General features: G+C 68.0%; 57 protein-coding genes (1 of these 57 running past the window's edge). 38 read left to right on the top strand and 19 right to left on the bottom strand.

Features of this window, described 5'->3' with window-relative positions:
* The 3 genes from gluQRS to ACZYZE_RS15110 form a co-directional block, all read left to right on the top strand.
* Positions 1–749 carry the 3' portion of a tRNA glutamyl-Q(34) synthetase GluQRS gene (gluQRS, locus tag ACZYZE_RS15120; RefSeq protein WP_463908558.1) on the top strand. It extends 148 nt beyond the left edge of the window, so 749 of the gene's 897 nt are visible here — the last part of the coding sequence; the start codon falls outside the window, past its left edge; it ends in the stop codon at positions 747–749.
* Between the two features lie 22 nt (positions 750–771).
* Positions 772–1,461, top strand: a complete 690-nt coding sequence (locus ACZYZE_RS15115; RefSeq protein ID WP_459319269.1) for an HD domain-containing protein — start codon at positions 772–774, stop codon at positions 1,459–1,461.
* 100 nt (positions 1,462–1,561) lie between these two features.
* Positions 1,562–1,864 (top strand): MDR/zinc-dependent alcohol dehydrogenase-like family protein, encoded by a 303-nt coding sequence (locus ACZYZE_RS15110; RefSeq protein WP_463908556.1) that lies wholly within the window; start codon positions 1,562–1,564, stop codon positions 1,862–1,864.
* 51 nt (positions 1,865–1,915) lie between these two features.
* Here the strand turns inward: ACZYZE_RS15110 and ACZYZE_RS15105 are convergent, their stop codons facing one another.
* The 3 genes from ACZYZE_RS15105 to ACZYZE_RS15095 all read right to left on the bottom strand — a co-directional run bounded on the left by ACZYZE_RS15105 (position 1,916) and on the right by ACZYZE_RS15095 (position 4,666).
* Positions 1,916–3,232 carry an ATP-binding protein gene (locus ACZYZE_RS15105; RefSeq protein ID WP_459319270.1) on the bottom strand — a complete coding sequence of 439 codons (1,317 nt, stop codon included), beginning with the start codon at positions 3,230–3,232 and terminating at the stop codon, positions 1,916–1,918.
* A 161-nt stretch (positions 3,233–3,393) separates the two neighbouring features.
* Positions 3,394–4,008 (bottom strand): DUF305 domain-containing protein, encoded by a 615-nt coding sequence (locus ACZYZE_RS15100; RefSeq protein WP_463908554.1) that lies wholly within the window; start codon positions 4,006–4,008, stop codon positions 3,394–3,396.
* A 130-nt stretch (positions 4,009–4,138) separates the two neighbouring features.
* Entirely contained in the window at positions 4,139–4,666 is a 528-nt protein-coding gene (locus ACZYZE_RS15095; RefSeq protein ID WP_463908553.1) for a hypothetical protein, read from the bottom strand.
* 145 nt (positions 4,667–4,811) lie between these two features.
* Between ACZYZE_RS15095 and ACZYZE_RS15090 the strand changes: the two genes are divergently transcribed.
* Together ACZYZE_RS15090 and ACZYZE_RS15085 are read left to right on the top strand one after the other, a co-directional pair.
* Positions 4,812–5,135, top strand: coding sequence for an ArsR/SmtB family transcription factor (locus ACZYZE_RS15090; RefSeq protein WP_463908551.1), 324 nt, complete (start codon positions 4,812–4,814; stop codon positions 5,133–5,135).
* Positions 5,132–6,205: a cation diffusion facilitator family transporter gene (locus ACZYZE_RS15085; RefSeq protein ID WP_463908549.1), complete on the top strand. Its 1,074-nt coding sequence runs from the start codon at positions 5,132–5,134 to the stop codon at positions 6,203–6,205. Before ACZYZE_RS15090 ends, ACZYZE_RS15085 begins: the two co-directional genes overlap by 4 nt.
* Here the strand turns inward: ACZYZE_RS15085 and ACZYZE_RS15080 are convergent.
* Entirely contained in the window at positions 6,202–7,158 is a 957-nt protein-coding gene (locus ACZYZE_RS15080) for an L-lactate dehydrogenase (RefSeq protein ID WP_463908547.1), read from the bottom strand. The two genes, ACZYZE_RS15085 and ACZYZE_RS15080, sit on opposite strands and share 4 nt — an antisense overlap.
* Before the next feature lie 215 nt (positions 7,159–7,373).
* On the opposite strand from ACZYZE_RS15080, the gene ACZYZE_RS15075 reads away from it, so the two are divergent.
* Positions 7,374–7,661, top strand: a complete 288-nt coding sequence (locus ACZYZE_RS15075) for a type II toxin-antitoxin system Y4mF family antitoxin (RefSeq protein ID WP_459319276.1) — start codon at positions 7,374–7,376, stop codon at positions 7,659–7,661.
* Positions 7,658–8,887 carry a type II toxin-antitoxin system HipA family toxin gene (locus ACZYZE_RS15070; protein WP_459319277.1) on the top strand — a complete coding sequence of 410 codons (1,230 nt, stop codon included), beginning with the start codon at positions 7,658–7,660 and terminating at the stop codon, positions 8,885–8,887. The genes ACZYZE_RS15075 and ACZYZE_RS15070 overlap by 4 nt, the downstream gene beginning before the upstream one ends.
* 51 nt (positions 8,888–8,938) lie before the next feature.
* Here ACZYZE_RS15070 and ACZYZE_RS15065 read toward each other — a convergent pair whose 3' ends face one another.
* Positions 8,939–9,556 carry a uracil-DNA glycosylase family protein gene (locus ACZYZE_RS15065; RefSeq protein ID WP_459319278.1) on the bottom strand — a complete coding sequence of 206 codons (618 nt, stop codon included), beginning with the start codon at positions 9,554–9,556 and terminating at the stop codon, positions 8,939–8,941.
* 210 nt (positions 9,557–9,766) lie between these two features.
* Between ACZYZE_RS15065 and ACZYZE_RS15060 the strand changes: the two genes are divergently transcribed.
* The 5 genes from ACZYZE_RS15060 (at position 9,767) to ACZYZE_RS15040 (ending at position 14,746) form a co-directional block, all read left to right on the top strand.
* Complete coding sequence (locus tag ACZYZE_RS15060; protein WP_459319279.1) at positions 9,767–10,156, top strand: GntR family transcriptional regulator; 390 nt, start codon at positions 9,767–9,769, stop codon at positions 10,154–10,156.
* A complete protein-coding gene (locus ACZYZE_RS15055; RefSeq protein WP_463908543.1) occupies positions 10,153–11,103 on the top strand; it encodes an ATP-binding cassette domain-containing protein in 951 nt (316 codons plus the stop codon). The genes ACZYZE_RS15060 and ACZYZE_RS15055 overlap by 4 nt, the downstream gene beginning before the upstream one ends.
* Positions 11,100–11,789 carry a hypothetical protein gene (locus tag ACZYZE_RS15050; protein WP_463908541.1) on the top strand — a complete coding sequence of 230 codons (690 nt, stop codon included), beginning with the start codon at positions 11,100–11,102 and terminating at the stop codon, positions 11,787–11,789. Before ACZYZE_RS15055 ends, ACZYZE_RS15050 begins: the two co-directional genes overlap by 4 nt.
* Before the next feature lie 375 nt (positions 11,790–12,164).
* On the top strand, positions 12,165–14,297 hold the full coding sequence (locus ACZYZE_RS15045) for a glycoside hydrolase family 3 C-terminal domain-containing protein (protein ID WP_463908540.1): 2,133 nt from the start codon (positions 12,165–12,167) through the stop codon (positions 14,295–14,297).
* A gap of 185 nt (positions 14,298–14,482) precedes the next feature.
* Positions 14,483–14,746, top strand: coding sequence for an antibiotic biosynthesis monooxygenase family protein (locus ACZYZE_RS15040; RefSeq protein ID WP_459319283.1), 264 nt, complete (start codon positions 14,483–14,485; stop codon positions 14,744–14,746).
* Positions 14,747–14,798: 52 nt separating this feature from the next.
* Here the strand turns inward: ACZYZE_RS15040 and ACZYZE_RS15035 are convergent, their stop codons facing one another.
* Complete coding sequence (locus ACZYZE_RS15035; protein ID WP_459319284.1) at positions 14,799–16,211, bottom strand: HNH endonuclease; 1,413 nt, start codon at positions 16,209–16,211, stop codon at positions 14,799–14,801.
* Between the two features lie 99 nt (positions 16,212–16,310).
* On the opposite strand from ACZYZE_RS15035, the gene ACZYZE_RS15030 reads away from it, so the two are divergent.
* Complete coding sequence (locus tag ACZYZE_RS15030; protein WP_459319285.1) at positions 16,311–16,820, top strand: hypothetical protein; 510 nt, start codon at positions 16,311–16,313, stop codon at positions 16,818–16,820.
* Here ACZYZE_RS15030 and ACZYZE_RS15025 read toward each other — a convergent pair.
* Positions 16,817–18,313: an amidohydrolase gene (locus ACZYZE_RS15025; RefSeq protein WP_463908537.1), complete on the bottom strand. Its 1,497-nt coding sequence runs from the start codon at positions 18,311–18,313 to the stop codon at positions 16,817–16,819. The two genes, ACZYZE_RS15030 and ACZYZE_RS15025, sit on opposite strands and share 4 nt — an antisense overlap.
* 324 nt (positions 18,314–18,637) lie before the next feature.
* Between ACZYZE_RS15025 and ACZYZE_RS15020 the strand changes: the two genes are divergently transcribed.
* The 9 genes from ACZYZE_RS15020 (at position 18,638) to ACZYZE_RS14980 (ending at position 26,430) form a co-directional block, all read left to right on the top strand.
* Complete coding sequence (locus ACZYZE_RS15020; protein ID WP_459319287.1) at positions 18,638–18,967, top strand: hypothetical protein; 330 nt, start codon at positions 18,638–18,640, stop codon at positions 18,965–18,967.
* Positions 18,964–20,019 (top strand): zinc-dependent alcohol dehydrogenase family protein, encoded by a 1,056-nt coding sequence (locus tag ACZYZE_RS15015; protein ID WP_459319288.1) that lies wholly within the window; start codon positions 18,964–18,966, stop codon positions 20,017–20,019. The genes ACZYZE_RS15020 and ACZYZE_RS15015 overlap by 4 nt, the downstream gene beginning before the upstream one ends.
* Complete coding sequence (locus ACZYZE_RS15010; RefSeq protein ID WP_463908535.1) at positions 20,016–20,462, top strand: flavodoxin family protein; 447 nt, start codon at positions 20,016–20,018, stop codon at positions 20,460–20,462. The genes ACZYZE_RS15015 and ACZYZE_RS15010 overlap by 4 nt, the downstream gene beginning before the upstream one ends.
* A gap of 21 nt (positions 20,463–20,483) precedes the next feature.
* The gene (locus ACZYZE_RS15005) at positions 20,484–22,217 is read left to right on the top strand and encodes a DUF4389 domain-containing protein (protein WP_463908533.1); all 1,734 of its coding nucleotides are present in this window, start codon (positions 20,484–20,486) and stop codon (positions 22,215–22,217) included.
* 196 nt (positions 22,218–22,413) lie between these two features.
* Entirely contained in the window at positions 22,414–23,250 is an 837-nt protein-coding gene (locus tag ACZYZE_RS15000) for a DUF4397 domain-containing protein (RefSeq protein ID WP_459319291.1), read from the top strand.
* A gap of 457 nt (positions 23,251–23,707) precedes the next feature.
* The gene (locus ACZYZE_RS14995) at positions 23,708–24,127 is read left to right on the top strand and encodes a class F sortase (RefSeq protein ID WP_459319292.1); all 420 of its coding nucleotides are present in this window, start codon (positions 23,708–23,710) and stop codon (positions 24,125–24,127) included.
* Between the two features lie 50 nt (positions 24,128–24,177).
* The gene (locus tag ACZYZE_RS14990; protein WP_463908530.1) at positions 24,178–24,756 is read left to right on the top strand and encodes an RNA polymerase sigma factor; all 579 of its coding nucleotides are present in this window, start codon (positions 24,178–24,180) and stop codon (positions 24,754–24,756) included.
* On the top strand, positions 24,743–25,567 hold the full coding sequence (locus ACZYZE_RS14985; protein ID WP_459319294.1) for an anti-sigma factor domain-containing protein: 825 nt from the start codon (positions 24,743–24,745) through the stop codon (positions 25,565–25,567). The genes ACZYZE_RS14990 and ACZYZE_RS14985 overlap by 14 nt, the downstream gene beginning before the upstream one ends.
* Positions 25,568–25,650: 83 nt before the next feature.
* On the top strand, positions 25,651–26,430 hold the full coding sequence (locus tag ACZYZE_RS14980; protein WP_459319295.1) for an SDR family NAD(P)-dependent oxidoreductase: 780 nt from the start codon (positions 25,651–25,653) through the stop codon (positions 26,428–26,430).
* 15 nt (positions 26,431–26,445) lie between these two features.
* On the opposite strand, the gene ACZYZE_RS14975 is transcribed toward ACZYZE_RS14980, so the two are convergent.
* The 4 genes from ACZYZE_RS14975 to ACZYZE_RS14960 all read right to left on the bottom strand — a co-directional run bounded on the left by ACZYZE_RS14975 (position 26,446) and on the right by ACZYZE_RS14960 (position 30,264).
* Entirely contained in the window at positions 26,446–27,579 is a 1,134-nt protein-coding gene (locus ACZYZE_RS14975) for a sulfite oxidase (protein ID WP_459319296.1), read from the bottom strand.
* A gap of 209 nt (positions 27,580–27,788) precedes the next feature.
* Entirely contained in the window at positions 27,789–28,643 is an 855-nt protein-coding gene (locus tag ACZYZE_RS14970) for an SDR family oxidoreductase (RefSeq protein ID WP_459319297.1), read from the bottom strand.
* Between the two features lie 3 nt (positions 28,644–28,646).
* Positions 28,647–29,651, bottom strand: coding sequence for an aldo/keto reductase family protein (locus ACZYZE_RS14965; RefSeq protein ID WP_459319298.1), 1,005 nt, complete (start codon positions 29,649–29,651; stop codon positions 28,647–28,649).
* A 40-nt stretch (positions 29,652–29,691) separates the two neighbouring features.
* The gene (locus ACZYZE_RS14960; RefSeq protein WP_463908525.1) at positions 29,692–30,264 is read right to left on the bottom strand and encodes a hypothetical protein; all 573 of its coding nucleotides are present in this window, start codon (positions 30,262–30,264) and stop codon (positions 29,692–29,694) included.
* A 228-nt stretch (positions 30,265–30,492) separates the two neighbouring features.
* Between ACZYZE_RS14960 and ACZYZE_RS14955 the strand changes: the two genes are divergently transcribed.
* On the top strand, positions 30,493–30,933 hold the full coding sequence (locus ACZYZE_RS14955) for a YchJ family protein (protein WP_463908524.1): 441 nt from the start codon (positions 30,493–30,495) through the stop codon (positions 30,931–30,933).
* 12 nt (positions 30,934–30,945) lie between these two features.
* On the opposite strand, the gene ACZYZE_RS14950 is transcribed toward ACZYZE_RS14955, so the two are convergent.
* The 4 genes from ACZYZE_RS14950 to ACZYZE_RS14935 form a co-directional block, all read right to left on the bottom strand.
* Positions 30,946–31,779 carry a hypothetical protein gene (locus tag ACZYZE_RS14950; protein WP_459319301.1) on the bottom strand — a complete coding sequence of 278 codons (834 nt, stop codon included), beginning with the start codon at positions 31,777–31,779 and terminating at the stop codon, positions 30,946–30,948.
* 165 nt (positions 31,780–31,944) lie between these two features.
* Positions 31,945–33,960 (bottom strand): acyl-CoA dehydrogenase family protein, encoded by a 2,016-nt coding sequence (locus ACZYZE_RS14945; RefSeq protein WP_463908522.1) that lies wholly within the window; start codon positions 33,958–33,960, stop codon positions 31,945–31,947.
* A gap of 64 nt (positions 33,961–34,024) precedes the next feature.
* The gene (locus tag ACZYZE_RS14940) at positions 34,025–34,339 is read right to left on the bottom strand and encodes a hypothetical protein (protein WP_463908520.1); all 315 of its coding nucleotides are present in this window, start codon (positions 34,337–34,339) and stop codon (positions 34,025–34,027) included.
* Positions 34,340–34,614: 275 nt separating this feature from the next.
* Positions 34,615–35,013 (bottom strand): PepSY domain-containing protein, encoded by a 399-nt coding sequence (locus ACZYZE_RS14935; RefSeq protein WP_463908518.1) that lies wholly within the window; start codon positions 35,011–35,013, stop codon positions 34,615–34,617.
* A 154-nt stretch (positions 35,014–35,167) separates the two neighbouring features.
* On the opposite strand from ACZYZE_RS14935, the gene ACZYZE_RS14930 reads away from it, so the two are divergent.
* The 9 genes from ACZYZE_RS14930 to ACZYZE_RS14890 all read left to right on the top strand — a co-directional run bounded on the left by ACZYZE_RS14930 (position 35,168) and on the right by ACZYZE_RS14890 (position 47,366).
* The gene (locus ACZYZE_RS14930; protein WP_459319305.1) at positions 35,168–36,640 is read left to right on the top strand and encodes a DUF3375 family protein; all 1,473 of its coding nucleotides are present in this window, start codon (positions 35,168–35,170) and stop codon (positions 36,638–36,640) included.
* 2 nt (positions 36,641–36,642) lie between these two features.
* The gene (locus tag ACZYZE_RS14925; protein WP_463908516.1) at positions 36,643–37,497 is read left to right on the top strand and encodes a DUF4194 domain-containing protein; all 855 of its coding nucleotides are present in this window, start codon (positions 36,643–36,645) and stop codon (positions 37,495–37,497) included.
* Positions 37,494–40,982 carry an ATP-binding protein gene (locus ACZYZE_RS14920; protein WP_459319307.1) on the top strand — a complete coding sequence of 1,163 codons (3,489 nt, stop codon included), beginning with the start codon at positions 37,494–37,496 and terminating at the stop codon, positions 40,980–40,982. The genes ACZYZE_RS14925 and ACZYZE_RS14920 overlap by 4 nt, the downstream gene beginning before the upstream one ends.
* A 191-nt stretch (positions 40,983–41,173) precedes the next feature.
* Positions 41,174–42,274 carry an iron-siderophore ABC transporter substrate-binding protein gene (locus ACZYZE_RS14915; RefSeq protein WP_459319308.1) on the top strand — a complete coding sequence of 367 codons (1,101 nt, stop codon included), beginning with the start codon at positions 41,174–41,176 and terminating at the stop codon, positions 42,272–42,274.
* A 10-nt stretch (positions 42,275–42,284) separates the two neighbouring features.
* Positions 42,285–43,367, top strand: coding sequence for a FecCD family ABC transporter permease (locus ACZYZE_RS14910; RefSeq protein ID WP_459319309.1), 1,083 nt, complete (start codon positions 42,285–42,287; stop codon positions 43,365–43,367).
* A 113-nt stretch (positions 43,368–43,480) separates the two neighbouring features.
* The gene (locus ACZYZE_RS14905) at positions 43,481–44,515 is read left to right on the top strand and encodes a FecCD family ABC transporter permease (protein WP_463908622.1); all 1,035 of its coding nucleotides are present in this window, start codon (positions 43,481–43,483) and stop codon (positions 44,513–44,515) included.
* Between the two features lies 1 nt (position 44,516).
* The gene (locus tag ACZYZE_RS14900) at positions 44,517–45,365 is read left to right on the top strand and encodes an ABC transporter ATP-binding protein (protein WP_459319310.1); all 849 of its coding nucleotides are present in this window, start codon (positions 44,517–44,519) and stop codon (positions 45,363–45,365) included.
* Positions 45,362–46,429 carry a siderophore-interacting protein gene (locus tag ACZYZE_RS14895; RefSeq protein ID WP_459319311.1) on the top strand — a complete coding sequence of 356 codons (1,068 nt, stop codon included), beginning with the start codon at positions 45,362–45,364 and terminating at the stop codon, positions 46,427–46,429. The genes ACZYZE_RS14900 and ACZYZE_RS14895 overlap by 4 nt, the downstream gene beginning before the upstream one ends.
* A 100-nt stretch (positions 46,430–46,529) precedes the next feature.
* Positions 46,530–47,366, top strand: coding sequence for an SGNH/GDSL hydrolase family protein (locus ACZYZE_RS14890; protein ID WP_463908514.1), 837 nt, complete (start codon positions 46,530–46,532; stop codon positions 47,364–47,366).
* Between the two features lie 19 nt (positions 47,367–47,385).
* On the opposite strand, the gene ACZYZE_RS14885 is transcribed toward ACZYZE_RS14890, so the two are convergent.
* Positions 47,386–47,673, bottom strand: a complete 288-nt coding sequence (locus ACZYZE_RS14885) for a YciI family protein (RefSeq protein ID WP_459319313.1) — start codon at positions 47,671–47,673, stop codon at positions 47,386–47,388.
* A 100-nt stretch (positions 47,674–47,773) separates the two neighbouring features.
* Between ACZYZE_RS14885 and ACZYZE_RS14880 the strand changes: the two genes are divergently transcribed.
* From ACZYZE_RS14880 to ACZYZE_RS14870, 3 genes are read left to right on the top strand one after another with little or no spacing between them, the layout of a single operon-like run.
* Positions 47,774–48,262 carry a MarR family winged helix-turn-helix transcriptional regulator gene (locus ACZYZE_RS14880; RefSeq protein WP_459319314.1) on the top strand — a complete coding sequence of 163 codons (489 nt, stop codon included), beginning with the start codon at positions 47,774–47,776 and terminating at the stop codon, positions 48,260–48,262.
* A gap of 50 nt (positions 48,263–48,312) precedes the next feature.
* Positions 48,313–50,130 carry a glutaminase A gene (glsA, locus tag ACZYZE_RS14875; RefSeq protein WP_463908511.1) on the top strand — a complete coding sequence of 606 codons (1,818 nt, stop codon included), beginning with the start codon at positions 48,313–48,315 and terminating at the stop codon, positions 50,128–50,130.
* A gap of 59 nt (positions 50,131–50,189) precedes the next feature.
* The gene (locus tag ACZYZE_RS14870) at positions 50,190–50,951 is read left to right on the top strand and encodes an SGNH/GDSL hydrolase family protein (protein ID WP_459319316.1); all 762 of its coding nucleotides are present in this window, start codon (positions 50,190–50,192) and stop codon (positions 50,949–50,951) included.
* Here ACZYZE_RS14870 and ACZYZE_RS14865 read toward each other — a convergent pair.
* Genes ACZYZE_RS14865 through ACZYZE_RS14855 form a run of 3 tightly spaced genes read right to left on the bottom strand, consistent with a single transcriptional unit; the run spans position 50,948 to position 53,695 of the window.
* Positions 50,948–51,700 (bottom strand): FAD:protein FMN transferase, encoded by a 753-nt coding sequence (locus ACZYZE_RS14865; RefSeq protein WP_463908620.1) that lies wholly within the window; start codon positions 51,698–51,700, stop codon positions 50,948–50,950. The genes ACZYZE_RS14870 and ACZYZE_RS14865 overlap by 4 nt on opposite strands.
* 46 nt (positions 51,701–51,746) lie before the next feature.
* Positions 51,747–52,256, bottom strand: coding sequence for an FMN-binding protein (locus ACZYZE_RS14860; RefSeq protein ID WP_459319317.1), 510 nt, complete (start codon positions 52,254–52,256; stop codon positions 51,747–51,749).
* Entirely contained in the window at positions 52,253–53,695 is a 1,443-nt protein-coding gene (locus ACZYZE_RS14855) for a ferredoxin reductase family protein (protein ID WP_463908509.1), read from the bottom strand. The genes ACZYZE_RS14860 and ACZYZE_RS14855 overlap by 4 nt, the downstream gene beginning before the upstream one ends.
* Positions 53,696–54,176: 481 nt before the next feature.
* Between ACZYZE_RS14855 and rpmB the strand changes: the two genes are divergently transcribed.
* The 3 genes from rpmB to rpsN are packed head-to-tail and all read left to right on the top strand — an operon-like array spanning position 54,177 to position 54,890.
* Positions 54,177–54,413: a 50S ribosomal protein L28 gene (gene rpmB, locus ACZYZE_RS14850; protein WP_026532175.1), complete on the top strand. Its 237-nt coding sequence runs from the start codon at positions 54,177–54,179 to the stop codon at positions 54,411–54,413.
* The gene (rpmG, locus tag ACZYZE_RS14845) at positions 54,413–54,580 is read left to right on the top strand and encodes a 50S ribosomal protein L33 (protein ID WP_013602737.1); all 168 of its coding nucleotides are present in this window, start codon (positions 54,413–54,415) and stop codon (positions 54,578–54,580) included. Before rpmB ends, rpmG begins: the two co-directional genes overlap by 1 nt.
* Before the next feature lie 4 nt (positions 54,581–54,584).
* Complete coding sequence (gene rpsN, locus ACZYZE_RS14840; protein WP_326967060.1) at positions 54,585–54,890, top strand: 30S ribosomal protein S14; 306 nt, start codon at positions 54,585–54,587, stop codon at positions 54,888–54,890.
* The last annotated feature ends 261 nt before the right edge of the window (positions 54,891–55,151 follow it).

Here is a 55,151-nt window from a genome sequence, read left to right as displayed (position 1 = left end):
GCGCCGAGGCGGATCAGCTCCGTGATCTGGCGGCGATCGGCGTGACGTGGGACGGCGCCGTCGTCCGCCAATCGGACCGCGAGCAGCGCTACGCGGAGGCGACGGAACGGCTGACGGCTGCGGGCCTGACGTACGCGTGCTTCTGCACGCGCCGCGAAATCCAGGAGGCCCCGTCCGCTCCGCACACCCCGCAGGGCGCGTACCCGGGCACCTGCCGGAATCTGTCCGCGGCGGAACGAGACTCAAAGCGTGCCATCCGGCCCGCCGCCATCCGGCTCCGAGCCGATGTTACGGAAGCGACCGTGCAGGACGTGCTGCACGGCAGTTACACCGGGGTGGTGGACGACTTCGTGATCCGGCGCAATGACGGCGTGGCCGCCTACAACCTGGCCGTGGTGGTGGACGACGCCGCCCAGGGCATCGACCAGGTGGTCCGCGGAGACGACCTGTTGCCGTCCACGCCGCGGCAGGCCTACCTGGCCTCGATACTGAATATGCCTGTTCCGGAATATGTGCATGTACCGCTGGTGTTGAATGCCGACGGCGCCCGGCTGGCCAAGCGCGACGGCGCCGTGACGCTCACCGACCTTGCGGTCGCCGGCGTTCCGGCAGACGAGGTGCGGGACCTTCTGCTGGCCTCGCTCGGGCTGCCGGCCGGACGCCTGGAGCACGCGCTTGCAGTCTTTGACCCGGCCGCGCTGCCGCGCGAGTCCTGGGTATGGCCCGGCGTCGGCCGACGCGGCGCGTAGCGCTGACGCGTACGCTGGACGCATGTCAGAACTTGAATTCACGGAAGCGCGCGCCCCGGAACCGCAGTCCCCTCAACCGAGCTTCACCGTGGAGACGGCGAAGATCCTCGCCGAAGTGGCCCACAACCGCCAGAAGGACAAGCTCAAGCGCCCCTACCGCGAACACGTGATCGCCGTCGGGGACGCCCTGGCAGATTTCGACGATGACGTCCGGATCGCCGGCTACCTGCACGACATCGCCGAGGACACTCCGATGACCCGGCAGGCGCTCCTGGCCATGGGCGTCTCGGTGCGGGCCGCGGACATCATCGAGCGCGTCACCAAGCGTTTTCACGAGAACCCGGACGACTACCAGGCCGGCATCCGCTACATCGCCGAGGATCACGACGCAACCCTGGTGAAGATCGCGGACAACGCGCACAATTCCTTGCCGGAGCGGGTCAGGGCGCTTGCCGAGAAGTGGCCGGACAAGCCGCCGGTGACCCGCTACGACGAGGCCCGGCCGGTGCTCTACGCCGCCGTTCCGGTCGAGGAAACCCGGAAGATCCTCGCCCGCATCAACCCGTGGCTGCTCGAGGAGCTCGATGACCTGCTCGACGAGGCGGACGACACGGATTACGAGAACCTCTCTTACGAGGATGCCCCGGCCGAGCCTGTCGGGACCTCGGTCCAAGTGGAGGGCACCGCCGATTCCGGGTCCCACCGGGACTGACAGTGCGCGCCCGCGTCTCCGCGCGGGTGGATAAGAAGAGGCTCGGCGCCTGACAGCGCTGCAGGCCCTGCGCGATGAACTCGCCGGAGGCGTGGGCGGCGTGGGCGCACTTGCGATCCAGCCTGCTAAGCACTTCGGTGCCGAGGTCACCACAACGGCCTCGCCCCGCGGCGAGTCCATCGTACGGCGGCCCGGCGCGGACCGCGTCCTTAGCATCGTGAGGCCCGGTGGCCGGGTGGTCTCCATCACCGGCGTTCCGGAGCCGCTCACCGCCCCGAAGACCTCGATGCGCCACCATGGATCACGCCCGCAGGGCGAAGGCCAGCTGCAGCCGGCCGTGGCCAGCACCTACCCCTTCACCAGGATCGTCGTCACCTTCCCAGAGCAACGCGGGGTCACTTAGCGCCCATCCCGGGGCCCAACATGGGCCGTAGATGACCCCGCGTTGCTTCGCTTAGACGCGGCCGAGTGCGTCGATGTCCTCGAGGAACTGCTGGTGGACTTCTTCGCTGACGGTGGTCCGGGTGTCCGCGATCGCGTCGAGGTAGTCCTGGGTGGCCGGGCCCTTCCGGACCGCCGCACGGACGGAAGGGTCGGCGCTGGAAGCCAGCCCGCCGTCGTCGTACACCGCCTTTTCCAGCGCGCGCTGGGAAGCGCTCCGGGCCGCGTACTCGATGTCCGCGGGGGAGAAGCCCTCAGTGCGGTCCACGAGAAGCTCCACGTCCACGTCGTCCACCACTGTGGCCGGGATGAAGCGCTGCCACATGGCCTCGCGGGCCTGACGGTCCGGCAGCCCGATAGGGATGACGTAGTCGAAACGGCCGTGGCGCAGGAACGCAGTGTCCAGGGCCCGGATGAAGTTCGTGGCGCAGACCAGCAGGCGGCCGGGCTGTTCGCGGAACGCAGGGATGATCTTGAGCAGCTCGTTGGTGACGCCCTGCAGCGGCGACGGCGGCTCGCCGGATCGCTGGGAGGCGATCTCCTCCACCTCGTCGATGAAGACGACGGCGTGCTCCAGTTCGGCGATCTCCAGGAAGGTCTCCCGCAGTGCGCCGGCAAGGCCCTTGGGATCGGCGGCGAGCCGGGAGGGGAAGACCTCCACGAACGGCCACTCCAGGCGGGAGGCAATCGCCTTCGCGAAGGTCGTTTTGCCGGTGCCGGGAGGGCCGAAAAGGACGACGGCGCGCGGCGGCACGACGCCGTATTCATCGGCAAGGTCGGCCTCGGCGAGCGGCAGGACCAGCCGGCGTTCCAGGAGTTCCTTCTCGTTGCGCATGCCGGCCACGTTTTCCCAAAGGTCGCGGGCCAGGATCCGGCCGCCGAGCTGGCTGAGCGGTTCGAGTTCCTGGCGCTGGACCGGGATCTTCCGCTCGAAGTAGCGCAGGTTCTTCTTCAGGACGAAGCCGCGGCCCAGGAAGGCCTCCACCCGGGTTTCGGATTCCGGCATCAGCGCGGAGAGCTTGTTCAGCCCGTGCGGGGCCATCCGGTTTTCGACGGCGGCGAGCAGCGAGGTGCCGATCCCGCGGCCGCGGGATTCCGGGAGGGTGGCGAGGAAGACGATCCAGCCCTGGTCATGGGCGGCGCGGCCGACGGCGGCGCCCACCACCTGATCGCCCTGCACCGCGACTACCGCGTGGTCCTTTTCGCAGGAAGCCAGCACCTCGGAGAGCGCGTAGACCGGCTCGACATTGGTGGCCTTGAGGGATTCCCAGAGGTGCAGGATGCCGTCAAGATCGGCCGAGTGGAAATCCCTGATTCGCCAGTTGGTCATAAGGTGTCTCCCGGGTGGTTCGTCGCTGAGCCGCTGTGAGTCTGTCCGTTGAGCATATGCGAACCGCGTGCACGCGAGGTTGCGGCGACGTTGCGTTACGCCCGCCGGAGCCGCCGCGACCGGCCGCGACCGGCCGCGCCCGGCCGGCGTCACCGGACCGTCTACAGGGCGGCGAGCAGGTCCTTCATTTCCCTGATCTCGGTCTGCTGGGAGGCTGAGATGTCCTTGCCCAGCTGGATCGCCTCGGTGTTTTTGCCGGCGCGGACCTCGGTGTTGGCCATTTCGACGGCGCCTTCGTGGTGGGCGATCATCTGGCTCAGGAACAGCTTCGAGGCCTCGGTGCCCTGGACGGCGTCGAGCTTCCCGAGCTCGTCACCGCTCATCATTCCGGTCATCGAGTGGCCGCCGGTCGCCTGGGTGGGCTCGTTCCAGCCCTTGAGCCAGCCTGTCATTTTCTCGATCTCGGGTGCCTGGGCAGCCTTGATCCGGGTGGCCAGGGCGGTGACTCTGGCGTCGATGCCCGTCTTCTTGAGCATCATGTCGCTCATCTCCACGGCCTGCGCGTGGTGCGGGATCATGGCCTGGGCGAACATCGCGTCGGAGCCGTTGCGGTCCGCGGCCGCTGGTGCGGAGCTGGAACCCGGCGCTATGTGGCCCGTGCTGTTGTCCATGCCCGGCATGGCGCTGCCTCCGGAGCCGGCGCTGCCGGTGGAGCAGCCTGCCAGCGCGATGACGACTGCGAGGGCCGTGGCGGAAATCGTGAGGGTTTTCTTCATAGAAATCTGGTCCTTCGGGGAACCCGGCGGTTGTCGCCGGTGGGCTGGGGGCGCGCCGCAGGCCGGAATGGCGGCCGGGCGCGTCGTGGGGCGGGTGGTGGGCCGGTGTTGTCACGGCAAATGTCCCTTTTTACGTGCGGCTGATGGACAGCTCGCCGGGCGTGCGTGAGCCTGGCATGTAGGCGTAGCCCGCCGCGCGGACAGCCAGGGCGGCCGGCCAGGGCTGCATCGCCAACAGCGTGGTTCCGGGTTGCGGCGCGCTCAGGGTGGGGCCGGCCGGGGACGGAGTGCAGTCAGGGTGCACGGCCGGCTTCCCGGCGCAGCCGCCCTGGCAGACGCACGACGGCGGCACCTGGGTACCGCCGGCCGTCACCGACGCGGTCGTCACCGCGGTGTCGGTCGCCTCGGTGACGCCCGTCGAGGCGGGGAGCCCGGCGTCGTGGTTGGCGTGGTCACCGTGAAGGTCAGCGGGCGGCGCAACTGCGGGCTGATCCGCCGCGGCATGCCCGGCGCCCGAGTGCGGCGCCCGGGGATGCAGGCCGTGGGAGCCGGAGAGGATGTGCATGCCCAGGAAGCCCGCAATGACGGGCAGAATACCGGCCAGCAACACGGCACGGCGGAGGAGGGCGACGGGACTGGCAGCATCCGAAGCGGCCATCACGATCCTCCTGTTCCGGTCAGCCTTGCGGAGTCTTCAGGGTACCCGTGTTCAACGCCCGGCACTTTGATGGTGTTCCGGCGCAGTGCGGGAAACAATTGGCCGCGGGGGGTAAATATGAAAGTATCTGCGTATAAATGCAGATATGCAGGTCGAGCCCGAAAGTCCGCACGTGGAACTGGCCGTTGAGGTGTTCTCCATGCTGGCCGATGCCACGCGCGTCCGGCTCATCCTCGCTTTGGGCCAGGGTGAAGTGCCGGTCAACGCCCTGGCCGGGAAGGTGGGGAAGTCCACGGCTGCAGTCTCCCAGCACCTTGCCAAGATGCGGCTCGCCGGCATGGTCTCCACCCGGCAGGAGGGAACCAAGGTGCACTACAGGCTGCAGAACGACCACGCGCATCAACTGGTGCTGGATGCCCTTCACCAGGCCGAACACACGCTCGGCACCGCCACGGGCCACGGAGCGTGAGCCGCCCGTCGGATGCCGCCGACCAGCACAGCCACGCCGAAGGCGACGAATTCGAGCATAACCACGCACACGACCCTAACCATGACCGCGCCCACGGTCCGCACGGCCACACCCATGCCGCCGGGCTCAAGGGCTGGGCCCGGTCGGTCTTCGTCCCGTACTCGCACGACGCCGCGGACTCCATCGATGACGCCCTCGAATCCAGCGCGCAGGGGATCCGAGCGGTCAAGATCTCGCTGCTCGGCCTGGGTGCCGCCGCACTCTTCCAGTTGGTGATCGTGCTGATCAGCGGCTCCGTCGCGCTCCTCGCGGACACCGTGCACAACGTCTCCGGTGCGCTCACCGCGGTGCCGCTCTGGATCGCGTTCCTGCTGGGCCGCCGCAAGGCCACACGCAGCTACACCTACGGCTTCGGCCGGGCCGAGGACCTCGCCGGGCTGTTCATCGTGGCGATGACCGGGCTCTCGGCGGTCGTCGCCGCCGTCGAATCCATCCGCCGATTCTTCGAACCCCAGCCGGTCCACAACCTCGGCTGGGTGCTGGCCGCCGGATTGGTCGGCTTCGCCGGCAACGAACTCGTGGCGATGTACCGGATCCGCGTCGGGCGGCGGATCGGCTCCGCGGCCCTCGTGGCCGACGGAGTGCACGCCCGCACGGACGGTTTCACCTCGCTCGCCGTCGTCGCAGGCGTCATCGGCGTCTGGCTCGGCTTCCCGCTCGCCGATCCCATCGTGGGCCTGCTGATCTCCGCCGCCATCGTCGTCCTGCTCTGGGGAACCCTGCGCGACGTCGGACGCCGGCTGATGGACGGCGTCGACCCTGAACTCACGGACCGGGTCGCGCCCGTTATTGCGGAACATTCAAGGACCGGTGGGACCGCACGGCTGCGCTGGTCCGGTCACCGGCTGCACGTCGAGATCACGGTGCCGATCGCGCCGGATGCCCACATGGTCGAACTCGCCTCGGTAACTGCCAACCTCGAACGCGGGGTCCGGCAGGTGCTGCCCCACGTTGGCTCGGTGACGGTTGTGGTGGGCTCCACCACGTCCGGCGCCTCTCAGATCCTCTAAATCCCCAGCGTCGCCAGGCTCTGCCGCAGCGTCTCCGCCGAGTGGTGCAGGGAGGCCAGTTCGCCGTCGTCCATCGGTGTGTCGAGGATCTCCCGGACGCCGCCGTGCCCCACAACACTGGGCAGCGACAGTGCCACGCCGGAGATCCCGTACTGGCCGTCGAGCACCGTGGAGACCGGCAGTACGGCATTTTCCGAGCGCAGCAGGGCTTCCACGATACGCGCACCGGACAGGCCGATCGCGTAGTTGGTGGCGCCCTTGCCCGCGATCACCTTGTAGGCCGCCTGCGTCACCTCCCGCGCGGTGTCGGCCAGATGCTCGGAGGTGAAGACGCGTTCCCCGTCGACCTTCCAGTTGCGGATCGGGACCGGGCCGATCGTGGCACCGGACCAGATCGGGAACTCGGAGTCGCCGTGCTCGCCCACCATGCTGGCGTGGACGCTGGTGAGCGATACGCCGGCTTCGCGAGCCAGCAGCCAGCGCAGCCGGGAGGTGTCCAGCACCGTGCCGGAGGAAAAGATGCGCGATGACGGCAGCCCGGAGATCTTCTGCGCCGCGACGGTCAGCACGTCGCAGGGGTTGGTCACCAGCACGTAGACAGCGTCCGGGGCATGCGCGAGCAGCCTCGGCATGAGCTGTTCGAGGATGCGGACGTTGGTACCGGCCAGGTCGAGCCGAGTCTGGCCCGGCGCCTGCTTGGCCCCCGCGGTGATAACGACGACGTCGGCCCCTTCCGTCGCGGCGATGTCCCCGCCGCCGGTGACCGTCGTCGCCGCGGCGGCGAACTGCGTCCCGTGCGCCAGGTCCAGCACCTCGGCCTCCGCCTTGGTGGCGTTGACGTCATAGAGGGCGACGTTGCTGGCCGAACCGCGGATCAGTGCCGCGTAGGCCAGCGAGGTGCCGACGCTGCCCGCGCCGACGATCGCCAGTTTGGAGCCGGGGTTCTGGGACATGTTTTCCTCTTTCCCTTGACGCGTGGGTTGCGGTCTGTGTGGTGATGGGTGCCGCGTCTTCAGCATAGGGCCGTGGCAGGGGGCGATGCCCTCCGGACTTTCCGAACGAATGCATCGGCACGAACGTGCCGAGAAGCCTCTATCCGCCGAAGTATTCCGGCGATAGACTGGAAAACAATGGAGAACGGCACGTTCGTACCTACGGAGGCATGTCCATGGCGGAATCATTCCAGGACCGGCTGGCGGCGGGGGTCCGCCTCCGTCGCGCTGCACTGGGGCTGAGCCAGCGGGACCTCGCCGGGCTCGCGGGAGTATCCGAGCGCTTCGTCCGCTTCGTCGAACAGGGAAAACGGAGCATCCAGCTGGACTCCTTGCTGGCGCTCCTGGACACCCTCGGGCTCGAGCTGCAGCTGGCCACCCGGTCCAGCCCCGCCGCCCGGGCGCTCGCGGGCGGGGCGGCCGCCGTCGAACCCGCCGTCGAACAGGCGGATCCGCAGCCATGAGGCACCGCGTCGCAGACGTCTACAAGGCCGGGGTGCTGGCCGCGCGGCTCGAACGGCACGGCGGTGGCACCAGGTTCAGCTACCTGCCGGCCTACCTCACGGCGGGCGGACCCGCCGTCGCGAGTTCCCTGCCGCTCTCAACGGAACCTGTGTTCTCCGCCGCAGGCGCCGCGCCGCCGTACTTCACCGGGCTGCTGCCGGAGGGGCGGCGGCTGAACACACTGCGCCGCTCGGTGAAGACCAGCGTGGACGATGAGCTCTCGCTGCTGATCGTGGCCGGGGCGAACCCGGTGGGCGATGTGCAAATCGTTGGCCACGGCGAGAAACCGGACCCGGACGAGCACGCCGTGCAGTTGGATCCGGAAACGCCGGTGGATTTCGATGCCCTGCTGGGGGACTCGGGCCTGATCGATCCGGTGGCGCTCGCCGGGGTGCAGGACAAGCTCTCCGCGGGGATGATCTCCCTGCCGGTGGCGCGGGCGGGCCGGCGGTTCATCCTCAAACTCAACGCCCCCGAGTTCCCGCACGTGGTGGAGAACGAGTTCGTCATGTTCCGCTACGCGGCCAGGCTGCGGATCCCGTTGAGCCGGGTGCAGCTGATCCGCGATGTCGCCGGCCGTCCCGGGCTGCTGGTGGAGCGCTTCGACCGGATCCCCATGATTGGCGGCGCCCATGATGCGGTGCGGCGGCTCGCCGTCGAGGACGGCGCACAGGTGCTGGGGCTATACCCTGCGGACAAGTACAACGTGGGGTACGGGCAGGTATGCCGGGCGCTCGCGGACTACTGTGCGGCGCCGCTGCCCGCACTGCGGAACCTGGCCATCCAGGCGGCGTTCGCGTGGCTGAGCGGAAATGGTGATCTGCACGCGAAGAACGTGTCCATGGTGCAGCAGCCCTCGGGGGAGTGGTCCATTGCCCCGGTGTACGACATCCCCTCAACGGTGGTCTACGGGGACAAAACGCTTGCGCTTTCCCTGGACGGCAAGCGGACGGGGATCTCGCGGCGGCACTTCCTGGCCTGGGGTACGGGACTGGGACTGACCGGGCCCGCCGCAGCCAACGTGCTGGAGCTCGGGCTGAAGGCGTCCGGCCCGCTGCTCGCGGAACTGGAGGCGGGGTCCGCGTTTGCGTCAACGAACGACGACGGCGGTTCGCCGTTCCCGGCGATGGTCACCCGGGCGTGGGTAAAGGAGCTCCGGCACCGACGGAGGCTGCTGGAGGGGTGAGGGCACCGCGCCGCCGGGGGCCGGCGTCGTGCGCCTATCCGGGCTGGCGGCTCAGAGGTGCTGGATGCCTGCCCGCTGCATGGCGTCCTTGTAGACCTCGACATTCTTGGCGAGGAGTTCGTCCTGCTTGGTTGCCGAGACGGCGAAGGCGCGGCCGCCGAGGGCGGTGGCCTTGTAGATCTTGACGCCGCGGTTCTTGAGCGAGGAGTGGTAGGTCTTCTCGAAGAGCGTCAGGAAGGCATGGGCGTCGGCGCCGTGGGCGATGACCGCGGAGACCCGCTTGTTGATCTTGAGGAACTGGCGGAAGGGCCGCAGGCCGTCGGTCTTCTCCTGGACATTCAGGGCCGAGGGGAGCTCGGGGTCCCGGACCCAGGGGTACGCATTCCACGGCATCACGTAGCGCGGGTCGAGTTCGACCGCCTCGTAGATGGAGGTCGCGCGGCGGGCGGCCTCATCGTCGTTGAAGTGCGAGACGAAGCCCGACTCGGTGCCCTTGCCCGGGGCGATGTGGAGGCTGACGATCCGGCACTCGTCCTCGTCATGGACGGGATCGATGTAGGGGACGACCGACCCCGGCTTCTTTTCCATGAGTTCGTCGCAAAGCTGCGTTACGGCGGCGATGTTCGGTTCCTGCAGCAGGGTCTTCTTCTCGTCCCAGTCAATCGTCACGATTTCTCCCTCAGCGCTCGGCGTCCAGAATCAGGCGTCTCGTTCCACTCTACGCTTTTGGCCGGGGCCGTGTTCTGCCGGGGTCGGATTGAGGCACCAGAGGGCCGGCATGGAAGCCCTTGTGTGCAACTTGCTTCTATGGTTAGCTACACAAGTAACTAACCAACAGACCGGGTCATAGTTTCGACCCCGGCGAAAGGACGGTCGGCAGTGCTTGACGAAACACGTCCGATCTTCCTCCAGATCGCCGAACTGATCGAAGGCGATATAGTGGCCGGCGCGCTCGCGGAAGAAGCGCAGGCGCCGTCCATCAACGAGTTTGCCGCGTTCTACCGGATCAACCCCGCTACTGCGGCCAAGGGCATCAACAAGCTCGTCGACGAGGGAATTCTCTACAAGAAGCGGGGGATCGGCATGTTTGTTGCCACCGGAGCGCGCGCACGGTTGCTGGAGCGACGGCGCGAAGAGTTCTTCCAGGACTTCGTCCAGCCGCTCACCCGCGAGGCTCGCAAACTCGGCATCAGCCTCGACGCGCTGACCGACATGATCAACCGCAGCAATTCAGATCCCGTACTAACGGAAAGGAGCGCGGGACGGTGAATAACCCCACGCAGGCGCCGGTGATTGAGCTAACGAACGTCACCAAGCGGTACAAAGACCTCAGGGCGGTGGACGGAGTGACCCTCCGGATCGACGGCGGGAAGATCTGCGGCCTGCTCGGACGCAACGGGGCCGGCAAGACCACCCTGATGTCGATCCTCACCGCCCAGGATCCCGAGACTTCCGGGGTCGTCTTGGTCTTCGGAGAACACCCTTATGAGAACGACGGCGTCCTGTCGCGGATGTGCTTCATCAGGGAATCCCAGAAGTATCCGGAGGATTTTAATGCCGCCCAGGCGTTTAAGGCGGCGGCGATGTTCTTCGCGAACTGGGACCAGCAGTTCGCGGACCGGCTGGCCGAGGAGTTCGGGCTGCCGCTCAAACGCCGGATCAAGAAACTCTCCCGCGGCCAGTTGTCCGCCGTCGGTGTCGTCATCGGGCTCGCCTCACGCGCCGAACTCACGTTCTTCGATGAGCCCTATCTGGGGCTCGACGCCGTCGCCCGGCAAATCTTCTACGACCGGCTTGTGGAGGACTACTCCCGCCATCCGCGCACCATCATCCTCTCCTCGCATCTCATCGACGAGGTGGCCAACCTGCTCGAACACGTCCTCCTGATCGACCACGGACGGATCATCCTGGACGACGCCGCCGAGAACATCCGCGGTTCGGCCGCCACCGTCACGGGCGCGGACACAAAGGTCGCCGCATTCACCGCCGGCCGGAAGGTCCTGCACCGGGAACGGCTGGGAACGCTGGCCGCTGTGACGATCGAGGCCCGGCTCGGCAGCGCGGACCGTGCCAGGGCCGCCGAACTCGGCCTGGAACTGGCTCCGGTATCCCTGCAGCAGCTCGTGGTCCGCAAGACCATGGCGGCCCCGGCCGGGGGTGCCGACGCCGGGCCCCGCACCGCGACGGACCAGGCAGAAGTGGAGGTGGCGCCATGAACCGCGCCGTGAGTGTTGCCCGCATGCAGCTGATCAACAAGTGGACGTTCCTGGGGATCCCGGCCCTGATCATTGCCGCCAGTTTTTCCCTCACCTATGCCATCTGGCTCATCATCCCGGATGATGTTGAAACCCGCTACTCCGGCGCTTCGCAGGCGGTGGTCTGGTACTTCCTGGCCCTGGGCATCCAGTCCCTCAGCTATACGTTCCCGTTCTCGCAGGCCATGAGCGTCAGCCGGCGCACCTTCTATATCGGGACCACCGGGCTGTTCGCGGTCGTGGCCCTGGCCGTCAGTTTGCTCTATTACGTGCTGGGCCGGGTGGAGGTGGCGACCAACGGCTGGGGATTGAATGGGCAGCTGTACGTCCTGGGCTGGGCGGCGGACAGCCCGGCGGTCGTCCAGATCCTGTTCAACTTCGTCGTGATGCTGGCCCTGTACATGACCGGGTTCTGGTTTGCCACCGTGTACAAGAGGTGGCGGGCTACCGGGATGCTGGTGGTCTGGATCATCATTGCGGCCGCGCTGGTGGGACTGATCGGGCTCGCCACCGCGCAGGGCTGGTGGCCCCAGGTCGGGGCGTGGTTTGCGGGGCAGACGCCGCTGAGTGTCAGCGGCTGGACGGCACTCTTCTGTGCGGTCCTCGGGGTGGGCTCCTACCTGACGCTGCGCCGGGCAACGCCCTGAGCGGATCACGGACCCGCGGCGCGCCAAGGGCCGGGAAACCGGGACTTTTGCCCTACCCGTGCCGGTGGACGGGGCGTACGCTTAAAGCGCCTGCAGGTAACCATCTGATTCAGCCGGGTCGTTCAGGACATGAAAATGTCCGAGCCAGCTCATAGCGAGATCGCGAAGGTACCTGCAGGTCTTGCGAGCCCGAGGTCAGCGAAGCGCTCGACAGATGCCTGACCGCCGTCGTACCTGAATCCGGTGGCCGGGCATCAGGAACACAGGCCTCTGGCCCCGCCGTACCCGCAAAGGGCATGATGGAACCCATCCGCAGGTCCCCGATCCGCCGCGGCGCTAAACGCCCCGCCGGGACCACCCCGAAAGCAGGCACGCGTGAATTCTGAAGCGATGGACCGGGCCCGGGAAGTCGAGGCGCAACTGACGGACGAGGAGTGCTTCTCGCTCCTGATCAGTGTCATGGGCACCAACGGGGTGCTCACGGACAAGGACCCGCGCATCCCGGACGGCGTTCCGATGAGCGCCGGCTACACGCCCGGGATTCCGCGGCTGGGCATCCCCGCCCTGCTGATGAGCGACGCAAGCCTGGGCATCACCAACCCGGGCTACCGGGACGGCGACACCGCGACCGCGCTGCCGGCGTCGATCGCACTGGGGGCCAGCTTCAACCCCGGGCTCGCCCGCAGATCCGGGCAGCTGGTGGGCCGGGAGGCCCGGAGCCGCGGGTTCAACGTTATGCTCGCCGGCGGGCTCAACCTGCACCGCGATCCGCGCAACGGCCGGAACTTCGAATACCTGTCCGAGGATCCGTGGCTCAGCGGTGTTCTCGGCGCCGAGTCGGTTAGGGGCATCCAGGGCGAGCAGGTCATCTCCACGGTCAAGCACTTCTCGCTGAACTGCAACGAAACCAACCGGCACTGGCTGGACGCCGTCATCGACCCGGCCGCGCACCGGGAATCTGACCTGCTCGCGTTCGAAATCGCCATCGAACGCGCCCGGCCAGGCTCCGTTATGACCGGATACAACAAGGTCAACGGCACCTACGCGGGCGGCAACGGGGAGCTGCTCCAGGGCATCCTGAAAGGCGCGTGGGGCTTCCCCGGCTGGGTGATGTCAGACTGGGGCGCGACGCCGGGCTGGGACTTCGCGCTGCGGGGCCAGGATCAGGAATCCGGCGTCCAGATCGACGTGATGATGTGGGGCAAGGAGACCTTCACCGCCCCGCTGCGCGACGCCTACGCGGCGGGTGAATTCCCCAAGGAACGACTGTCCGGGATGGTGCAGCGCATCCTCTACGCCATCTTCGACGTCGGCATCGACCGCTGGGAGGGAACGCCCGACGTCGACCTCGCCGCCCATGCCGACGTCGCCCTGGAGACCGCGCGGCAGGGGATCGTCCTGCTCAAGAACGACGGCGTGCTCCCGCTGGCGGCGCCGTCTATGGCTGGCGCGGCCGTCAAGATTGCCGTGATCGGGGGACATGCCCAGCTGGGGGTAGTTACCGGCTGCGGCTCGACCGCCGTCACCCCGCCCGGTGGTTACGCCGAAATCCACTCGATCGGCGGCCCGGGCATCATGGGCAGCATGCGGAACATATACCTGCTGCCCTCCTCACCGCTGGCGGAACTGCAGAAGCTGCTGCCCGGCGCCGCGATCGAATACGACCCCGGCATGAGCCCGGCAGAGGCGGCGCTGCTGGCGCGCCGGTCCGACGTTGCCATCGTTTTCGGCATCCGGGTGGAGGGCGAAGGCTACGACAACGCGGACCTTTCCCTGCCGTGGGGACAGGACGCCGTGATCCAGGCCGTAGCCGACGCGAACCCGGACACCGTCGTCGTCCTCGAAACCGGCAACCCCGTGGCGATGCCGTGGTTGCCGAAGGTCAGGGCCGTCCTGGCGGCCTGGTACCCCGGCCAGTGCGGCGGCCTGGCGATCGCCGAGATCCTTGCCGGTGCCACCAACCCCTCCGGGAAGCTGCCGCTTTCGTTCCCGACCGGCCTGGACCAGACGCCGCGGCCGGAACTGCCGGGTCTCGGCACGCCGTGGGGGACGCCGACAACGATCAACTACGACGAGGGATCCGACGTCGGCTACCGCTGGTTCGCGAAGAAGGGGTTGCAGCCGCTGTTCCCTTTCGGCCACGGGCTCAGCTACACAAGCTTCGGCTATGCGGACCTGACAGTGCAGGACAGGGAAGCGGTGCGTGCAGAGTTCACCGTCACCAATGCTGGGCCTCGCCGCGGGGCCGACGTCCCCCAGCTGTACCTCGTCGAGGGGCCGGCTGGCCCCGGGATGCGGCTGCTCGGCTTCGAGCGTGTGGACCTCGAACCCGGCGAAGCCCGGACCGTCACGCTGGACGTTGATCCGCGGTTGCTGGCGTCCTACGACCAGGATCGCGGGCAGTGGCACATCCTGCCCGGAAGCTACCGCCTCGCACTCGGACACTCCGCCGGCAACCACACTCTCGAGGCCGACGTGTCCCTGGCCGAGGTGCGGTTCGGAAGGTAGCCAGGCGACGTCCTAAGAGCCTCTACCGGAGCCGGCGGCGGACGCCTAGCATGGGGCGCATCACCGTGTCCCGTCATGGGGCGCATGATGTCAGCGCGGCCAGGAGGTGGGGCGGTCGCATTCCACTCATCCGCCGGGCGTCCGCTGATCCAGGGAGGCCCTCCGTTTCAGCAAGGAGTACTGCCATGGCACTTGCCCTGATTCTTCACAAGGTTGCCGACTATGACAAATGGCGCAAGGTGTACGACTCGGCCGCGGACATGCAGGACGCCGGAGGAGTTACCCAGCAGTCCGTTCACCGGGCGGTGGAGGACCCCAACACCGTTCTGGTGCACCACTACTTTGAGTCCATCGGGGCGGCACGGGCGTTTTTCGACAACCCGCAGCTCGCGGAGGCCCTGCAGCGCAGCGGGGTCCAGGGCGAGCCTCGCGTTGAGTTCTTCGAATAGGCGGAGCCGTCGCAGCCATGCCGGTGCGCGGCGGCGGGCTAACCCGGCAGGCTCAGGCCGCGGCTGGTGCAGCCGCCACAGGTTTGCCGCGCATGGGCGCTTTGGCGACGTACCGGGGTTTGTGCCGGTGGCGCGATGGTGCTGATTCTAGAGGCCGCGGTCCCGGAGACGGTGCTCCCGGCAGCGGCGGGGCGGTGGACAGGTAGCTGTGACCGGTTGGCGTCGTTAGCAGGAATGTGTGCCGTGGTCCCGGCCTGGGGTGGGCGCTCCAGCCGGGGGTTTCCTTCGTGTGGTTGCAGGCTTCGCAGAGCCCGGCGCCGTTGATCTGGTCAGTCGTTCCGCCGCTGTGCCAGGGGAGGATATGGTCCAGATGCCTGATCGGGGCGTCGCAAAACGGCGTACGGCAGGTGGCGTCCCGCACCCGGACAAAGCGGCGAAGACCAGGCGGGAAGAGTCTCGCCCGGGAATCCATCGCGACGAGGTTTCCGGTGCCCGGAGCGGTGTAGAGCCGCCGGAGCCAAGCGTTCATGGACTGGTCCTGGTCAGTGCCTCCGGCGTTGTCCGCGAGGAGGATCTCCCGCGCCCACCCGGCGGGGACCACACCGTAGCCGGGAAGCCGGGCGGGTTCGCTGGCTCCCTGGAACAGCGTGCGGTCGGTCATCACGAGCTGAATCTCAATTCCGCTGATGCCGCCGGCCTTTCCCGTGGTGCGTTCCACCAGCGCATCGGCCATGAGCTGCCGGCGGGCGCGGGGGTCCCCGCCGGAGCGCAGGGCGTCGGCGTGCCGAGTGAGGGCGGCGTGGACGGCGACGCCCTGGGCGACCGGGAGCAGTGCCGTGAGGTAGCACATGGTGTCCGGGGCCGGGCGGAGGCTGACGTGCCGTTCCGTGGCAGCGTGGCTCGCCCGCTGGGTGACGCAGCGCGGATCGCGGCGGTAGGCGGCGGTCCGGGCCGCGGCGATCAGGGACCGGTCCCCGGCGCCGTCGAACGTCCCGGCGTCGGGCGCGAGTTCCTCGTCGACCGCGCACCGCTCCTCCGCCGACAAGCAGGCGGTTTCCCGCACCAGGAGGGTGGCGCGCCATTCGTTGAGCTGCCCGGTCTCCAAGGCGGCGAGAGTGTGGGGCATTTCGGTGGCGAGGGCTTTCGCCAGGCCCAGGAGCCGGCCGCCCTTGGCAGGGGATTCGCGCCTGGCGAGGGCGATCTGCGCAGCGATGCCAGCGCCCAGCTCCCCGGACGGCACACCCGCACGGGCCTGCTCCCGGCGCTGCCGCACATCGAAGGCGACGGCGATCCGGGCCTGCAGGGCGGCCGCGGCAGACTTCAAATCCTCGAGTTCACGGAGCTGCCCAATCATCCCGGCACCGTCCGCGGCAGGCGGTGCCGCAGCAAGGTGTCGGATCATCTCCGTGACCGCCACACCCGCCGCTGCTATCGAAGCCACTTCAGGCCCCTGTTCGCCGTCCATGGAAACAGACTATCGGGCACCTGCGACAATTTAGGCGGCCGCGGAAATGGTGCTTCCGTAAGCTGGTGCAGGAAGCCCGCGCCCCGATCCAAGGAACCCATGCCGATCAACAGACAGTCACTGAAACAGGACGGGTTCACCGGATTCCGGCCGCTCGCGGACCTGGACATCAACCGGATTCCGCAGAAACCCGGGATCTTCGCGGTGCTGCGGCCCGAGGGCTTCCAGCCGCAGTTCCTGGCCAAGAGCACGGCCGGGATCTTCAAGAAGAAGGACCCCACCCTGAAGGCGCACGCGCTCGCCGCCGAATGGGTCGACGACGCCGACGTCCTCTACCTCGGGAAGGCCGGCCCCGGCAGCAAGGGCAACCGCGGGCTCCGCCGGCAGATCCAGGAGTTCGTCGACTTCGGCAAGGGCAAGCCGCCCGGCCACTGGGACGGCCGGTTGATCTGGCAGCTCGCCGCCGCCGGGTCCCTGATCGTAGCCTGGAAAGAGCTGCCCGCGGAACAGCTGAATGCAGCCGAAGCCGGGTACCACTCCGGTTTCCGGCAGGAGTTCGGCCGGCTGCCGTTCGCCAACCTGGTCCAGGCGAGGGTCAAGGGGAGCTAGGCGCCGCCGCCGCCGTGCGTGAACCGCCCTGCCACCAGCGTCGCGGCCACCGGCATCGCCGCGAACACCGCGTCGGAAACTGTCAGCGGGTCGCCGTCGAGCACCGCGAGGTCCGCCGGGTCTCCCACGCGGACGCGGCCCCGTCCGCGTGTCGACGCCGTCAGGGCCTCCTGCCGGGTGAGGGCCTGTTCCGGATGCCACGGCCCGCGCCCGTCTTGCCGGGCACGGGTGGTGGCCGCCGAGACCGCAACCCACGGATCCAGGGGCGCCACCGGCGCATCGGAGCCCAGCGCCAGCATGGCCCCGGCGTCCAGCAGGGAGCGCAGCGGGAACGCCCGGTCCGTGCGGCCGGCCCAGTTGGCGTCGGCGGCGTCGCGGTCATCGAGGGCATGCGCCGGCTGGACACTGGCGGTCAGGCCCAGCTCGCCGAAGCGGGCAAAGTCCCGGTGCCGGACAAACTGGGCATGCTCAATCCGGCCGCCGATCCCGGCCGCCGCAAAGGCGTTCAGCGCCACTTCGTTCGCGCCGTCGCCGATCGCGTGCACCGCCGGAACAAACCCTGATTCCCGGGCCCGGACCAGTAGCTCCAGCAGCTCGTCCCCGCCTATGGTGAGCAGGCCGCGGCCGCCGTGCGGATACGGATCCACGCAGTACGCCGTGCGGGTGTTCAGCGAGCCGTCGATCAGCACCTTCAGCGGACCGACCGTGAGGAGGCCGCCGCCGTCGAGCACCAAACCGGTCCGCATACCCTCGGCGACGGCACGGTCCAGATCCTGCGGATAGACGCCGGCGTCCAGCCGGAAGGAATTGAAACCGCCGGCGATCCGTCGCAGCCACACGTCGCGGTTCCAGGTCATTTCGAAGTCGACGATCCCCACGACCCCGCGTGCGGCCGCTGCCAGCGCGGACTCCCCGACCCAGGCATCCACCACGGCGTCGGGCAGTTTGCCCAGTTCGCGGGTCAGTGCAAAGGCCGGCGCCTCGCGGAGCAGCCCGGATGCGTCCACGGGCACGCCGTAGCGGGTGGCCGCCGCGCTGTTGAGCCAGACGCAGTGAAGGTCGTGGCTGATCAGCGCCGTCGGCAGGCCCCGGGTGGCGCCGTCGAGCAGTTCGAGGCTGGGGACATCGCCCCAGCCAGCGTCCCGGAACCCGACGCCCACCAGAGTCAGTCCGCTGCCGCCGTCGTGGTGCCCGGACAGATAGGAGCGCACGACGTCGGCCGCCTCGCGTGCCGAGGCGGCGCCGGAGAGATCGATCCGGTTGGCGGCGAGGGCCCACTGCGTCATGTGGACATGCTCATCCCACAGCCCCGGGATGACATACCTCCCGTCCAGCTCGACCGCACGGGAGCCGGGGACGCGCCACTTCCCGGCGGGAGCTATCCGCGCAATCACGCCGTCAACCACATGGACGTCGCGGAGTGCGGTCTCGCCCGGCAGCCGGACGGAGGCAAGGACCAGGCCGGGCACGGCGTCGGGAGGCTTTGCAGGCATAGCAAACAGGCTAGGCGCCACAGCGCGCAGCGCCAATCCGGGCTCGCCGCACGCCGCGCCCACCAGACAAGGGACTTTCGCCCCTTACCCCCTCCCAACGGGCGGACCATTCTGGATTTGGGGCGATTCCTGCACGACCATTGGGGGACGAACCGCCTCGAAGAAACGCAACACCGGTCTCGCTGAACCTTGGGGAAGGAAATGGCGCTTTGCACTTCCAGCATCAGCCGGAAAGGCAAGAGACCACGTCAATATGAGCAAACATCGCGAACCACCGAAGGTCCAGGCAGCTCCTACCGCAACCCTACGGGCGTCGGGGGACCCATGGACACGCACGTAAGGACGCCACGCCTGAAGGTGACGATCCGGATTGACGACCATCAGGAAACGTCCCGGATTGAGGTGCACGGTGTGGTTACCGCCGCGAACATCCGTGCACTCTACGTCGTCTGCCGCCGGGTCGCCGCCAAATTGCCCCGCCATGAAATTGTGATCGATCTGGCCCACGCCCGTGCGTCGGCGGCCGCCATCGAAGAGCTGCGCGAACGAGCCCGGCTGTCCCTCCTGTCCTCCGGAATCGATTCTTCCGTCACCCCCTGCCGGCTCCGCATCGTGGATCCGCCAACAATCCTCAAAACCAAGGAGCACGCATGAAAGCCCTCGTCTATGGCGGTCCCGGAGAGAAATCCTGGACGGACGTCCCCGATCCCACCATTCAAAACCCCACCGATGTGATCGTCAGGGTGGACACCACCACCATCTGCGGGACGGACCTCCACATCCTCAAGGGCGACGTCCCCGCCGTGACGAAGGGCCGGATCCTGGGCCATGAGGGCGTGGGAACCATCACGGAAACCGGTTCCTCCGTGACCAGCCTCAAGGTGGGGGACCGAGTGATCATTTCCTGCATCAAGTCCTGCGGGCACTGCGCCAACTGCAAGGCAGGCCTGTACTCGCACTGCATGGGCGACGAGGGCCAGCCCGGCATCGGCTGGGTCTTCGGACACCTGATCGACGGCACCCAGGCGGAGTACGTCCGCGTCCCCTATGCCGAGAACTCCCTCTACCTGATGCCCGAGGGAGTCAGCGACGACCAGGCCGTTATGCTCTCCGACATCCTGCCCACCGGCTTCGAAATCGGCGTGCAATACGGCCGGGTGAAGCCCGGGGACACCGTCGCGGTGATCGGCGCGGGCCCGGTCGGCCTCGCCGCGATCGCCACCGCGGGCCTCTACGGCGCCGCCACCATCATCGCCGTCGACCTCGACGCGAACCGGTTGGAGAAGTCCCGCGAATTCGGCGCCACCCACGTTGTCCTTTCCGGCGACGCCGACTGGAAGAAGCAGGTGCTTGCCCTGACCGACGGGCACGGCGTGGATGTGGCCATCGAAGCGGTCGGCATCCCGGCGACCTTCTCCATGTGCACGGACATCGTCCGGCCGGGCGGCAATGTGGCCAACGTCGGTGTGCACGGCAAGTCCGTGGAACTCCATGTGGAAAACCTCTGGATCCAGAACATCAACATCAGCATGGGCCTGGTCAACGCCAACACCACCCCGATGCTGCTCAAGCTCGTCGCCCAGAAGAAGGTGCCCGCCGAGAAATTCGCCACCCACCACTTCACTTTCGACCAGTTCATGGAGGCCTACGACACCTTCGCGCGCGCCGCGGAAACGAAAGCGCTGAAGGTTGTGATCACCGCATGAAGGCTCTGGTTGCCTACGATATGGCCTACGGAAACACCAAGTCAGTAGCCGGGGCAATCGCCGGCTTGCTCGGCGAACTGCAGGCGACTCCCGTCTCGGTAGGCGACGTGACCCCCGGCAGCCTGGCGGCGGGGGACCTCCTCGTCGTCGGCAGCCCCATCAACGGCTGGCGCCCGACGCCGAAAATCACCGCGCTGCTTTCAGCACAAGGGAACGGCGCGCTCACGGGCGTCAAAGCCGCCGCGTTCGACACCCGCGTCCGGATGTTCATCCACGGCGAGGCCGCGAGGAAGATGACCCATGCCCTGAAAGCGGGCGGCGCCGACATCATCGCCGAACACATGCCCTTCTTCGTGGTGGGCGGCGAAGGGCCGCTGCGCAGCGGCGAGATCCACAAGGCAGAGGGCTGGTGCCGAACCCTGCTCACCACGTTGAAGAACTGAGTGTTTGAAAGGACGGCGGCCATGCGACCAGGCCGGATTGTCATGCTCATCCTGGGGACGCTCAGCGCCCTCATCGGCCTGGGCCTGCTGGCCGGCGCCGGCGCTACGGGGTGGGCCAACTACCAGCAGCGCGACAACGGGTTTTTCACTTCGCCAGTGGAGCGCTATTCCTCGGACTCCTACGCCCTGGCCTCGCCCCGCCTCAACATCATGACCCAGGGCGGCCTGTCCGACTCCGCCCCCATTGACGTTGCCGGCAGTGTCCTGCTCCGCGGCTCTGCGGATGCGGGCAAGGAGATCTTCATCGGAATCGCGCCCCGGAACGCCGTGGCGGCCTACCTGGCGGAAGTCAAACATTCCGAGATCACAGAGGTCCGGTTCTCGCCTTTCCGCGTTCTCTACCGCGACGTCCCCGGCGCCAGGACACCCACGCGGCCTGCCGATCAAAGCTTCTGGACCGCATCCGCCACCGGGCCGGGCGTACAGCAGCTCACCTGGGACATCCGGTCCGGCAGCTGGGCCGTGGTCATCATGAACGCCGACGCCAGCACCCCGGTTGCCGTGGACCTGCAGGCCGGGGCCCGCACCGACCTGCTGTGGCCCGTCTTCATCGGCCTGCTGATCGGCGGCATCGTGTTCCTGCTGATCGGCATTCCCCTGATCATCCTCGGCGCCGCGGGACTGGGACGCGGTAAGGGAGGTCCGCCGTCCGCGCCCCGTGCCCCGGCGCAGGCCTACGGGGCGCACGCCGCACCGGTGCCTGCCGGGTATGCCTACGGCGGCCAGCCGCCGGCAGGCCAGGCCAACAGCGGCGAGCCGCCGGCAGGGGCGCTGCCAAGGGCAGGCGGCGTTGTGTATCCGGCCAGGCTGAGCGGGTACCTGGATCGGGACCTGTCCCGCTGGATGTGGCTGTTCAAATGGTTCCTCGCGATCCCGCACTTCATCGTCCTCTTTTTCCTCTGGTTTGCCTTCGGCGTGGTCACCATCGTGGCGTGGTTCGCGATCCTCTTCACCGGGCGCTACCCGCGCTCGCTCTTCAACTTCAACGTCGGAGTGATCCGCTGGGGCTGGCGGGTGGCCTTCTACTCCTACGGGGCGCTCGGCACGGACCGCTACCCGCCCTTCACCTTGGAGCGCACCGACTACCCGGCCGACTTCGACGTCGACTATCCCGAGAGGCTGTCCCGCGGCCTGCTCTTCGTGAAGTCCTGGCTGCTGGCCATCCCGCACCTGCTGATCATCGCGTTGCTGACCGGCACCGCCCAGACCTGGGTGTACCGGGACGGCCAATGGGCGCAGGTAGGCGTTGGGATCTCCCTCCTCGGGCTGCTGGTCTTTATCGCCGGGGTCATCCTGTTGTTCACCGGAGTGTACGCGCGGGGCCTCTTTGACTTCCTGCTGGGTCTGAACCGCTGGGTCTACCGCGTCATCACCTACGTTGCCCTGATGCGGGACGAATACCCGCCGTTCCATCTGGATATGGGACCGCGGGATCCGGGAGACGCCCCGGTGATTCCCTACGGCGGGCCACCTGCCGGACCGGGATACTCGCAAGTTCCCGGCAACCCCGGTGGTGCCCCGCCCATCCACAGTCAACCCCGTCCCGGTGGGACAGGTCCGGCCACGGCCGGGCCGGCCGATGGCCAGACGGGCTTCTACGGTATCGGCGGCCCCGCGGCCACCGGCCCGGAACCCCCCACAAGCACAGACAAGACGGAAGCCACCACGGGCCCGGACAACCCCCCGCGCGTTTAGCCCGCTCCGGGATCTCCAGCCGCGGACGGGCAGCTCACCTGAGCCGCCCGTCCGCTTCGTTGCGCCCCGCCGCCGTGCCCTTCTCCGCACTCCTTCAAATGGTTCTACATGCACGTGCATCCGAACGGCCCCCTGCGCCGGTAGTAGGGGTGTAAGCAAAAATCGCCCGCTCGGCGGGCCGTCGAAGGAGATGTTCATGCGTACGAGCTTTTTCGCAGCAGGCGCCGTGGCGATCGCGGCAACTCTTACTCTTGCCGGCCCCGCCCAGGCGGCCGATTCCGACGCCCAGCTTTCCGTTCTCCACGGAGTGCCCGGACTTACCGTTGACGTCTGGGTCAACGGCGAACGCACCCTGGACAATTTCGCCCCCGGCACCCTGGCCGGGCCGCTGGCCCTTCCGGCCGGCAACTATGACCTTGCCATCACCGCCGCCGATGCCGCAGACGCCTCCGCCCCCGTGATCGGACCAGTGAAGGTCACCCTCGCGGCCAGCGGCAACTACACGGCCGTGGCCAACCTCGCCGCAGACGGCAAACCGACCGCAAACGTCTTCACCAACGACGTTTCACGGCTCACTGCAGGCAAGGGCAAGTTGACTGTCCGCCACACGGCAGCGGCACCGGCCGTGGACGTACTCGCAGGCGGTGCCCCTGTCATCTCCGGCCTCGCCAACCCGAATGAGAAGACGCTGACGCTGGATCCCGGCACTCTGTCCGTAGCGGTGGCCGCCGCGGGCACCACGGCTCCGGTGATCGGCCCGGCCGATGTGACCGTCAAGGAAGGCACCCACACGCTGGTATACGCGTGGGGCAGCCTTGCGGACAAGAACCTGCAGTTGGCCGTGCAGAACATTGACGGGCTGCACTCCGCCCCTGCCGGCGTCCCGGGCGGACGCTCCGGCGCCGCCGACCCCGGGTCCGCATCGGCCGCTGAGGCGGCCGCCACGGTCGGCGTCGGCGCTGCGGCCCTTCTACTGCTTGCCGGCGCGGTCGCCGCGTCCCGCAAGCAGCCGGCGCTCCGCCGTATCCGCTAGCCCTCATCCGCTAACGCCGGCCGCCCGGTCACCCGCCGGGCGGCCGGCCCGTTGGCTCCAACACGGCAGGAGAACGGATATGAAGCGCACGACGACGGCGAAGCTCACCCGCCGTCACCCTGTTCCGGGACCACGGCGGCCCGCACAGCGGCCCGTACGGCGGCCAACGGCGCAGATCGCGGCCGCCGTCGTCACGGTGGCGCTGCTGATTGCCGGTTGCACCGCATCCCAGGAAACCGGCGCTCGGCAACCCCCGGCTACGGACAGAACCGCCCCGGAGACAACGGTGACAACGGCCCCTGAGCCAAGGCGACCCGAATCATTGCCGCCGGAGTCCCGGCCGGCAGCGCAGGCTACAGAATCTGCTCCCGCCCTGGTCCCGGGGTCAGCCGTTCCCGTCCGTCCGGCAATCCCAACGGCCCAGGCGCCCGCGGACCCGGCCCCGCGTTTCCTCACCGTGGCGGGCACCACCATCAACATGCCCATCGTCGAGGTGGGCGTGAGTCCGAACGGGGCCATGGAGATCCCGGAGCCCTTTAACGAGGCCGGCTGGTACCGCTTCGGCCCGGCTCCGGGAGCCACAGCCGGCACCGCGGTAGTCGCGGCGCACGTCGACACCACCTCCGATTCGGCGCCCTTTTCCCAACTCAAGTCGCTCGCGCCGGGCACACTCGTGACGGTTCGGCGCGAAGGGGCGGCGGCCCTGACGTTCCGGGTGACAGGGGTGGAACTCGTGGCCAAAGACGCGTTCGACGGTGCGTCCATCTTCCGGCGCGACGGCGTGCCGCAGCTGAAGCTGGTGACCTGCGGCGGACGATGGCTGGACGAAGTACAGAACTACGGCGACAATGTGATTGTCACGGCGGTGCCGGCATGATTCAGGACGCAGCGCTCATTGTCGCCTCCAGCAGTGGGAAGGATCCGGGCTTGGCACCTTTCGATCAGGCCGCTTCCGCCTGGAACGCCGGTCTGAACGACTCATTCGCCGCCGGTGACGAAGCCGCGCTGGCCGAGGCCTACCGGCAGTTCTCGCCCCTGGTCCATACGCTTGCCCTGCGGTCCCTGCATGATCAGGCCGCCGCCGATGACGTCACGCAGGAAGTGTTCATTCGGGTCTGGCGCTCCCGGCACGCCTTCGACCCCGGGAAAGCCCGGCTGCCCGCGTGGATTGTGGGCATCACCCGGAATGTGATCACCGACGCGCAGGCGGCCTCGCTGCGGGAAACCCGGAAGGTACTGGCCGCGGTGGAGATCGGCCCGGATCCCGAACAATCCGCAGGTGATGCCGATCCGGAGGCCCTGGCCGACAGACTGCTGTTGGACGGAGAACTGGAACGGCTGGGCGAGCCTCAGGGGTCCATCCTTAAACTCGCGTTCTATGCCGACCTGACCCATTCGCAGATCTCGCAGAAATTGGGGCTGCCGCTTGGTACGGTCAAGAGCCATATACGCCGCAGCCTGTCCCAGCTCAGAAGCCGATTGGAGGTAGACCGTGCAGCATCTTGATCCGGAGTCCCTGAGCCTGCTCGCCCTGGGCGAACCACCGGAACCCGAAGCCACGGACCACCTCCGGTCCTGCCCCAGCTGCGGAGCAGAATACTCGGCGCTGCGCCGCACCGTAGTGGCCGCGAAATCCGCGCCGGACATCAGCAGGCTCGAAACGCCCGGGCCGCACGTCTGGGCGGGAATCCACCGCACGCTTGGCCTTTCCGTGGCCGTCGCTGATGACCCGCTCGGCCCCCCGACGGCGACGGTGCCATCCGCTTGGCCATCACCCGCGAGGGCGACGGCGACTCCGTTATCCTCCGCGCCTCGGGTCGTGGCGGCACACCCCGAGGCAAGGCCTGACCGCAACGACCGCGGGCCCGTCCGCAACGCCCGCCCCGGCTGGCTGCGCGGTCCCGGAGGGTGGCTCGCTGCCGCGGCGGCCACCGCACTGCTGGCCGCCGGGGTCTTCTGGTCCGTACGGCAGAGCGAACCGGTTACGACTCCACTTGCCACAGCGCAGCTGGCACCGGTGGACCGGCATTCCGCCACCGGCTCGGCCAGGATCATCGAGGCCAAGGACGGGCGGCGGACCCTTGAGGTGACCCTCAATAAGGACGAGGCCAAGGGATACCAGGAAGTCTGGCTGATTGCGCCGGATCTCTCACGGCTCGTGAGCCTCGGCGTCCTGACAGCCGATTCCGGCGCTTTCCCGCTTCCCGCCGGGCTGGACCTGGCCGAATTTCCGATCGTCGATGTCTCCGACGAGCCGATAGACGGAAACCCGGCGCACTCCAGCGTGAGCATTGTCCGGGGGACCCTCGCCTCCTGAAGTGAACCTGCCCTCTTGCCAGCGGCCCCGGGCGAGAACATAGTTGAGGGAATTTACCACTCCGCGGCAGGAGGCTGGCGACCATGCTGAACAACGAGGTGCCGGGAAACGGTTTGCTCGAGGGCAAGACCGCGCTGATTTACGGGGCTGGCGGCGCGATCGGCGGGGCGGTGGCCCGGGCCTTTGCCGCCGAGGGCGCCTTCGTCCACCTTGCCGGGCGCACCGAGTCACGGCTGGAAAAAGTAGCCCGGGCCATCCGGGAGGAGGGTGGGAAGGCGGAGGCCGCCGTCGTCGATGCCCTCGACCAGGAACAGGTCGACGCCTTCGTGGATCGGGTGGCCAGGAAGAGCAAGCGGATCGACATCTCCTTCAACGTGATCTCCTTCGGCGACATCCAGCAGCCGCTCATGGAAATCGACGTCAATGACTTCACCCAGCCCGTCACCGTGGCCACGCGCACGCACTTCCTCACCACCCGGGCCGCGGCCACGCACATGATCAAGCAGCGCTCCGGCGTCGTGCTGATGTTCGGCGGCTCCGGCCCGCAGACGCTGCCTGGGCTCGGCGGCTTCAAGGTGGCCCTCGACGCGATGGAGGGGCTTCGCCGGCAATGGGCGCTTGAACTGGGGAAACACGGCATCCGCGTGGTCACCATGGTCTCAGCCGGCATCATCGAGACTATTCCCTGGCAGACGGAGGGCCGCGAAGAGATCGTGGTGGAAATCGCCAAGACCGCCCACCTGAACCGGACAGCCACACTGGCGGACGTGGGGAACGTGGCGTGCTTCGTCGCCTCAGACAAGGCGGGAGCCATCACCGACGCCACAGTCAACATCTCGGCCGGCGCGATTGTGGACTACTGACAGGGGCGTAGCCGGCTACCCGACGGTCACCCTGATCCGCTGCACCGCATTGTTGCCCATGCCCTGGTAGTTCCAAACCTGCTCAAGCGGCTGCCCGGCTCCGGACGTGTCCGTGGCACGGCACGCCAGTTCGTGTTCGCCGGCGTCGGCCACCCATGGCATCGACCACGCGCACCAGGCAAAGGGTGCCGCCGGGCGCTCCAGATGGGCCGGCGCCCACTTGCCGTCGATCCCGACCTCGACCCGCTGCACCGCGCCCTGCCCGGACCACGCCCGTCCGGTCAGCATCACCGGACCGGCAGGCAGGATCCGGCGCCGGGTGAAGAAGTCCGGGATGCCCGGCGGGACCATCAGCGAGCGGACCTTTATCCAGCTGACGGGCGTTCCGGCGTCGTCCGCGTCCTGCTGGTACCGGTACGCGACCGACTGCTGGAACCCGTCGAAGGGCTTGGTCACCACCGTGATCGAGGACAGCCACTTCACGCTCGCCATGCCGTACCAGCCCGGGACCACCAGCCGGAGCGGGTAGCCGTGCTGCGGAGGCAGTTCGGCGCCGTTCATCCGGTAGGCCAGCACAAGGTCGGGCCGAAGGGCCTCGTCGATCGGCAGGCTCCGGGCGAACTGCTGGCGCACCCCGCCCTGAATCCCTGTGTCCGCGCCGGTGAAGACCACCTCGACGGCGTCGTCATCCACGCCCGCCTGGGTCAGGAGGTAGGCGAGCGGGACGCCCGTCCACGTGGCCGTGCCGACGGCCTCGAGCACCCACGGCTGGCTCAGCGGGCGGGGCTTCAAAAGGGAGCGGCCGTTCCCGGCGCATTCCAGCGTCACCGCGACGCTGATGCTCGGGGCCCGGCGGAGCGCCCGGAGGCTCAACTCCAGCGACCGCTGAACGGCGCCGCCGATCCGCAGGTGCCAGTTGTCGGCGTCAATGTAGGGGATATCGAAGTGGTTCAGCAGGTAGTGCAGCCCAGGAGGTGTGGTGTCATTCCGAAGCGCCTCGAGCGGCATCGAGTGGTTCCGGGCGGCGAGCTGGAGTTCCTCGGCCGTCAGCAGGCCGTGGCTCGGCTCGCCGGGGTGCGGCGAGAGCTTTCCGGCCTGGCGGCGCGGGTTCTTCAGGACGGAGGAGTGCCTGGACATCTGCTTTGGCATGGCGCGCTGCGATTCTGCTCCGGACCAGCCCGGTTTTGGCCGGTGTCACCTGCCTTTAGGTCTACGCCGCGGCCCTCATGCCGTCAATACCGGGCCAGTCCGGCAGCGGGCCCTGATACATGCCGTTCTGCGGCCCGCCGGACGGGGTGCCGCCCGGGAGCTGGATCAGTTCGGCAGTGTTCTCGGCGGTGCGGCCTCCTCTCGCGCGCCTACAGCGTGTGCGACCCGGCCAGGAGCTGCGCCAGGCCCAGCGGCTCGCGTCCGGTGAGTTCGTGCACCGCCGACGTCGGCCCGGCGAGTTCCCCGGCGGCGATGGCCGTGTAGGTGCTCACCCAGGCGTCGACCTGCCACGGCGGCGCACCGTAGGAGGTCCGCGAGGCGTAGGCCTCCGTCAGCGTCTCGTTGTGGAAGGTGATGGTCCGTCCGGTGCCGGCGGTCAGGAGTGCCGCGGCCCGGGACAGCGAGATATCTTCGGGCCCGGTGAGGTTATAGGTCCGGCCCACGTGCAGGGCGGGGTCCCGGAGCACCGTCACGGCGGAGCGGGCAACGTCGGCCCGCGCGACGGCGGCCATCCCGCCGTCGCCGGCGGGGCCGCGGATGACGCCGTCATCCCCGGCCAGCAGCGGCAGGAAGTCCAGGTAGAAGTTGTCCCGCAGGAAGGTGTAGTCCATCCCGGAGGCCTTGATCCGCTCTTCCGTGGCGAAGTGGTCCCGGCCCAAGGTGAAGGTGGAATCGGGCGCGGCCCCGAAGAACGAGGTGTACACGATGTGCTGCACCCCGGCTTCCGCGGCTGCGTCGACGAAGGTGAAGTGCTGCCGCAGCCGGTCCTCGGCCTCGGCCGCGGAGACCATAAACAGTGTCCTCACGCCGACCAGCGCCGCCGCAGCCAGTACCGGATCGGCGTAGGTGAAGACCACCGGAACCGCGCCTTCCAGCTCCGGCGCCCGGGCGGCGTCGCGGACCAGCAGCCGTTGCGGGCTGCCGGCGTCGGCCAGTTGCCGGGCGACCAGCCTGCCGAGGTGCCCGGTGGAACCGGTGACCGCGAGATCCGCCAGCGCGGCCACGGCCTACGCCTCCCTTGAGGCGGGCGACTTGGTCTGCGCGGGGTCGCGCTCGGCGAGGGAGCCGATCGCAGCGTCGATCTTGTCCATGATCTCCGGGTCGAGTTTCACGCCGGCGGCCGCAGCGTTGCCCGCGATCTGCTCCGGACGGGAGGCGCCCATGATGGCCGAGGCCACGTTCTTGTTCTGCAGCACCCAGGCGATGCTCAGCTGGGCCATGGTCAGTCCGGCCTCCTCGGCGATCGGCTTGAGCTGCTGGACTCCGGTGAGGACCTCGTTGGACATCCAGCGCTCGATCATCTTCGAGCCGCCTTTGGAATCCGTGGCGCGGCTGCCCTCGGGGGCGGGCTTGCCGGGGTGGTACTTGCCGCTCAGGACGCCCTGCGCCATGGGGGACCAGACGATCTGGGACAAGCCCAGCTCTTCCGACGTCGGAACCACCTCGGCCTCGATGACCCGCCACAGCATGGAGTACTGCGGCTGGTTGGAGATCAGCTGGAAGCCCAGCTCCCTGGCGAGGGCATGGCCGTCGCGGATCTGGTTGGCGGTCCACTCGCTGACGCCGATGTAGAGCGCCTTGCCCTGCCGCACGATGTCCGCGAAAGCCTGCATGGTCTCCTCAAGCGGCGTCTCGTAGTCGTAGCGGTGGGCCTGGTACAGATCCACGTAGTCCGTCCGGAGCCGGGTCAGGGAGCCGTCGATGGCTTCCATGATGTGCTTGCGGGACAGGCCCAGGTCGTTGTGGCCCTTTGGTCCGGTGGGGCCGAACACCTTGGTGAAGATCTCCAGGGATTGCCGGCGCTCATCCTTCAATGCGTTGCCGAGGACCGTCTCCGCAGCCGTGTTGGCGTACACATCCGCGGTGTCGAAGGTGCTGATCCCGGCGTCGAGCGCTGCCCGGACGCACTGGGCGGCGATGTCGTTTTCCACCTGGGAACCGTGCGTGAGCCAGTTTCCGAAGGTGATTTCCGAAATCTTGAAGCCGCTGTTCCCGAGATACCTGAATTCCATGGGTTTCACCGTAGCGGAATTGCCTTGCCGGGGTAAGGGCTCAGCCTGCTTTGCGCTCCTGGGCCTGCGGCCCGGCTTGCGGCTTGTTCTTGGGCAGTGGAAGCAGTGGAAGCCGGCCGGGCAGGGACACCAGCGAGCCGGTATCCAGCACGGACTTGGCGGCGGGCATCGGCAGCTTCGTGAAGGCGCGCGGGACGGCACCCAGCTCGCCGTTCCGGTCCGTGGCGGACTCCACCAGCGGCCCCACTTCCGTCACATCCTGGATGGGGGTCTTGGGGCTGGGGAGGTCGCGGACCGAAACCTTGACGGCCGGTGCCGCCTCGGCCTTGGCCCTCGCGGCGGCGCGAGCATCGGCCCGCGCGACGGCGGCGGCCCACTCCGGGGACAGCGCGGGTTCCGGCTTGGCCGGTTTCGCCTTCAGCGGGACGGGCTCGGAACGGCCGCCGCCGAGGCTGCGGGCGGCGGCCATGACCATGACGGCCGCCAGCCGTCCAAGGCCGGCAATCACCAGAGTGGCGGCAAAAACGAGGAAGAGACCGAAGAACATGACGAACGCCACTACAAGGGTCGCAAAAAAAGTCAGGTTCAGGGCGATGGTCGTCGGATCTTCCATTTCACCTCTCCTGGCTGGCCGTCCATGCGCTACCGGCCGCCACAAGGTCGCCGGGTAACAGCACTCCTTAACAATACGGACTTTTCGGAACGGACGCGCGGGCCCCGCCGGTCTGGGCCAAGACGTGTTGAAGACGTTATCCCGGTGGACGCGGCGGCGCCGGTGAGGTGCGTCTATAGTCGGAAGCAGCCCTGCCGGCGTCGTCCGGTCCCGCTGGAAGGACACCTCGTGACGCACGCCGCTGACCCCAGTCCCGGGCCGTCCGGCCAGCCGGAGGCCGCCCCGTATCAAGGGAACTGCCCGTGTCTTTCGGGGGAGCAGTACGGCGGCTGCTGCGGCCGCTTCCACCGCGGCGAAGCGGAGGCGCCGACGGCGGAGCAGCTCATGCGCGCCCGCTACAGCGCCTTCGTGGTGCTCGACCCCGCCTACTTGCTGCGGACCTGGCACCCGGACACCCGGCCCGCCGAGCTGGAGCTGGATCCGGCCATGCAGTGGCGCCGGCTGGACATCGTCTCCACCAGTCGCGGCGGACCGCTGGACACCGAAGGAACCGTTGAGTTTAAGGCCCATTTCCGGCATGCCGGCGAACGTGGAGTCCACCATGAGACCAGCCGCTTCCTGCGGGCCGGCCGCCGCTGGCGCTACCTGAACGCCGTCGAACTGCGCTGAGAGGCGGCCGGCTTAGCGCTCCTCAGCCGCTTCCGCCGGCGTGAACCCGGCGCGGTCCACCTTTCGGTGGAAGCGCATGCCGGCGAGGCCGCCGAGTACGGCACCGACGAGCGCGACTCCGGCGACCACCACGGCGGCGATGATGCTCGTTGTGGTCAGCTGGCCCTCGTTGACCGGGATCCGCGGGAAGCTGTTCAGGTTGGCCAGGATGTTGTACCGCTGTCCTGCCACGAGGCCGAGGATGGCGACCACGATCGCGGCGGCGATGGCCCAGACCCAGACCATGAAACCCTGCCTGGCGCCGTTGAAGCGGGCCATCCGGCCGGCGACGTAGCCGCCGCAGTAGTAGGACACCAGCAGGATCCCCAGCAGCACGATGATGCCGACCAGCCCCACCGTCTGGTCGCCGGAATTGACCGCCGCGTTGACGTCGGTGTTGGTGGCGAGTCCGACGGCGGTGCCGGCGGCCGCCACCAGCGCGGTCAGCAGCACCGCCATGCCGGTGGCGGCAAGCCAGCCGAAGAAGGCGGAGCCGATCTTGATGCCGCCGAACTGCTCCTTCTCGCGGGCCACGACGGTCTCGCGGGTGGGCACCTCTTCGACCGCAGCGTCATGGCCTGCTTCATCGTGGCGGACAGCGGTCACCGGCTGGGCCCGGGTCGGTTCAGCGGTGACCGCCTCGTGGGTCCGGGTGGTTGCCGCGGCGTCGGCCGGGATAGCGCGCGTGTCAGTGGCGCCGGCGGCGTCCTGACGCGCGTCGTGGATCCGGGCTTCATGATTGACGGCCCCTTCCTCGTCGCGGGCGCGTCGAGGCGTTCGATCTTCGGGGCCTGCTGTGCTGCTCATGAGGACTGCTCACTTTCACTGATTGACCCGCGCTCATTGTTTGAACCGGGCACCGCAAGGCGGCGACCTGCGCGGAGGTCTCGTCTCCACTTAACCACGGGCAGTACCCGGTAGCAAGGATGCTTACTATTCAGTTCCCGCGGCAGCGTGGCGGTCAGGCCGGGCTCAGCGGTATTTGCGGTGCAGATTCTCCTTCACGGAAGCGCGCGGACTGGCGTCGGCAATCCACGGCCCGGTGCCCTCGGACTGGTCCAGGACGCCCTCTTCAAGCCACTCGTAGTCCCCGGCGAGGACCTTGCCGGAGAGGACGTGGTCGCCGTCGTCCGTGTTCCGCCACAGCTGGTCGAAGTATTCGTCCACCCGCACGCGGGCCTGCTCGCAGTATGCTTCGGCGAGCTCGTAGGCGGACGCGCCCCGTTCCGGCGAGGTGCGCAGCAGCATCTCGGCCCGGGAGCAGCAGGCAGCCATGGCGAACAGCTCGGCGCCGATGTCCACGATCCGGCCCAGGAACGCCTGCTTGTGCTCCAGCTTCGCCTGCCAGCGCCCCATTCCGTAGAAGGTCTGCCGTGCCAGCCGCCGCGAGGACCGTTCGACGAAGCGCAGTTGCTTGGCCAGCCGGCCGAAGTCGCTGTAGGAACGCGGATCCATGCCCGCACCGGCGACGAGCCTGGGCAGCCACTTTGCATAGAACCCGGAGGCCCCGACGGCGGCCCTGGCCTTGTCGGACAGGCTGGCGTCCTCGGAGGCGAGGTCGCCGGCGGCCGCGAGGTGTGCGTCCACGGCTTCGCGGGCGATCAGCAGCTTCATGATTTCCGAGGACCCCTCGAAGATCCGGTTGATCCGGAGGTCGCGGAGCTGCTGTTCGGCGGGGACGGCACGCTCGCCGCGGGCCTCAAGTGAGTCCGCCGTCTCGAAGCCGCGGCCGCCGCGGATCTGCACCAGTTCGTCGGCGATCCGGCAGCTGATCTCGGTGGACCACAGCTTCGCGAGGGCCGCCTCGATCCGGACGTCCTTCTGCCCGGCGTCGGCCATTTCCGCGGAGAGCTCGAACACGGCGTCCAGGGCGAAGGCGCTCGCGGCGATGAAGGCGATCTTCTTGCCCACGGCCTCGTGCTTGCCGACCGGCCGGCCCCACTGCGTGCGGGCGTTGGACCATTCACGGGCGATCTTCAGGCTCCACCGTCCGGAGGCGACGCAGAGCGCGGGGATCGAGAGCCGGCCGGTGTTGAGCGTGGTGAGGGCGATCTTCAGGCCCTGTCCTTCGCGGCCCAGCCGGTTGGCGGCGGGCACCCTGACCTGGTGGAAGCGGGTGACGCCGTTTTCGATGCCGCGCAGCCCCATAAAGGAGTTGCGGTTTTCCACCGTGATGCCGGGGGAGGCCATCTCGACGACGAAGGCGCTGATGCCGCCCCTGTGCACCGTTCCGTCCGCGCCGGTGCGGGCCGGCACCAGGGCCATAACGACGACGAGCTCGGCGATCACGCCGTTGGTCGTCCAGAGCTTCACACCGTCCAGGATGTACCACTGGCCGTCGTCCGAGGGGACGGCGGTGGCGCCCATCCGGGCGGGGTCGCTGCCGACGTCGGGTTCGGTCAGCAGGAAGGCCGTGATGGCTCCGGCGGCGCAACGCGGCAGGTACTCCTGCTTCTGCTCGGGTGTGCCGAACACTTTGACCGGTTCAGGGACGCCGATGGACTGGTGGGCGGAGAGCAAGGCGCCGAGGCTGGGATGCACCGAGCCCAGCAGCGCCAGCGCCCGGCCGTAGTAGACCAGAGTCAGGCCGAGACCGCCGTATTCGCGGGGGATCTTCATGCCAAAGACGCCCAGCTCCGCCAGCCCCTTGAGGTATTCGTCCGGGATCAGGGAGTCGCGCTCAATGGTTCGCCCGGACATGGTGCGGCAGTAGGCGGTAAGTCGCGCCATGAACGCTTCGCCGCGTTCGACGTCGTCCGCCGGGGCCTCCGGCCAAGGGTGGATCAGGCTGAGGTCGAAACTGCCGAGGTACAGGCCCTTGGCGAAACTGGGCCTGTCCCACGTCGTGTCGCGGGCGGCTTCGGTGATGGCCCGGGCGTCGGCCGCGGTGGCCCCGGGGCCGATCGCTTCAGCAGGGACGGGAACGTCTGCGGCGGGGCTGTCGGTAGCTGGATTTTCGGTGGCTGGATTCTCGACGGCGGAGCTCACGGGGCATCTCCTCTAACCGGGGTTACCGGCTCGAGCCCTGGATCCGCCGTGGGTGGAGGACCCTTCAGCTGTCCCGCAATACTACCCGCGGGTAGGTGCCGGTACTAGGGGCTGGCTGCGCAATGAATTCGGCGGCGAAGTCACCCGGCAGCTCCACGGTCGAGGCGTGGTGGACCAGCCGGTCCCAGGCATGGTTGATGCCGTGGACTAGTCCCAGGAAGATGCTGGCCGCGATGAACCAGGCGAGGCGGCCGACGCCGACCAGCACCAGGGCGGCGAATGACGCCGTCATCATAAAGAGGGTGATTATCAGGGCAAACACGAGTGTTCCAATGAACACCATGGTTCCCGTTTCCACTGCGCTTAGGTCGAACTGCATTCTTCCCCCTGCACCATTGCTCCGGCTGAATCAGTAGCCCGAGCGTAGGGTGCAGGACACGCGGTCAACCAGAGTCCGGAGGCCGTGCCGGGCTCTTGATACGGGATTGAAATGCTACCGGAGCGTAGGTCACGGGGCGGTTGCGGAAAGCGCACTTTCTCCGCGCCCGGGCCGGTAAAAAAGGCGGCCTGAATCTCAACACGGGGTCACCTACAGCCGATGTCAGGGCCCGTGACGGGCCGGATCTGACCCCGCGTTGCGATTCGGTGGCGCGTTCAGTCGTCGTCGAACTCGGGGGCGGCCTGGCTGAGGACCTGGAAGTCCGCACCGACCTGGACCTCGACCTCGGAGCCGTTGTCCAGACGGATCTCCACCTCGTAGGCGGCTCCGCCGTCGTTCTCCCGCTCCACTTCGGCCACCCTGCCCTGCCCGACCTTGGCGAGGGCGGCGTTGGCGGCACTGTCGCTGTCCTCGACAGTCAGCGCCGGCAGATTGGAATCGTCGTCCCGCTCGGGCCCGCCGCCGCCGGCCACCTGGAACGAGCGGTCAAGGCTGACCCCGGGGCTGACCCCGGGACCGCTGGACTGGGTGCCGGCCGCGACCGCCACGGTCGCGCCGCCCAGAACCACCGCCGCAGCCGCCACCCCCGTGATCAATACCGCTTTTTTACGCATGACAAAAACTCCTCTCATGTGATGTATACAGTGTGCTCCTGCGGCGGGAGGCATTCAACGCCTAATCCTTTCGGGGCCTGAGTTAACCTTGTAGCTGGCAGTTTTCCGTATCCGCTGCCCGACCAACATCCCCGAGGCAGCTCAAGGAGAATGTGTGTCCCGCTCCGCCCAGTCCTCGGCCGACGCCATCAGCGCCCGGCTCCGGGACCTCGAAGTCCTCACCAAGGGCCCGGCCTGGGCGCTCACCCGCTCGGCTCCGTGGGTGATCGCCGTGCTGCAGGCCTCCTTTACCCGCACCCGGCCGCAGCTTCCGCTGGAACAGTTCCATGCCGACGTCGACGCCTTCCTTGAGCAGCTCCGCCGCCGGACACCCGGGACGGGAGATGAACAGGGCGGCTCCGGCAACGGCGCGCCCTCCGGTAAGAAGTATGCGGACGAGTGGACGCGCAAGAACTTCCTGACCCGCCGCAACCAGTCCGGCCGGATCGTCTACGAAGTCACCGAACCCGCGGCCCGGGTTCTCGCCTTCCTCGACAGCCTCTCCAGCGAACGCTCCACGCTTAACGGTTCCCGGCTCGGCACGCTGCTGGGCGACGTCGAAAAGCTCGCGAACGAGACCAACCCGGACCAGAGCGCCCGGCTCGAATCCCTTGAAGAGGAGATCGGCGAACGGCGCCAGCTGATCGAGGACATCAGCTCCGGGGGCTTTGACGGCCTGCTCGACGACGACGAGGCGGTGGAGGCTGCCGGCAACATCCTGGACCTCGCCGCAAGCCTGCCCGCGGACTACAAGAAGATGCGTGACCGGATCGAGGAGTTGGTGGGCGGGCTTCGCAACCAGATCATCGAGGAGTCCCTGAGCAAGGGTGCCACCATGGCCCAGGTGCTGGAGGCGGACAAACGTCTCCGGCAGAGTCCGGAGGGCAGGACCTTCCGCTCCTTCACGGCGTTCCTGGAAGACCCGCAGCAGCAGGTGCGCTTCCGTTCGGCGATCGGCGAGGTGCTGAGCCGGCAGTTCGCGGACGACCTCCGTCATGAGGAACGCGAAACGCTGAAGAACCTCGTGGCGGAACTGCGCACCCAGCATAGCCAGATTCAGCGGATCTACGGCAAGCTCAGCGAAAGCCTGAACACCTACGTCCAGAGCGACGACTTCCGCCAGTCCGTGCGGCTCCGCAAAGTCCTCCGCGAGGCCGAACAGGCCATCCGTTCCCTGCCCTACGAGCGGGAACGCGCCGGCCTGGTCCGCGGCCCGGAGTTGTTCAACGCAGGCTTTGAGTCCTTGGCTATGGTCAAGCTCTTCGACCCGGACGAGTTCGCGGCCCCGCCCAAGCTCGCCGACCCCATCGCCTTCAGCGACTCGGACCGGGTTCGCTCGCCGCGGACCGGCAAAGCCCGGCCGGAGTCCATCCGGGCCGCGTTCGCCGGCGCCGCCACCTTCGCCGAAGCCTGGGAGCAGCTGCCCGCCGGGGAACGCCACATCAACTCCATCCGTGCCCTGCTTTCGCACGCCCTGCACTCTGGGGCCGGCTTTGACCGCGAGGCCTGGGACACCATCGACTTCGAACAGATCGACGGCACCACGCGCACCGCGTACCTGCCGGTCGTCACGCTCAAGAAGGACTGAAGATGACCGAACTTTCCCACGAAGCGCATGATGCGCCGGCCCACGTCTATTCGGACCCCTTCACCGTCACCCCGCGGGATACCTTCGTCGACGGCGCTGCGCTCTTCCCGGGCGATACCGGTGTACTCCCGATGAAGGTCCGCCAGGCGCTCGTGAAGCTCCTCAAGGGCCCGTACGTCGACGGCGGCCGTGACGAAAAGCTTTGGACCACGCTGCTGGACAACCAGTTGATCCTGCGCAGCCGCCTGTCAGAGCTCTTCCTCACCCTGCAGCTGGACCACGAACGCAAAGTGGCAGTTCTGCGCCCGGTCGACCCCGAGGCGATCGGCGGCAGCACCCGCTCCAGCATCCTGCGCCAGCAGCGCGCCCTGAGCCGGGTCGAAACAATCGTGCTGCTGCGCCTGCGCCTGCTGCTGGACCGCCACGTTACAGCCCAGACGGAACCCACGATCACGAGGGAGGGAATCGCCGAACTCGTCGCCCACTATCAGCCCGCCGGCCAACAGGATGCCCTGCGCGATTCCGACGTTGTGAGCCGCGCCATCACCAAGCTCCTGGCCCGCCAGCTCCTCATCACCACCGGCCTGGACGAGGTCTACACGATCTCCAACGCCCTCCCGCTGGCCCTGCCCTTCGAAAACATCGGAGACATCCCGGCCCAGATCGAAGCCCTGGTAGCCGCCGCCACGGACCAGTCCGGAACAGAACCCCTTCTGGAGCTCGACGCCGACTCAGCGACTCCTGTGGACGACGACACTGATGAGGACGACTCTGAAGGGGCGCGGGCGGCATCGCCGTCGTCGTCCAACGCAACCACAACTGACGCAACCACGGACGCTAACGGAGAGACCAAGTGAGCATCGCGACCATGCTCCCGATGGGCGAGCTCACCAACCCGGGCCAGATGCGCCTCGCCCTCGTCCAGGTGGTCAACTGGGGCACCTTCCATGGCGCCCACACCATGCACGTGGACCGCAACGGCACCCTGCTGACGGGCAATTCCGGGGTCGGCAAGTCCACGCTGTTCGATGCGATGCTGCGGGTCTTCGATGCCCGGCCGCGCTCCAACGAAGCGGCGGCCCAGCGTGCCGGCGGCGCGGTGGAGGACAAGCGGACCACGTTTACGTACATGCGCGGCAAGGTGGGGGACAAAGCCGTCGGCGAGGGCTCGGCGAGTGCCTTCCAGCGCCCCGGCGCGACCTGGTCCGCAGTCGCCCTGACCTTCGATAACGCCGCCGGCACCCGCGTGACCGTTTCGGCGCTGTTCGACCTGCCCAAGAACGGCACGGAATCCAGCGTCGGCCGGTACTACCTGATCGACAACAAGCCGCTGGACCTCACGGCCATCGAGGGCATCGCGGAGAAGCGGTTCACCAAGTCGGCCCTGGACACGATCTTCCCGGACGCCCAGACCTTCGACGTCCACAAGGCGTTCGCGGAACGCTTCCGCCGCCTGCTGGGCATCAATTCTGACCAGGCACTCCCGCTGCTGCGCGTCATCCAGGCCGGCAAGGGTCTCGGCGGCAGCGTCAACACCTTCTTCCGCGACCAGGTCCTGGACGCTCCCGCCACGCTGTCCGCGGCGGATGACGTCGTCGAGGAATTCAGCAACCTGATGTCCATCCGGCAGCGCCTGGAAGACGTCCGGCAGCAGCGCGACCAGCTGGCCCCGGTGCCCGGCCTGAACAAGGAGTACGCCCAGTCCCTGCTCGACGCCAACCGGCTCCGGGACCTCGCGGGCGAGGAGTTCGAGGCCTTTAAGCAGCAACTGGCCGTCACCGTCCACGAGAAAACGCTCGCCCGGTTCAAGGACCTCGCGCAGGCGAAGGCCAAGGAACTCGGCGCCGAACGCGGCATCCGGGACGGCCTGGCCGGGGAGCTCCGCCAGCTCGAGGCGGACTACAACAACCAGGGCGGCAACGCGATCTCGGCCATCGAGCAGTCGCTGGAAAACGCGCGGGTGGGGCTCAAGCTCCGCGAACAGGTGGAGGAATCTGCCCGCAAGGCGCTGTCCGACGCCGGCCTGGAGCTTCAGTGGACCACGGCCGGCTGGGAACGGGCGCATGAACACGCCGCCGCGCGCTCGGCGGCGCTGAAGGACGATTCGGAGGCGCTCAAGGAGCTCCGCTTCGAGGCCTTCGACGGCCACGCCACCAGGAAGCGCGAGCTCGCCGCAGCCCAGCAGGAGCTCCTCTCGCTGAAGACGCGCAAGTCCCTGCTGCCGCCGTCGAGCATTGAAAACCGCAGCGCCATCTCCGCCGCCACCGGTGTTCCCGAGGAGCACATGCCCTTCGGCGGCGAGCTGATCGACCTCGCCGAGGGCCAGGAACAGTGGCGGCCGGCCGCCGAGCGTGCGCTGCGCGGCCTTGCGACAACGCTGCTGGTTCCCGGCGAGCACTTTGCCGCCGTCACCCGGTACCTCAACGACCATTCGGTCCGCGGTGCACTGCGCGCGGTGGACGTCGCCAAGCCGCTTGCCGGCGGTGCGCTGGCGGTGGAGGACGCGGCCGACGGCGATCTGCTGGGGAAGCTGGACATCCTCACCATGGGACCCGGCGCCGAGGCAGGCAGGTGGATCCGCGAGCGGATTGCCCTCGACTTCGCGTTCCCGTGCGTCGATGATCCGGATGAGCTGGCCCGGCTGGACAAGGGCCTGAGCCTGGGCGGTGTGGTCAAGCGCAACCGCCACACGGTGGAAAAGGACGACCGGTTCACGTCCCGGCAGGACTACGTCCTCGGCTTCGACAACGCCTCGAAGCGTGAACTCGTGGCCGGGCGGGTCGAGGACCTGCAGCAGGAACTGGCCAAGGCCGCCGAGCTGGCGCAGAGCCGCGAAGAGTCGCACCAAGGCATGAGCCGGCAGCTCGAGGCACTGCGTCGTGTGGCCGACGACCATCGGTCCTGGGAGCAGGTCTCGGCCGCCGTGGCCTCGGACGAGCTCGCCCGGATCGAGCAGCGGCTCAAGGATGCCCTCGCCGCGCAGGCCGACCTCGAACCGCTGCGCGCCAAGACCGAGGCCGCCCGTCACAGGCACCAGTCAAGCACCGAGGCCGCGGCCGTGCTGCAGAGCGAGTACAAGGCCCTTGATTCGCAGCTGACCAGCGCCGATGCCCTGTTGGACGCCGCGCGCACCCGCCTGGCGCAGTCGCCGCCGTCGGACGCCACAGTCTCCGCGCTGGAACCGTACTTCACGGACTTCGGCGGTGTCCTCGAAATGTACGAGCTGGACAACCTCGCCAACCAGGTGCGGACCCGGCTCCTCGCCGAGCTGCACGCCGCCGAATCCCGCGGCCAGGCCACCTCCGAGCGGCTCACCCGCATCTTCGAGGGCTTCGTCCGCGAATGGGGCACGGCGATTTCCGCAGACCACGGCACCTCGATCGGTGCCGCGGGCGAGTTCGAATCCCGCTACCACGCGATTGTCAGCGACGGGCTTCCCGCGCAGGAGGCCGAATTCCGGCAGTTCTTCAACCAGCGCACGCACGAATCCTTCAGCACGCTGCTGCACCTGCTGGACGAGGAACGCCGTTCGATCACCAGCCGCATCCTTCCGCTCAACGGGATCCTGTCCGGGGTCAATTTCCACGAGGGCAGCTTCCTGGAACTCGACATCAAGCAGACCCTGCCGGCCACGGCCAAGCAGTTCAAGGACGCCATCCAGAACGCGCTGAAGGTCCGGCACACCCGGCCGGGCAAGGCCGCCGCTTCCGTTGCCGCTTCCGTTTCCGGGACGGAAATCGACGACGACGCGGAGCTCACCAACCGCTACAAGTCGCTCGAAACGCTCGTGAAGCGGCTCGGCTCGCAGACTCCCGAGGACCGGCGCTGGCGTTCCGAAGTGCTGGATGTCCGTGGGCACCTCTTCGTCCAGTGCAAGGAGCACCGCGAGGTCCAGGGCTCCGGGTCCAGGGGGTCAGGAAAGGGCGGCCGCCGGAAGACCGAGGTCTATATGCACGCGGACACCGGCTCGATGTCCGGCGGCGAGCGGCAGCGCTTCACGGCGTTCATCATGGCCGCGGCGCTGAGCTACCAGCTGGGCATCGCCGAACAGGGATTCACGACCTACGGCACCGTGATGATGGATGAGGCCTTCGTGCTGGCCTCGGAGGAGTTCGCCGGTGCCGGAATCAAGGCGCTGCACGAGTTCGGCTTCCAGCTGCTCCTGGCCGCGCCGGAGAACGTGATCGACCTGTCCCGGCACCTCGGCTCGGTCACCGAGATCCTGCGGGACAAGCGCACCAACCGCTCCGGCGTGCTCACCGCCCCCGTGATCGGGCCCCATCCGGGGTCCGTGGGAACGTGGCGGTCCGAGGCCAACCCGGTGGACATCGTGCTCCGCTGACCCGATAGACCGCAACGCGGGGTCACTTCGCGCCCATAATCCCCACCGGGATAGGCCGTAAGTGACTCCGCGTTGCAGGTAGTCAAGGGAGAGGCGCGGCCGCCGCACAATTACGTTACGGAAGGTTTGCTTAATTCATAGAAGGATAGGCTAGCCTTACTTAGGTTCGCATCATTGACCTAAGGAATCCCATGCATCTCCCCGCCCAGAGCGAGACACTTCGCACCGTGCCCAGACGTCACTTCCTACGTGCCACCGGGCAGGCAGTTGCCGTCCTGGCCGCCGTCGCGCTCTCCCTGAGTGCCTGCTCCACCGGCCCGGCAAGCTCGACGGCGGCCGACGCGCCCAGCCAGTCCGCCAGCTCCGCCTTCCCGGTGACCATCAAGCACGTCTTCGGCGAGACGACCATCAAGGAACAGCCCAAACGCGTCGTCACCGTCTCCTGGGTCAACGACGACGTTGCGATCGCACTCGGAGTCGTCCCGGTCGGCGTCCCCAAGAACGAGTGGGGCGGCAATGACCAGGGCTCCACACCGTGGAAGGACGCCGCTCTCGGAAAGCTCGGCGCCGGCATCGGTTCGGCGAAGGCCCCGGTCAAGTTCTCCGAGGCGGACGGCATCAACTTCACCGAGATCGCCAAGCTCAACCCAGACGTCATCCTCGGCGCCTACTCCGGCCTGAAGGAAGAGGACTACAAAAAGCTCAGTGAAATCGCGCCGGTAGTGGCCCACCCCGAGGTCGCCTACGGAACCTCATGGCAGGATTCCACGTCCATCATCGGAAAGGCCCTCGGCAAGGAAGCCGAAGCGACCAAGCTTGTCGCGGACACCGAGGCCACCATTAAGGACAAGGTCGCCAAATACCCGCAGCTCGCCGGAAAGTCCTACATCTACGGCAATCTGGATCCGGCTGCCACGGAGAAGATCGGCCTCTACACCGCCAACGACAACCGGCCGCGGTTCCTCAGCGCCATCGGGATGAAGCTGGCGCCCGTAGTGGAGGCCAACTCGAAGGGCTCCAAGGAGTTCTACATCCCCTGGTCCGCCGAGAAGGCCAACGAGCTCGAATCGGACGTCTTCGTGACCTGGGTTGCCGACGCCGACGCCGCGATAGCCGTCAAGGCCGACCCGCTGATGGCCCAGATCCCGGCCATCAAGCGTGGCGCCCTGGTCTCCGATCCGGACAACACCCTCACTCTGTCCATCTCCGCCTCCTCACCGCTGAGCCTGCCCTGGTCGCTGGACACCTTCCTGCCCCAGCTGGCCGCCGCCGCGGACAAAGCAGCCAAGTAGTCACCGCCCCATGAGCCCACTGACGACGACGGCGGCCCTGACCGCCGCCCGGCCCGCGCCGGAGGCTCCGGAAACGACCGGAACCTCTGGCGCCCCCGCCCGGGGTCCGCTGGCCGCTTGGCTGCTGGCCGCCGTCGTCGTCCTGGCACTCGTGGCCGCAGCCTCCCTGGCCATCGGAGCCCGGGGCCTGGCCCTGGACACCGTATGGCATGCGCTGGTCCACTTCGATCCGGCCAACGGCGACCATGCCGTGGTCCAGGCCCGGATCCCGCGCACCGTCCTTGGCCTGCTCGCCGGCGGCGCCCTCGGCCTGGCCGGCGCGGCCATGCAGGGTGTGGCCCGCAACCCGCTCGCGGACCCGGGCATCATTGGCGTCAACGCCGGGGCAGCGCTGGCCGTCGTCACCGGCATTTACGTTTTCGGCGTCTCCTCGCTGTCCGGGTACATCTGGTTCGCGTTCATCGGCGCCGCGGGCGCCGCCGCCGTCGTCTACCTGATTGCCTCGCTGGGCAGGGACGGCGCGACGCCGGTGAAGCTCGCCCTCGCGGGGGCCGCCCTGAGCGCCGGGCTGTATTCGCTCATGAACGTGATACTGGTTTCCAGCCAGGACACCCTGGACCGCTTCCGGTTCTGGCAGGTCGGCGGGATCGCGGGCCGCGACTGGTCCGTGGTGCTCCCCGGGGTACCGTTCCTGCTGCTCGGGGCCCTGATTGTGCTGGGCACAGGGCGGATCCTCAACGGACTCGCCCTGGGCGATGATCTGGCCCGCGGTCTCGGCCAGCGCGTGGGGGTGGCCCGCGGCATCACGGCGCTGGGGATCGTGCTGCTCTGCGGCTCGGCCACCGCGCTGGCGGGCCCGATCGGCTTCGTCGGGCTCGTCATTCCGCACGCCGTACGCTTCCTGACCGGTCCTGACTACCGCTGGATCCTGCCGTTCTCGCTGGCCCTGGCTCCGGCGCTGCTCCTGGCGGCCGACGTGATGGGCCGCGTCATCCTGCTCCCCGGCGAGGTTCCCGCCGGGATCATGACGGCGCTGCTCGGCGCCCCGGTGTTCGTCTGGCTGGTCCGTCGCGGCAAGGGGGCCGGCCTGTGAGGACGGCCCCAGGATCCGCACCAAAGACCGGCCCGGCCAACACACCCCGCGCGCGGGAATCCGCCGCCGGGTTGGCACTTCGCGGCAATGATCCGCGCAAACATTGGCGTTATCTGCCAACTCGCGGGGCCGTCTTCAACCGCACCGCCGTCCTGGCCCTCGCCGTCGGCGTGGTCTTTGCCGCGTACGTGCTGCTGGGAAGCTACACCGTCACCGTCCCCGACTTCCTCAGGATCCTGGCCGCCCACTTCACCGGCGGGCCGAAGATTCCCGGCGCGAGCTTCATTGTGATGGAGCACAAGCTGCCGCGGGCCGTGGTCGGCACACTGATCGGCGCCGCGTTCGGACTGTCCGGCGGGCTGTTCCAGACCATGCTGCGCAACCCGCTGGCCAGCCCGGATGTGATCGGCATCAGCTATGGTGCCAGCGCCGCGGCCGTCACGGCGATTGTCCTCTTCGGCGCGTCCGGCGCTGTGGTGTCGGGCGCGGCCTTCGCCGGTGCACTGGCCGTGGCCGCCCTTATCTACGCGATCTCCCGCAGTGGATCGCCCGGCGGCGGCCAGGGCAGTGTCGCGGGAAGCCGGCTGATCCTGGCCGGGGTGGGAATTGCCGCCGCGCTGCAGGCCGTGGTCAGTTTCCTGATGACCCGGACGGATATCCGCACCGCCGCGGACGCCCTGATCTGGCTCAACGGCTCACTCAACTCCGCCAGCTGGGACAGGGCCGGGGTCCTCGGCGTCGCGCTGATCGTCCTGATTCCGGCCGTCGTGGTCCTCGCCGGCCCGCTGCGCATCCTCGAACTCGGGGACGACGCCGCCGCCGGCCTCGGAGTGCGCGTGGGCGCCACCCGGCTCGCGATCGTGGTCGCCGCCGTCGGCCTCGCAGCGGCGGCGACGGCGGCTGCCGGACCCGTCGCGTTCGTCGCCTTCCTCGCCGGTCCGATTGCCGGCCGCTTCGTCCGCAAAGCCAGCCTGCCCGCATCGGCCCTGAGCGGCGTGCTGATCGTCCTCTCGGCGGACTACCTGGCCTCAAATGTTGCCCCGCTGCTGCTGGCCGGAACCATCCTTCCGGTGGGCGTGGTCACCGGTGCCCTGGGCGCCCCGTTCCTGCTGTGGCTTCTGGTCACGTCCAACCGAAAGGATGCCTGAGATGGCAGCTCTGCACGCCTCCGGCCTGACGCTGAAATACGACCAGCGCACCGTCATTGAAGGACTTTCCGCCGAAATCCCGGAGGGCAAGGTGACTATGATCGTCGGCGCCAACGCCTGCGGGAAATCCACGCTGCTCCGGGGCCTCTCCCGGCTGCTCAAGCCCGCTGCGGGCGTGGTCACCCTGGACGGCAAAGACATCCACAGCCGGCCCGCCCGCGACGTTGCCCGCACCCTTGGCCTGCTCCCGCAGCACCCGACGGCGCCGGACGGCATCTCGGTCCGGGACCTTGTGGGCCGGGGCCGCTACCCGCACCAGGGCTTCTTCCGAAGCCGCTCGGCGGAGGACGAGCGCGCCGTGCAGCGCGCGCTGTCCGCCACCGCAACGCTGGAGCTTGCCGAACGGAATGTGGACGAGCTCTCCGGCGGGCAGCGCCAGCGCGTATGGATTGCGATGGCCCTGGCGCAGGAAACCGAGGTGCTGCTGCTGGACGAACCGACGACGTACCTGGACCTCGCCCATCAGGTGGAGGTCCTGGACCTGATCACGGACCTGAACCGCGGGCGTGGCACCACAGTGGCGATCGTGCTGCACGACCTCAACCTTGCTGCCCGGTACGCGGACCACGTCATCGCCCTGAAGGACGGACGGATCGTGGCACAGGGGGCTTCCGCGGCGGTGGTGACCGAGGACCTGGTCCGCGAAGTGTTCGGACTGGAGTGCAGGGTGGTGCCGGACCCGGTTTCCCGCACCCCACTGATCATCCCGTTCGGCCGCCACCACAGTGAATCCGCAACTGAATCCGCGGACGCCGAAAGCCCGAATCCAACCCTGGAGCTGGTCCCATGACTGCAATGAACCACACCGCCCGTCCCGCCCGCAGGCAGCAGCTGGCCATCGAACCTATGACCTTGGCCTTCGAGGTCCGGGTGACGGCGGTCCAGCAGCTCAGCCCGAACTTTCGACGGATCACCTTCGGCGGCTACGCGCTGCGGGATTTCGGCGTGCACGGCGGCACCCTGGACCTGCGGGTCAAGCTCATGATCCCGTCGCTGGCGGCGGACGGCGCCCCCGTACCGCTCCCGGAGTTCCGGACGGAGGAGGCCGGCTGGTACCACGAGTGGCTGGCCATGGACCCGGCAACCCGCGGATCCATGCGCACCTACACGGTTCGGCAGGAGCGCCTCGACGCCGTCTACCCGGAAATCGACGTCGACTTCGTGCTGCACTTCGACGATGCGGGGAACGGCGGCCCGGCCGCCAACTGGGCCCTGAACGCCAGGCCCGGGGACGCCCTGACCCTGATCGGGCCCAACATCAGGGCCGCACACTGCGTCACGGCGGAAACCTACTCCGGCATCGAGTGGCGGCCGGGCCTGGCCCAGCGGGTGCTTCTCGCCGGTGACGAAACCGCCGTCCCCGCGATCAGCGCCATCCTCGAAAGCCTCCCGCCCTATATGAGCGGGCACGCCATCCTCGAGGTACCGGAGGCCGGCGACTTCCAGGACATCAGGACCGACGCCGGCGTCGACATCACCTGGCTGGCCCGCGGCGCGTCGATCGGCCGCTCCCGTCCCCACGGCCAGATGCTGCATGAGGCGGTCCGGGCAGCAGTTCCCCTGCCCGGCTGGGTGGGCGTCACATCCGCCGGCCAGCCCGCCGGACCCGAGCCCGAGGACGTCAACGTGGACCAGGACATGCTGTGGGAAACCCCCGCCCGGATGGACTCCGCCGCGATCGGTGCCAGCAGGAACCCGGACAAGCCTGCGGGCGCCCTGCCGTTCTACGCCTGGATGGCCGGTGAGGCCGGGGCCATCAAGGAGCTGCGCCGGTATCTGGTACGGGATGTGGGGATTGACCGGAAGCAGGTGGCGTTCATGGGGTACTGGCGGCAGGGCAAGGCCGAGCTCTAGATCCGATGCTCCCGTAGTCCCTTCCGGGCCTCGCGGCCGGCTCACCTGCTGTGCCCCGCGTGTTAACCCCGACGTCGTGCGGCCGGGCTACCGTGGCGCCATGGCCGAAAACCTTCTCAACACGGGCCCTGACGGGCGGCGGGTTTACGTTGCCCTCGGGGATTCCTTCACCGAAGGGGTGGGGGACTACAACCTGCGGCTGCCCAACGGCGTACGAGGCTGGGCAGACCGGGTGGCGGAGCAGCTGGCCAAGTCGGAACCGGGCTGGAAGTACGCCAACCTCGCCATCCGCAGCAAGAGGCTGCGCCACATCGTCGCCGAACAGCTTGAACCGGCGCTGGACATGGAACCGACGCTCATCACCTTGTATGCCGGCGGAAACGACATCCTGGACATCGGGACCGACATCCAAGCCCTGATGCGGGACTACGAATCGCTGGTCGCGAGGCTATCCGTTACCGGGGCAACGCTGGTGCTGTTCACGGGATTCGACGTCAGGGTCTCGGCGTTGCTGGAACCGTTGAAGAAGCGCAACGCCATCTACAACCAGCGCGTCCGCGAGGTGGCGGCCCGGTATGAGGCCGTGCTGGTGGACTACTGGTGCTTTGACGCGTTCTACGACCCGCGGATGTGGGATTCGGACCGCCTGCACATGTCCAAGGCAGGCCACAAGTACCTCGCCGGGCAGGTCCTGGACCAACTCGGCGTACCGCACAAGGTCAAGCCCAAGGACTGGGAGCCGGCCGCGAAACTGGGCCTCCGGGACTGGGAGCGGAGGCAGCGCCGCTGGGTCCGTGACTGGGTCCTGCCGCTGTTCGGGCGCAAGCTCCGCGGCGTCACGCTTGGGGACCAGCTCACCCCCCGCTGGCCGGAGCCGGTCAGGGTCCCGCCGAAGGGCGGACTGAAGAAACTGGCCGCCAAAATGCCCGTGGGCTAAGCCGGAACGGGCCCGGCGCTCAGCTGTCCAGCAGGTTTTCGTAGCCCGGGGCCACCCGGTTGGCATGAAACTCCATGACCTCGAATTCGGCAACCCCGTTCACAGAGAACGGGTCCTTGGCCAGCACAGCATCAAGGACCGTCCGGTCCGCGTTGGAGAGCAGCAGGGCGCCCGTGCGTGGGATCTTCCGTCCCGCAACCATAAAAACGCCCTGGTCGAAGGCGTCCTGCAGCCACGTGACGTGCGCCGGAAGATGGAAGTCAACGATCTCTTCGGGGACCTTATAGGTCAGGGAGACTACGTACATAGGGTCAGCCTACCGCCTGGACACAGCCCGGCAGCGGGACTCCCCTGACCCGAATAATCGCACTTGAACCGTCAATCTTTATTTCTCCTAGAATGTAACCATGACTGAACCGCGCTGGCTGAACGCCGACGAACGCCGGGCCTGGCTGGCCCAGCTGAGCATCAACACCCTGCTTCCGGCGGCCCTGGACACGCAACTGCACCACGCGCGCAAACTCTCCCTTTTTGACTACAACGTCCTCGCGATGCTCTCCGAGGCCGACGGCCGCTTCCTGCCCATGAGTGAACTCGCCGCGCGCACCAGCGCCTCGCTGTCCCGGCTCTCTCATGTGGTCACTAAGCTGCAGACCCGCGGCTGGGTGGAGCGCCGCCCGCACCCCCGCGACGCCAGGGTCACAACGGCGCACCTCACCGACGCAGGGATGGAAACCCTCGAGGAGCTCGCCCCCGCCCACGTCGAGGCCGTCCGTTCGCTGTTCCTCGATGCACTGAGCGCGGAGGACGTCGCCGACCTCGCCAGGATCGGCGAGAAGATCGTCGGCCGCCTGGACGGGGACCACTGGATCCTGCGGGACAGCAAGCAGGCCTAGGGCCCGCCCGCCAGGCTTCCCCGACCACGGCGTCGCCTAGTGTTGGCACTATGGAATCGCCGATCGACAGCTACCTGCGCCAGATCCACGCCGAGATCGCCAGGCTCAAGGACGGCACGCCGTACAGCACCATTCCAGCGATGGCCAACGTGGATCCGGACAACTTCGGCATCGCCCTCGCCACCGTGGACGGCCAGGTATACGAGGTGGGGGACACCCGCGAGGAATTCACCATCCAGTCCATCTCCAAGCCCTTCACCTACGGGCTCGCCCTGGAGGACCTGGGCTGCGACGCCGTCGATGCCAAGGTGGACGTCGAGCCCTCGGGCGATTCCTTCAACGAGATTTCCCTGGCCGCCGGGACCGGCCGCCCTGCAAACGCCATGATCAACGCCGGTGCCCTCACCGCCACCTCCCTGATCAAGGGCTCCGGCGGGCAGTCTGGCTTCAAGCGGATCCTCAGCACGTATTCAGCGTTCGCCGGCCGGCAGCTCTCGGTCAGCGAGAAGGTCTATGAATCCGAGCTCAAGCACGGCCACCGCAACACCGCCCTCGCGCACCTGCTGCGCTCTTTCAACATCATCGAAGATGACCCGACCCCGGTCCTCGAGGACTATTTCCGCCAATGCTCGGTGCTGGTGAACTGCTTTGACCTCTCGATCATGGCCGCCACCCTCGCCAACGGCGGCCGGAATCCGCTCAGCGGCAAGCAGGTGCTGGAGATCGGGCCGGTGGAACGGGTGCTGTCGGTGATGATGACCTCGGGGATGTATGACGACGCCGGGGCCTGGATCAGCAGCGTCGGCATGCCCGGCAAGAGCGGCGTGGCTGGGGGGATCATCGCCGTGCTGCCCGGCCAGGTGGGCCTGGCCGTCTACTCGCCGCCGCTGGATGAGCACGGGAGCAGTGTTCGGGGCCTCGCCACCGCCCAGCGGCTTTCCCGGGACATGGAACTGCACTTTGTCCGCGCGGCGCGGACCGGTCGGTCCGCCATCCTCGCCGCGTACGACGTCACCGAGACGCCCTCTGGCATCCGCCGCAACGACGAAGCCGCCGATGTCCTCCGCGCCCACGGCCACCGGGCCCGGGTGATCGAGCTCAACGGCGACCTGCTCTTCGCCGGAACCGAGACCATGGTGCGGGAGCTCAGCGCGCTGGCGGACGACGTCGAGCTCGTGGTCCTGGACCTGCGCCGCACGGACCAGGTCAGCGAGGTGGCCGTGCGGATGCTGGGCACGGCCCGGGAGGGGATGGCCGGCGCCGGCCGCGAACTCGTGCTGATCGAGGCGGACGGCTTGCTGGCGGAGTCGCTGAACCGGGCAAACGGGCAGCCGGTGCCGTCCTACGCCACCCGGAATGCCGCCGTCGAATACTGCGAAAACCGTCTGCTGGCGCACTACGGGAACCAGTCGCTGTTGCCGGACCACGTCCCGGTGACCGCCTCTCCCGCCCTTGCGCCGCTGGAGGAGGCGGACGCCCTGGCTCTGCAGGCCCTGATGACAGCGAAGAAGTACGACGACGGCGACGTCATCCGCCGCGTCGGGCTTCGGTTCGGCGGGGTCTACTTCATCACCGCCGGCAAGGTCAGCAGCACGTCGCCCGGGCCCACCGCCGACCGGGTCAAGCTCAACACCCTCAGCGCGGGAATGACGTTCGGCGAATTGGCGCTCGGCAGCGGCAACCGGCAGGAGACCACGGTGCGGGCGGTCGGCCCGGTCGAAGTCATGGTTCTCAGCGCCGAGGCAATCGCCGAGCTGGAAGACACCGAGCCGCGGCTCGCCATCGGCCTGTGGAAGGCCCTCACCCGGGATGCCTACACCCGGGTGGAGCAGTACCTGCGCGAATCGGCCGTCCGGATCCGGGAGTAGCGGCTGAACCGTTGTCCCCTGCTTTGTTTGCTTGGGGCAACTGCTGGCAGACTGTCTTCATGGATTTCACGTCCCGCTATGTAGCACTGGGAGACTCCTTCACGGAAGGCGTCGGCGACGACGACCCCACGCGCCCCAACAGCGTCCGGGGCTGGGCGGACCGGGTGGCCGAACAGCTCGGCGCCGCCGATCCGGGCTTCGGCTACGCGAACCTCGCCATCCGCGGCCGGAAACTCCGCCAGATCATGGCAGAGCAGGTGGACGCCGCCGTCGAACTCAAACCGACGCTCGTAAGCATCTACGCCGGGGCCAACGACATCCTGAGGCCCAGGGTCGACGTCGACGAGCTGCTGGTGGAATACGACGCCGGCATCCGCAAACTCAAGGCCGCAGGCGCCACCGTGGTGATGTTCACCGGCTTCGACGCCCGCGGCTCCAAGATCTTCGGCACGATGCGCGGCCGCACCGCCATCTACAACGAACTGGTCCGCGGAATCGCCGGCGACCATGGCGCCCTGCTGGTGGACTACTGGCGCTTCAGCGAATATTACGACTGGGGCATGTGGGCTACCGACCGGATGCACATGTCCGCCGCCGGCCACGCGAACATGGCCAGGCGCGTCCTCACGGTCCTGGAGCACCGCCACACGATCGATGTTCCGCCGATGACGCCGGTGCCGGAACTGAGCCGGGCAGAGGCAATCCGTGCCAACGCCCGCTGGGTGCGCGAATTCGCCGGCCCATGGGTGCTCCGCCGGGTCACGGGGAAGTCCTCGGGCGACGGCCTGACTGCCCGCTACTCCCGGCTCACCCACCTCTAAGCGCGGAAACCCGGCGTCCCCAACAGCTTCCCGCTGCCGATCACGGCGAGCACCTCAACGTCCCAGCCGTCCGTGGCGCGGTCCAGCATCGGGCGCCCGCCGGCCACGATCGCCGTCGCCAGCACGTCCGCGGTGACAATGTCCGCGGCCGCCACGGACACCTGACGGAACTCGGAGCGGCCCGGGCCGGCCGTCCAGATGTGGTCCCCGCGTTCCGCGGAGCCCGAGGTCGCCAGCGCGGCGAACCGGCCGCCGCCGCCCAGCTCAAAGCCCGAAACCAGCATCATCCGGTCCTGCGGGTCCACAATTCCTGCCTGCCACGGGCCCCCGGATCCCGGCACCGGCGAGCCGTTCACCAGCACATCGCCGCCGGCGTTCAGGCACCAGTCCCCGAATCCCAGGGCCAGCAGCGCGGCGCCTGACTGCCTCATCGCATAACCCTTGATGATCCCGGACAGGTCCGGGACGCCGTCGGGCCGCTCCGGCGTGAAGGCGCCCTCTGTCAGCAGCCGCCAGCCGGCCGCGTCCGCGAACCGGGCCCGCATCTCCGCCGAAGACTCCCGCAACGTGATATCGCGCCCGGCCAGCCGGCTTGCCTCGGATTCCGGCCGGTACAGGCTGAAGGTCCGGTCCAGCCGGCTGAACAGGTGTTCGACGGCGGCCGTCGCCTCGTCCAGGAGAATCTCACCGCCGTCCCGCGGTGTCCCGCAGGCGCCGGCCGGAAAGGCCAGGCTGATCACCGTGCCCATACAGCGGAAGGTTCTGGCCTTGAGCACCGGCTCCTCCGGCACCGGCTCAGAGGTTCGCAGCATCGATGGCCGCCTGAAGGGAACTCAAATACGCGACGCTGGTCACGGTGGCGCCGCCGATCGTCTGCACCTTGGCGGACTGGGCCTTGATGACCGCGGCACGCAGCAGCGGCGCGGCGCGGTTGCTGATCTGCACGGATTTACGCTCGTCGTCGGTGAGTTTGAGCGCTGTGACGTCGCTAATCGCCCCGGCTGTCACGGTGATCTGCACCTGGACGGTGCCGAAGCGGGTCTGGACCACGGACCCGGCAAAGATGCCGCCGGCCTTGGCCGCCGCGGCGCCGCTGCCGGTGGAGGAACCTGTGGAGCCCGAGGTCCCGCTGGATCTGCTCGAAGGACCGGATCCGGACCCGGATGTGGCCCCGCTGGTCCCGACTGAACCGGAGGTTCCGGTGGCCGTGCTTCCCGCGTCGGCGGCGTGGGTGCCGGATTGCCAGCCCGCAAGGAGAATCCCGGCGGACGCCAGTGCTGCTGAAACCGCTGCGCGGATTCTCACCAGTCGAACCTTTCGTAGTGGATTTGATCCTCGCCGACACCGGCGGCACGGGCGTCGTGGAGGGCGCTGCCGGCCCATGCCGCAGGTCCGCAGACGTAGACGTCGGCATCGGCGATGTCGGGAGCGTAGCTGATCAGCCGGTGCCCCGAACGGGCCGCCGACTCCGGCAGCCAGCCCCCGCCGCCAGCCGGGCGGGGGCCGGTCAGGTGGAACAGCGTGGCGCCCCGGCTCCGGCACAGTTCAAGGATCTCCGCACCCAGGTAGAGTTCAGAATCGCTGCGGCCACGAAGCATCACGGTGGCGTTGCCCGGCTCGAAGGGGGTGCTCTCGAGCAGGGCGCGGATGGGGGTGATTCCGATGCCCGCACCGATCATCACCACGCGGTTCCGGCTGCGGGAGGCCGTGCTGAACAGCCCGTACGGGCCCTCGACGGCGACCCGGGTTCCGGGCTTCAGCGTGGCCAGACTGGCGGAACCCTTGCCGAGATTGCGGACCGTAATCCTCAGCATTCCGGCACCGCTGGAATCGAGCTTCCCCGGTTCCGCGGAGAGGCTGAAGGGATGCGGGTGCCACCACTGCCCCGGAGCGAGGAACCGCCAGATGAAGAACCGGCCGCCGCTGCCGGCGAGTTCGTTGAGATGGAGCCCCGCCATCTCAATGCTGACGACGCCGGGACCCTCCGGCACCACCCGGCTCACAGTCAGCCGGTGCCGGAAGGTCGCAACGATTGGTTCCAGTACGCGATAGTGCAGGAGTGCGGCACCCGTGCAGCCGCAGATCGCGAGCCAGTACCAGCGCTGCCAGGTGCCCTCGGCGAAGAGCCCGCCGACGCTGAACTGATGCGGGATTGCGGTCAGCACCGCGGCGTAGGTCAGCAGATGGACCGTGTACCAGAACTCGTAGGGGAACCGGCGTCGGACCGCCACGAGGGAGGTGACCACGACGGCGACAAACAGCCCGAGGGACACGATGGCCAGCCACATATCGGGAACAAGGACCCACAGGGACACGGCCTCGCTGACCGGATCGAGGCCCTCAGCCATCCCGTACCCGGATGCCAGCAGGACTCCATGGGCGAGCAGCAGGTACAGGGCAGGCTTCCCCAGCTTGCGGTGAAACTCCAGGGCCCGGTCATGGCCCACGGCCGCGTCGATAAGGGGGATGCGGGCCGCCAGGAGCAACATCAGCAGTACCAGGTCCATCCCGGCGAGGCCGGCGGTGATTCCCATGGCGGTGAAGGATCCGGACAGGGTGGAGAACCCGGTTGCACCGCCGTCGGCCAGCCACAACGCTACGGCGCCGGCCACTGACGCCCAGGCGAGAACTGTCAGCAGATCCGCCTGGAGCAACCGTCGCCGGGACTGCCGCTTGAAGGGGGTCGAAGCCCTGGTGGACAGGCGCGGCGCCGCTCGCCGGGCCGTCCGGGATGATGTGGTCATGACTCCAGAATCAGCCCGTTGGCTATCATTTGGCTGTGAAATCCCTACGGCACCGATGTGATTCCACGCCACCGGTACTGCCGCCCCTTATACACCCCGGAACAGCGGATTGGTCTTTAATTCGCCAAGCTCGTAGACTTGGTGGGCGCTAGGTGGCGCGGAGCGTGTGCAATTGCTCCGGTTGGCGGGAATTGTCGGCAGAATCGACAGTCCTGACGGCCGGTAGTTAGGGGCTCAAGTTGCGTGCACTCCTGTATTCGCCCAGCATCCCGGTACTTCGCAGTGGCTTCCGAAAGGATTCCCTGCCCGGTACCCGTGGCCCACAATCTTCGCCGCAGTGAGGAAAGCAGACGGTTTACGCCGTCTGCTTGCACGCTGCGGAACTAACGATCACGGGTGGGGCTGGACTGCGGACGCTGCCTGCCGCACGGTTGAGCGGGAACTCCGCCAACCGTTTCATTTATTTTTGAGGAGAGTCGTCATGGCAGCACACTGCCAGGTGACCGGAGCCGAGCCGGGCTTTGGACACAGCATTTCGCACTCGCACCGACGCAACAAGCGCCGGTTCGACCCGAACATCCAGAAGAAGCGGTACTGGGTTCCGTCCCTGCGCCGTAATGTCACCCTGCAGGTCTCTGCACGTGGCATCAAGACCATCGACGTACGTGGCATCGACGCAGTTGTCGCCGCCATCCTGGCACGAGGAGTGAAGCTCTAATGGCAAAGGACAAGGACGTACGTCCGATCATCAAGCTCAAGTCGACCGCGGGCACGGGTTACACCTACGTGACGCGAAAGAACCGTCGTAACGACCCGGACCGCATGGTTCTGAAGAAGTACGACCCCAAAATCCGCCAGCACGTCGAATTCCGAGAGGAGCGCTAAACACATGGCTAAGAAGTCAATGATCGCTAAGAACGAACAGCGTAAAGTCATCGTCGAGCGTTATGCTGCAAAGCGCCTCGAACTGAAGAAGGCTCTGGTTGATCCCAACTCAACCGACGAAGTACGCGAAGCTGCACGCCTCGGCCTGCAGAAGCTGCCCCGCAACGCCTCACCGGTACGTCTGCGTAACCGCGACATCATCGATGGCCGTCCCCGCGGTACCTTCCAGAAGTTCGGTATCTCCCGTGTTCGCTTCCGCGACATGGCTCACCGCGGTGAGCTCCCGGGCATCAAGAAGTCTTCCTGGTAATTCAGCACTCCTGAAGCCAGTGGCTTGAGGAAGGGCCGGCAACCGTTTGGTTGCCGGCCCTTCCTGCGTTTAAGCCCAGGTCTGCAGTCATCCCAGAACGGACGGGATGCGACTTTCCGGTTCGCCGCACCCCTGGCCGCCGGCGGGGCTGGTTTGCGGTGGGGGCTGGGTGGGTGTATTGTTTTCTAAGTCGCCACGAGGGAGACCAGCGGAAATGCTGGGAACCGGAGGCGGCCAATCCCCTAAATTTCAAGGCCAGGA

It is taken from the genome of Pseudarthrobacter woesei, from assembly GCF_055412745.1.
Note: the sequence above shows the minus strand (reverse complement) of the source record. Positions and strands in the feature narration are given on the sequence as shown.

Bases quoted from the DNA above. Each gene is read 5' to 3' on its own strand.
- ACZYZE_RS15115 (WP_459319269.1), top strand. From the start codon at position 772: ATGTCAGAACTTGAATTCACGGAAGCGCGCGCCCCGGAACCGCAGTCC.
- ACZYZE_RS15105 (WP_459319270.1), bottom strand. From the start codon at position 3,232: ATGACCAACTGGCGAATCAGGGATTTCCACTCGGCCGATCTTGACGGC.
- ACZYZE_RS15100 (WP_463908554.1), bottom strand. From the start codon at position 4,008: ATGAAGAAAACCCTCACGATTTCCGCCACGGCCCTCGCAGTCGTCATC.
- ACZYZE_RS15095 (WP_463908553.1), bottom strand. From the start codon at position 4,666: ATGGCCGCTTCGGATGCTGCCAGTCCCGTCGCCCTCCTCCGCCGTGCC.
- ACZYZE_RS15090 (WP_463908551.1), top strand. From the start codon at position 4,812: ATGCAGGTCGAGCCCGAAAGTCCGCACGTGGAACTGGCCGTTGAGGTG.
- ACZYZE_RS15080 (WP_463908547.1), bottom strand. From the start codon at position 7,158: ATGTCCCAGAACCCCGGCTCCAAACTGGCGATCGTCGGCGCGGGCAGC.
- ACZYZE_RS15075 (WP_459319276.1), top strand. From the start codon at position 7,374: ATGGCGGAATCATTCCAGGACCGGCTGGCGGCGGGGGTCCGCCTCCGT.
- ACZYZE_RS15070 (WP_459319277.1), top strand. From the start codon at position 7,658: ATGAGGCACCGCGTCGCAGACGTCTACAAGGCCGGGGTGCTGGCCGCG.
- ACZYZE_RS15050 (WP_463908541.1), top strand. From the start codon at position 11,100: ATGAACCGCGCCGTGAGTGTTGCCCGCATGCAGCTGATCAACAAGTGG.
- ACZYZE_RS15040 (WP_459319283.1), top strand. From the start codon at position 14,483: ATGGCACTTGCCCTGATTCTTCACAAGGTTGCCGACTATGACAAATGG.
- ACZYZE_RS15035 (WP_459319284.1), bottom strand. From the start codon at position 16,211: ATGGACGGCGAACAGGGGCCTGAAGTGGCTTCGATAGCAGCGGCGGGT.
- ACZYZE_RS15030 (WP_459319285.1), top strand. From the start codon at position 16,311: ATGCCGATCAACAGACAGTCACTGAAACAGGACGGGTTCACCGGATTC.
- ACZYZE_RS15025 (WP_463908537.1), bottom strand. From the start codon at position 18,313: ATGCCTGCAAAGCCTCCCGACGCCGTGCCCGGCCTGGTCCTTGCCTCC.
- ACZYZE_RS15020 (WP_459319287.1), top strand. From the start codon at position 18,638: ATGGACACGCACGTAAGGACGCCACGCCTGAAGGTGACGATCCGGATT.
- ACZYZE_RS15015 (WP_459319288.1), top strand. From the start codon at position 18,964: ATGAAAGCCCTCGTCTATGGCGGTCCCGGAGAGAAATCCTGGACGGAC.
- ACZYZE_RS15010 (WP_463908535.1), top strand. From the start codon at position 20,016: ATGAAGGCTCTGGTTGCCTACGATATGGCCTACGGAAACACCAAGTCA.
- ACZYZE_RS15005 (WP_463908533.1), top strand. From the start codon at position 20,484: ATGCGACCAGGCCGGATTGTCATGCTCATCCTGGGGACGCTCAGCGCC.
- ACZYZE_RS15000 (WP_459319291.1), top strand. From the start codon at position 22,414: ATGCGTACGAGCTTTTTCGCAGCAGGCGCCGTGGCGATCGCGGCAACT.
- ACZYZE_RS14980 (WP_459319295.1), top strand. From the start codon at position 25,651: ATGCTGAACAACGAGGTGCCGGGAAACGGTTTGCTCGAGGGCAAGACC.
- ACZYZE_RS14975 (WP_459319296.1), bottom strand. From the start codon at position 27,579: ATGCCAAAGCAGATGTCCAGGCACTCCTCCGTCCTGAAGAACCCGCGC.
- ACZYZE_RS14965 (WP_459319298.1), bottom strand. From the start codon at position 29,651: ATGGAATTCAGGTATCTCGGGAACAGCGGCTTCAAGATTTCGGAAATC.
- ACZYZE_RS14960 (WP_463908525.1), bottom strand. From the start codon at position 30,264: ATGGAAGATCCGACGACCATCGCCCTGAACCTGACTTTTTTTGCGACC.
- ACZYZE_RS14950 (WP_459319301.1), bottom strand. From the start codon at position 31,779: ATGAGCAGCACAGCAGGCCCCGAAGATCGAACGCCTCGACGCGCCCGC.
- ACZYZE_RS14940 (WP_463908520.1), bottom strand. From the start codon at position 34,339: ATGCAGTTCGACCTAAGCGCAGTGGAAACGGGAACCATGGTGTTCATT.
- ACZYZE_RS14935 (WP_463908518.1), bottom strand. From the start codon at position 35,013: ATGCGTAAAAAAGCGGTATTGATCACGGGGGTGGCGGCTGCGGCGGTG.
- ACZYZE_RS14925 (WP_463908516.1), top strand. From the start codon at position 36,643: ATGACCGAACTTTCCCACGAAGCGCATGATGCGCCGGCCCACGTCTAT.
- ACZYZE_RS14915 (WP_459319308.1), top strand. From the start codon at position 41,174: ATGCATCTCCCCGCCCAGAGCGAGACACTTCGCACCGTGCCCAGACGT.
- ACZYZE_RS14910 (WP_459319309.1), top strand. From the start codon at position 42,285: ATGAGCCCACTGACGACGACGGCGGCCCTGACCGCCGCCCGGCCCGCG.
- ACZYZE_RS14900 (WP_459319310.1), top strand. From the start codon at position 44,517: ATGGCAGCTCTGCACGCCTCCGGCCTGACGCTGAAATACGACCAGCGC.
- ACZYZE_RS14895 (WP_459319311.1), top strand. From the start codon at position 45,362: ATGACTGCAATGAACCACACCGCCCGTCCCGCCCGCAGGCAGCAGCTG.
- ACZYZE_RS14890 (WP_463908514.1), top strand. From the start codon at position 46,530: ATGGCCGAAAACCTTCTCAACACGGGCCCTGACGGGCGGCGGGTTTAC.
- ACZYZE_RS14885 (WP_459319313.1), bottom strand. From the start codon at position 47,673: ATGTACGTAGTCTCCCTGACCTATAAGGTCCCCGAAGAGATCGTTGAC.
- ACZYZE_RS14880 (WP_459319314.1), top strand. From the start codon at position 47,774: ATGACTGAACCGCGCTGGCTGAACGCCGACGAACGCCGGGCCTGGCTG.
- glsA (WP_463908511.1), top strand. From the start codon at position 48,313: ATGGAATCGCCGATCGACAGCTACCTGCGCCAGATCCACGCCGAGATC.
- ACZYZE_RS14870 (WP_459319316.1), top strand. From the start codon at position 50,190: ATGGATTTCACGTCCCGCTATGTAGCACTGGGAGACTCCTTCACGGAA.
- ACZYZE_RS14865 (WP_463908620.1), bottom strand. From the start codon at position 51,700: ATGGGCACGGTGATCAGCCTGGCCTTTCCGGCCGGCGCCTGCGGGACA.
- ACZYZE_RS14855 (WP_463908509.1), bottom strand. From the start codon at position 53,695: ATGACCACATCATCCCGGACGGCCCGGCGAGCGGCGCCGCGCCTGTCC.
- rpmB (WP_026532175.1), top strand. From the start codon at position 54,177: ATGGCAGCACACTGCCAGGTGACCGGAGCCGAGCCGGGCTTTGGACAC.
- rpmG (WP_013602737.1), top strand. From the start codon at position 54,413: ATGGCAAAGGACAAGGACGTACGTCCGATCATCAAGCTCAAGTCGACC.
- rpsN (WP_326967060.1), top strand. From the start codon at position 54,585: ATGGCTAAGAAGTCAATGATCGCTAAGAACGAACAGCGTAAAGTCATC.